Below are 56,870 nucleotides of genomic sequence, written 5' to 3'. Positions count from 1 at the left end.
GTAGCAGGCGATCACGATGCCCTCGATGAGGGAGTGCGGGTTGGCGAAGAGGAGGGGGATGTCCTTGCAGGTGCCGGGCTCGGACTCGTCGGCGTTGACGACGAGGTAGTGCGGCTTGCCGTCGCCCTGCGGGATGAACTGCCACTTCATGCCGGTGGGGAAGCCCGCGCCGCCGCGTCCGCGGAGGCCGGATTCCTTGACGTACGCGATGAGGTCGTCGGGACTCATCGCGAGGGCTTTCCTGAGGCCCCGGTATCCCTCGTGGCGCTCGTAGGTCTCCAGGGTCCAGGAGTCGGGCTGGTCCCAGAAGGCCGAGAGGACGGGTGCGAGAAGCTTCTCGGGGCTGCTGTTGTTGATCTCGGCGGCCAAGGTCATCACTCCCCCTCCTGACCGGAGGATTCACCGCGCGGGTGGACGATTCGGTGGTGGGGGCTCTCGCCCTTGGCCAGGCGCAGTCCGACGAGCGAGGCCGGGCCCGCGCCGCCGGTGGCCTCGACGGCGCCGGGGCGCTCGTCGGGGAAGCCGGCCAGGATGCGGGCGGTCTCCTTGAAGGAGCAGAGCGGGGCGCCCCGGGTGGGTTCGACGGTCCGGCCGGCCCGCAGGTCGTCGACCATCCGCTTGGCGGACTCGGGGGTCTGGTTGTCGAAGAACTCCCAGTTGACCATCACCACGGGGGCGAAGTCGCAGGCCGCGTTGCACTCGATGTGTTCGAGGGTGATCTTGCCGTCCTCGGTCGTCTCGTCGTTGCCGACGCCGAGGTGGGCCTTCAGTTCCTCGAAGATGGCGTCGCCGCCCATGACCGCGCAGAGCGTGTTGGTGCAGACGCCGACCTGGTAGTCGCCGGAGGGCTTGCGCCGGTACATCGAGTAGAAGGTGGCGACGGCGGTGACCTCGGCGGTGGTGAGGCCGAGCAGGTCGGCGCAGAACCGCATACCGGTGCGGGTCACATGCCCCTCCTCCGACTGCACGAGGTGCAGCATCGGCAGGAGCGCGGAGCGGGAGTCGGGGTAGCGGGCGATGATCGCCCGCGCGTCCTCGGCCAGCCGGGCGTGGACCTCGGCCGGGAACGCGGGGGCGGGGAGCTGGGGCATCCCCAGGCTGACGTTCTCCGTCATCGGTCGACGCCTCCCATCACGGGGTCGATGGAGGCGACGGCGACGATGACGTCGGCGACCTGGCCGCCCTCGCACATCGCGGCCATGGCCTGGAGGTTGGTGAAGGACGGGTCGCGGAAGTGGACCCGGAAGGGGCGGGTGCCGCCGTCGGAGACGACGTGCACGCCGAGTTCGCCCTTGGGCGACTCGACGGCCGCGTAGGCCTGTCCCGCCGGGACCCGGAAGCCCTCGGTGACCAGCTTGAAGTGGTGGATCAGGGCCTCCATGGAGGTGCCCATGATCTTCGCGATGTGGTCGGTGGAGTTGCCGAGGCCGTCGGCGCCGAGCGCGAGCTGCGCGGGCCAGGCGATCTTCTTGTCGCCGACCATGACCGGGCCGGGCTCCAGGCGGTCGAGGCACTGCTCGACGATCCGGAGGGACTGCCGCATCTCCTCCAGGCGGACGAGGAAGCGTCCGTAGGAGTCGCAGGTGTCGGCGGTCGGGATGTCGAACTCGTAGTTCTCGTAGCCGCAGTACGGGTCGGTCTTGCGCAGGTCGTGCGGGAGGCCCGCGGAGCGCAGGATCGGTCCTGTGGCGCCGAGCGCCATGCAGCCGGTGAGGTCGAGGTGGCCGACGTCCTGCATGCGGGCCTTGAAGATGGGGTTGCCGGTGGCGAGCTTGTCGTACTCCGGCAGGTTCTTCCTCATGGTCTTCACGAACTCGCGGACGGCGTCGACGGCGCCGGGCGGCAGGTCCTGGGCGAGGCCGCCGGGGCGGATGAACGCGTGGTTCATGCGCAGGCCGGTGATCAGCTCGTACAGGTCCAGGATCATCTCGCGGTCCCGGAAGCCGTAGATCATGATCGTGGTGGCGCCGAGCTCCATGCCGCCGGTGGCGATGCACACCAGGTGGGAGGAGAGCCGGTTGAGCTCCATGAGGAGCACCCGGATGACGCTGGCCCGGTCCGGGATCTGGTCGGTGATGCCGAGCAGCTTCTCCACGCCGAGGCAGTACGCCGTCTCGTTGTAGAACGAGGTGAGGTAGTCCATGCGCGTGACGAAGGTGGTGCCCTGCGTCCAGGTCCGGTATTCGAGGTTCTTCTCGATGCCGGTGTGGAGGTAGCCGATGCCGCAGCGGGCCTCGGTGACGGTCTCGCCGTCGATCTCCAGGATGAGCCGGAGCACGCCGTGGGTGGACGGGTGCTGGGGGCCCATGTTGACGATGATGCGTTCGTCGTCGGCCTTGGCGGCGGACTGGACGACCTCTTCCCAGTCACCGCCGGTCACCGTGTAGACGGCGCCTTCTGTCGTCTCGCGGGGAGACGCGTGGGGAGTGGTCACGAGTACGACCTCCGCTGGTCCGGAGCCGGGATCTGGGCGCCCTTGTACTCGACGGCGATGCCGCCGAGGGGGTAGTCCTTGCGCTGCGGGTGCCCCTGCCAGTCGTCCGGCATCATGATCCGGGTGAGGGCGGGGTGGCCGTCGAAGACGATGCCGAAGAAGTCGTACGTCTCGCGCTCGTGCCAGTCGTTCGTCGGGTAGACGGCGACGAGCGACGGGATGCGCGGGTCGGCGTCGGGCGCCGAGACCTCCAGGCGGATCAGCCGGCCGTGGGTGAGCGAGCGCAGGTGGTAGACGGCGTGCAGCTCGCGGCCCTTGTCACCCGGGTAGTGGACGCCGGAGACGCCCGTGCACAGCTCGAAGCGGAGGGCGGGGTCGTCGCGCAGGGTGCGGGCCACACGGACGAGGTGCTCGCGCTCGATGTGGAAGGTGAGCTCGTCGCGGTCGACGACCGTCTTCTCGATGGCGTTGTCCGGGAGCAGGCCCTGCTCCTCTAGGGCGCCTTCGAGTTCGTCGGCGACCTCGTCGAACCAGCCGCCGTACGGGCGGGTGGCCGGGCCGGGGAGCCGGATCGAGCGGACGAGGCCGCCGTAGCCGGAGGTGTCGGCGCCGCTCTGGGCACCGAACATGCCGCGCTGGACGCGGACCTCCTCGCCGTGGTCCCCGCGCTGACCGGGCAGGTTCTGCTCGCTCAGCTCCTTCTCGGGGTTCGGGGTTTCGTCACTCAACGGAGCAGACCCTTCAACTCAATGGTCGGCAGCGCCTTGAGCGCCGCCTCCTCCGCCTCCCTGGCCGCCTCCTCGGCGTTCACGCCGAGCTTGGAGGTCTGGATCTTCTGGTGGAGCTTGAGGATCGCGTCGAGCAGCATCTCCGGGCGCGGCGGGCAGCCGGGCAGGTAGATGTCGACCGGCACGATGTGGTCGACGCCCTGGACGATCGCGTAGTTGTTGAACATGCCGCCCGAGGAGGCGCAGACGCCCATGGAGATGACCCACTTGGGGTTGGGCATCTGGTCGTAGACCTGCCTCAGGACGGGCGCCATCTTCTGGCTGACCCGGCCGGCCACGATCATCAGGTCGGCCTGGCGCGGCGAGCCGCGGAAGACCTCCATGCCGAAGCGGGCCAGGTCGTACCGGCCGGCTCCGGTGGTCATCATCTCGATGGCGCAGCAGGCGAGGCCGAAGGTCGCGGGGAACACGGACGCCTTGCGCACCCAGCCCGCGGCCTGTTCGACCGTCGTCAGCAGAAAGCCGCTCGGGAGTTTCTCTTCGAGTCCCATAGGTGCCCCTCAGCCCCTCAGTCCCATTCCAGGCCGCCGCGACGCCACACGTAGGCGTAGGCGACGAAGACGGTGAGCACGAAGAGCAGCATCTCCACGAGCCCGAAAAGCCCCAGGGCGTCGAAGGTGACGGCCCAGGGGTAGAGGAAGACGATCTCGATGTCGAAGACGATGAAGAGCATCGCCGTCAGGTAGTACTTGATCGGGAAGCGGCCGCCGCCAGCGGGAGTGGGTGTCGGCTCGATGCCGCACTCGTACGCCTCAAGTTTTGCCCTGTTGTACCGCTTTGGACCGATAAGCGTGGCCATGACCACGGAGAAGATCGCAAACCCCGCACCCAGGGCACCGAGCACGAGGACGGGCGCGTACGCATTCACGCTCCTCGCTCCTTCCAGTCGTCCTTGACCGTTGGACCGCACGGCCGGACCGTGAAAGATCGCCCCCATGTGAGGCAGTTCACAAGCCCGGCTGCCCCGCATCTTATGCCCGCCCCTCTGTGATCTGCGACACGGGGTGCAGCAAGGACTTTGTGATCTCCACCACCTGACGAAGGATCATGAAGTCGGATGAGCGGTGATCTTGTTGCGCGAAGCGCCCAGGTGATCACCAGATGTGACATCCGGACCGGAAATCGCTGATCGGAGGGGGTGTCGCACTATCAAGTGATGGTCAGTACAAGCAAATTGGCGATGGACGCATCCGGGTGATAAGGGACCCGCCCGTCGCCCGGTCGGGGGTCCCGGCGGACGGAGGTGGACGCGTGCGCGCTTTCACGAGCGTTCGTGAGACGATGATGTGACCTGCGCCACAAGCCGAGGGGTCCGGGAAAGCGGGGCTTGGCCACGGGTGTCAAGAGGTGGTAAGCGTCGGGCAATTCGGGCGTTTCAATGAAAACCCGTGATCAAGGGCCAGATGGATCCTGCCCGATATGCCCGTTACGGCGTCAATAAGGGCGCCTGGGAAGCGGATTAGGAGATTCCTGGGGCAACTGTGGCGCACCCCACGTTTCTTGAAGGGAACCGTGAAGCCCTGATAGCGGTTGTACTCATGTCCCACACCGCTCACATACCCAGCCACCGGAAGCCCCGCCGCAGCGCCTCGAAGCTCGCGCTGCGAGCCGGAGTTGCCGGTGGCGTCCTCGGCACCATCGCGGTGGCCGGTGCTGCCGGGCCGGCGAACGCCGAGCCGGTGACCGAGACCATCGAAATGCCCACCCTGGGCTCTCTCGAGTCCGGCGCCGGTCTCGCCAGCGCCGTCGCCGCCTCCGCCGAGGCCTCCCACCAGGAGGCGCTCGACCAGAGCCTCCAGGCGCAGGAGAACGCGGCGCTGCAGAAGGCCGCCAAGGAAGCCAAGAAGGCCAAGGCCGAGGCGGACCGCAAGGCCGCGGCCGAGCGCGCCGAGGAGGCCCGCCTCAAGGCCGAGCAGGAGCGCAAGGAGGCCGAGGAGCGCGCCTCCCGCGACCGTGAGCGCACCCGGCTCACCACGCAGTCCACGAGCTCGTCGAACGACAGCGGCTCCTCGTCGTCCTCCGACAGCGGCTCCACGGCCGGCTCCAGCACCGAGACGCAGGCCCCCTCCGGCTCCGCCGCCGCGATCGTGGCCTTCGCCCGTGCCCAGATCGGCGACGCGTACGTCTCCGGCGGCACCGGCCCCAACTCGTGGGACTGCTCGGGTCTCGTCCAGGCCGCCTACCGTGCGGCCGGCATCGACCTGCCCCGCATCTCGTACTCGCAGTCGAGCATGGGCACCTCCGTCTCCCTGAGCAACCTCCAGCCGGGCGACATCCTGTACTGGGGCAGCCGCAGCGGCTCGTACCACGTCGCCATCTACGTCGGCGGCGGCAACTACGTCGGCGCGCAGAACCCGTCCACGGGCGTCGTCGAGCGCTCCCTCGACTGGGACACCCCCTCGGGCGCCGTCCGGATCCTCTGATCCCGCACGAACCCGCGTAGGCACGAAGAAGGGCCGTCACTCCTCGGGGGAGAGACGGCCCTTCCTCGTACGCGCGGTCCCGGCGGTCAGGCCTTCGGGGCGACCTTCGACAGGCCGTTGATGATGCGGTCCATCGCGTCGCCGCCCGTCGGGTCCGTGAGGTTCGCCAGCATCTTCAGGGTGAACTTCATCAGGAGCGGGTGGGTCAGGCCGCGCTGGGTCGCGATCTTCATGACCTTCGGGTTGCCGATGAGCTTCACGAAGGCGCGGCCGAGCGTGTAGTAGCCGCCGTAGGTGTCCTTGAGGACCTGCGGGTAGTTCTGCAGGGCCAGTTCGCGCTGGGCCGGGGTGGTCCGGGCGTTCGCCTGGACGATGACGTCGGCCGCGATCTGTCCGGACTCCATGGCGTAGGCGATGCCCTCGCCGTTGAACGGGTTCACCAGGCCGCCCGCGTCGCCGACGAGCAGCAGGCCCTTGGTGTAGTGCGGCTGGCGGTTGAAGGCCATCGGGAGGGCGGCGCCGCGGATCGGCATCGTCATGTTGTTCGGGGTGAAGCCCCAGTCCTCCGGCATCGAGGCGCACCAGGCCTTGAGGACCTCGCGCCAGTCCAGCTCGCGGAAGGCCTTCGAGGAGTTGAGGATGCCGAGGCCGACGTTGGACGTGCCGTCGCCCATGCCGAAGACCCAGCCGTAGCCGGGCAGCAGACGGTCCTGCGGGCCGCGCCGGTCCCACAGCTCCAGCCAGGACTCCAGGTAGTCGTCGTCGTGGCGGGGCGAGGTGAAGTACGTGCGGACGGCGACGCCCATCGGCCGGTCCTCGCGCCGGTGCAGGCCCATGGCGAGGGAGATCCGGGTGGAGTTGCCGTCGGCGGCGACGACGAGCGGGGCGTGGAAGGTGACCTCGCGCTTCTCCTCGCCGAGCTTGGCGTGGACGCCGGTGATGCGGCCCGTACGGTCGTCGATGACCGGGGCGCCGACGTTGCAGCGCTCGTACAGGCGGGCGCCGGCCTTCTGCGCCTGGCGGGCCAGCTGCTCGTCGAAGTCGTCGCGCTTGCGGACGAGTCCGTAGTCCGGGTACGAGGCGAGTTCCGGCCAGTCCAGCTCCAGGCGGACGCCGCCGCCGATGATCCGCAGGCCCTTGTTGCGCAGCCAGCCGGCCTCTTCGGAGATGTCGATGCCCATGGAGACGAGCTGCTTGGTGGCGCGGGGGGTGAGGCCGTCGCCGCACACCTTCTCGCGGGGGAACGCGGTCTTCTCCAGGAGCAGGACGTCGAGTCCGGCCTTCGCGAGGTAGTACGCGGTGGTGGAGCCGGCCGGGCCCGCTCCGACGACGATGACGTCTGCGCTGTGCTCGGAGAGGGGCTGCTCGCTCACGGCGGTTTCTCCCGGTGGTTCGGCGATGAGGACGTGTCGAAGTCTATGGGGGGCGGTCGCTGCCGGACCGGAGGGTGTACCGCACGCCCTTTCCCTCTCGGCAGAATTCGATTTGTTGTTCGAAACCCGATGTCATGATCACCGGCGTGAACACACCAGGAACCTTCCGGCCACGCTGGGGCCTCGCCCTCGCCGCCGTCCTCACCCTCGTCTGCTCGGCCTTCCTCGTCCTGCCCGCGAGCGCCGACCCGGCCCCGTTCGACGACTGCCCGGCCGCGACGCTCTGCCTCTACTCGGGGCCCGACGGCACCGGCGAGCGGCGGGACTTCACCGAACTCCAGAACGCCGAGGCCTACGACGCGACCTGGGACGGCAGGACCCTGTCGGCGAAGAACAACACGGCGATGTGGGCCTGCGCCTACGTCGGCGCCGGGTACGGCGGCCTCTTCGAGACCGTCAAGCCGGGCAACGCCGACCAGTACACGACGGACCCCCGCTTCACCGGCACCCTCAGCGGCCACAAGCTGGTCCCGTCCCGCGCCCTCTGCTTCACCGGCTACGAGCGCTGCCCCGACGACCGGGTGTGCACCTTCAAGGAGCCGAACGGCCGGGGCGCGATGACCGTCCACGTCCCGACGACCGACCCCGCCACCCAGAGCCTCGGCAACAGCTACGGCACCGAGGCCGCGCCCCGGTCCGCCTGGAACCGGACGAAGAAGCACGTCTGCTTCTACCCGCAGCCGACGTTCACCGGCACCTGGGACGATCCCGCGAGCCTGCGGGAGTTCGGCGCGTACGTCATCCTGCGCGGCGACAGCACCACCGTCCCGGCGCCCTTCTCCGGCACCTTCCGCTCGCACGAGCTCGTCAACGGAACGGCGGAATGCGCGTGACCAGGCAGCACCGCCCCACGAAGAGCCGCACCTGGGTGGCCGCGGCCGCCGCACTCGGCGCCGCGCTCGCCCTCACCACCTCCTCCTCCGGCGCCGCGGAACCGGCCACGAGCCCGCTCGCCGCCTGGACCGCGGGGGCCCCCGTCACGGTCGCCGCCGGCGTCACCCGCACCACCTGGATCGAGACGGCCCCCGACAACCGCACCAAGGCCCGCGCCCTCCAGATCGTCGAGATCGACCCCGCCGCCGGGGCGGTCACACTGGAGAGCGCGATCGGCGCGAACGACTCCCTGGCCGAGACGCTCACCGAGCAGCTCGCCAAGGTCACGCCCGTCACCACCCGCCACCCGTGGGCGGGCGTCAACGGCGGCCTGTTCCAGCGGGAACCGGCGGGCGCCGGCGCCGAGTCCACCATCGTGCACACCAGCGTCACGGCCACCGACGGCGTCCTGCACAGCGCCGGCTGCTGGAGCGGCGGGAAGGGCAGCTCCGGTGCGGTCATCCAGTACGGCCTGCCGTACATCACCAAGCTCAGTACGCAGCAGAACCTCGTCGCGCCCTCGGGCGAGACCGTACGGATCGACGACTTCAACCGGGCGCCCGGCCGCGTCCCGCACTGCGCGCGCGACACCGACGACGTCCTGGTGACCGCGAAGCCCCCCGTCTACACCGACCCCAGCGAGATCGTCGTGTTCACCCACGACTACGGCGCTCCCGTCCCCGCCCCCGGAACCGACCCGGGCGTCGCCGCCACCATGGAGGAGGGCTTCGAGGTCGTCGTGGACGCGAACGGCGTCGTCACCCGGACCCGCGAGGGCCGCGGCGGGACCCTGGTCCCGGCCGGCGGGCGCGTGATCCAGGGCATCGGCACCGGGGCCCAGTGGCTCCGCGACCATCTCGTCCCCGGCGGCGCGGCGACGATCGACCAGAAGCTCCACGACGTGACCATGAAGCGGGACATCCCGCTGGACGCCTCGGTGGACGTCGTCAGCTCCTTCCACCAGCTCCTCCGCCACGGGGACATCCCCGCCGAGCTGGCCGACTCGTGCAGCGGCACGGAGACCGGAACCGACGGCACCACCCTGATCTGCACCGACTCACGCACGGCGCTCGGTACCAACGTCCGCGGCCGGCCGCTGCTCATCACCCTCACCGGGCAGGACAACGAGGACGGCGACTACCTGCAGAGCTTCGCCGCCCTCCTGGACTCCCCCGAGCTGGGGATCGTCGACGCCCTCAACCTCGACGGCGGCGGCTCCACGACCCTGCAGACGGGCACCCAGGTGCACACGCCGCCGACGGACCCCGAGGACGGCACGCTGGTCCACCGGGAAGTGGCGGACACGGTGTACACGGGCGTCGGCGGCTACGGCCTGTACGTGAAGCCGTGACGTAGCCCGTCGTCAGGCAGCGGCCGTCAGGCGGCTGCCTTCAGGCCTTGAAGCCCCGGTGGAGAGCCACGATCCCACCGGTCAGGTTCCGCCACGCCACCTTCGACCAGCCGGCCTTCTGGAGCATGCCCGCCAGGGTCGGCTGGTCCGGCCAGGACTGGATGGACTCCGCCAGGTACACGTACGCGTCGGGGTTGGAGGAGACCGCGCGCGCCACCGGCGGCAGCGCCCGCATCAGGTACTCCTCGTACACCGTGCGGAACGGCGCCCAGGTCGGGTGCGAGAACTCGGAGATGACGACCCGGCCGCCGGGCTTCGTCACCCGGTACAGCTCGCGCAGCGCCTGCTCGGTGTCCTGGATGTTGCGGAGTCCGAAGGAGATGGTGACGGCGTCGAAGACGTCGTCGCGGAAGGGCAGCCTCGTGCCGTCGCCGGCCGTGAACGGCATCCACGGGTGGCGCTTCTTGCCGACCTGGAGCATGCCGATCGAGAAGTCACAGGGCACGACGTACGCGCCCGCGCGCGCGAAGGGCTGCGACGAGGTGGCCGTGCCCGCCGCGAGGTCGAGGATCTTCTGCGCGGGACGGGCGTCGACCGCCTTGGCGACCTCCTTGCGCCAGCGCCGGTCCTGGCCCAGGGAGAGCACGTCGTTGGTGAGGTCGTAGTTCGCCGCCACGTCGTCGAACATCGAGGCGACTTCGTGCGGCTGCTTGTCCAGGGAAGCTCGGATCACCCCGCCATTGTGGCAGTCGCCGAAATCTCCTCTCGTACCGCTTCAACCTTTTCGGCGCGGCGGCGCTCAAGGACGGATGAGTGTGCGACACCCGGAGACGTCCGGCTCCTACCTGGACTTCCGCTACGGCGACAGCCGCGTCCTGCTCTCCGCCGATCCCGAGAAGGTGTCCGCGCCGGTGACACCGCGACAGCTCCTCGCCGTCGCCGAGGACCCGCGCTTCCTCGACCTGGTGCGGTACGCGGACGAGAACCCGGTCGAGACGATGGCGCCCCCGGCGGTCGAGGGCGGCTGAGCGGGCCGGGAGCTACCGCCGCCGGAACACCAGCCGGCCGCCCAGGACGGTGGCGACGCACGTCGACGCGCCCTGGCTGACGAGGGCCGCCCGGTCGGGCACGTCGAAGACGGCGAAGCGGGCCGGGGCGCCCGGCGTCAGGGCGGGCAGGAGCACCAGCGGCGACGGGGAGAACGACGGGGCGCCGGGGAGCCGCTGCGGGCGGCGGCCCACGGCGAGCCCGGCCCTGCGTACCGCGTCCAGCACGGCCCGGTCGCGCAGTTCGCCGGCGACGGCGACCGTCCCGTGGGCGAGCAGCCGCTGCACGCCCCGGCGGGCGGAGGCGCCGCGCCGGGACGGGTCGGCCCGGAAGATGCGCTGCGCCCGCTCCCCCGGGATCGGCTCGGTGCCGAAGCCTGCCGCCTCACGGGGGTCCGGGTGGTACATGCCTTCGAGCAGCTCGGGACCGAACGGGTTGAGCAGCCCGGGGGTGAGGATGCCGGGCCAGTTCCGCACCCGTGCCTCGGGCCGGACGGCGGCCAGGTCCTCGTACAAGCCGACGGCGGCGATGAGCTCGCCTTCGACCAGGACGGCCGTCTCGGGGGACGCCTCGGCGACGTGGATCGTGAGCACGCGCGCGTCAGTTGGCGTCGAGGAGCTTGAGCTCGGGGTGCGCCGTGCCGCCCTCGATCGCGATGGAGGAGATGTGCGAGGCCACGCGCTCGTCGACCGGGTCGTTCGCCGGGTCGTCGTGCACGACGAGGTGCTCGTACGTGGTGGCGCGCTGCGCGGGGACGCGGCCGGCCTTGCGGATCAGGTCGATGATCTCCAGGCGGTTGGAGCGGTGCTTGGCACCGGCCGAGGAGACGACGTTCTCCTCCAGCATGATCGAGCCGAGGTCGTCGGCGCCGTAGTGCAGGGAGAGCTGGCCGACCTCCTTGCCGGTGGTCAGCCACGAGCCCTGGATGTGGGCGATGTTGTCGAGGAAGAGCCGCGCGATGGCGATCATGCGCAGGTACTCGAAGAGCGTGGCGTGCGTGCGGCCCTTGAGGTGGTTGTTCTCGGGCTGGTACGTGTACGGGATGAAGGCCCGGAAGCCGCCCGTCCGGTCCTGCGTGTCACGGATCATCCGCAGGTGCTCGATCCGCTCGGCGTTGGTCTCGCCGGTGCCCATCAGCATGGTGGAGGTGGACTCGACGCCCAGCTTGTGGGCGATCTCCATGATCTCCAGCCAGCGCTCGCCCGACTCCTTCAGGGGGGCGATGGCCTTGCGGGGGCGCTCCGGAAGCAGCTCCGCGCCGGCGCCGGCGAAGGAGTCGAGGCCGGCGGCGTGGATGCGGGTGATCGCCTCCTCGACCGGGACCCCGGAGATGCGGGCCATGTGCTCGACCTCGGAGGCGCCGAGGGAGTGGATGACCAGCTGCGGGAAGTCCTTCTTGATGGCGGCGAAGTGGTGCTCGTAGTACTCGACGCCGTAGTCCGGGTGGTGGCCGCCCTGGAACATGATCTGGGTGCCGCCGAGCTCCACGGTCTCCGCGCAGCGGCGCAGGATGTCGTCGAGGTCGCGGGTCCAGCCCTTCTTCGTGTCCTTCGGGGCCGCGTAGAAGGCGCAGAACTTGCACGCCGTCACGCAGACGTTCGTGTAGTTGATGTTCCGCTCGATGATGTACGTCGCGATGTGCTCGGTTCCCGCGTACCGGCGGCGGCGCACGGCGTCGGCGGCGGCGCCGAGGGCGTGCAGCGGCGCCGAGCGGTAGAGGTCGAGCGCCTCCTCGGGGGTGATCCGGCCACCCGCGGCAGCGCGGTCGAGAACAGACTGGAGTTCGGCCTTCTCGGTCACCGGATGTGTCCCTTTCGGAGGGGTTCTTACGGACCGAACCAGCGTACGCCAGCGGTCTTCGCGGCTTCCGCTGGGTGCCGTCGGGTGCCGTGCGGGCCTCCGGCGGTAATGCGGACGGCCCGGGCGCGGATATTTCGGATATCGGATATACGAAGGAATTGCCGGACGCTTACCGCCCGGGAACGCGCCGGCGAATTCCCCTACGGATGCCTATGGATGGATGCCTAAAGGGAAGCCCGCGCGAGCAGTTCGACGCGGACGTCGGCCGGGAAGCCGGTCGTGGGGCCGGTCCGGCGGGCGAACTCGCGCACTCCGTCGAGCTGCTCGGGGCCGAATCGGAAGTCGAGCGTACGGAAGTACCGCTCCAGGAGTTCGGCGTCGAAGGTCTCCCAGCGGGCGGCCTGCTCGGCGACCTTGGCGACCTCTTCGAGGGAGAGGTCGCGCGAGGCCAGGAACGCCTGGTGCACCTCGTGGACGGTCTCCGGCTCGCGCGCCAGGTAGTCCTTGCGCGCCGCCCACACGGCGAAGACGAACGGGAGGCCCGTCCACTCCTTCCACATGAGGCCGAGGTCGTGGACCTGGAGGCCGAGCCGGGGCGCGTCGTGCAGCGAGGCGCGCAGGGCGGCGTCGCCGATGAGGACGGCCGCCTCGGCCTCCTGCATCATCACGCCCAGGTCAGGGGGGCAGGTGTAGTAGTCGGGCGACACCCCGAACCGCTCGGCGAGCAGCAGCTGGGCGAGCCGCACGGAGGTGCGGGAGGTGGAGCCGAGCGCGACGCGGGCGCCGTCCAGCTGCTCCAGGGGGCGCTGGGAGACGATCACGCAGGACATGACGGGGCCGTCGCAGCCGACGGCGATGTCCGGCAGGGCCACCAGGTCCGAGGCGTTGCGGAGGTACTCGACGAGGGTGATGGGACCGATGTCGAGATCGCCCCGGACGAGCCGCTCGCTGAGCTTCTCGGGGGTGTCCTTGGTCAGCTCCAGGTCGAGGAGCGTGCCGGTCCTGGCCAGGCCCCAGTACAGGGGGAGGCAGTTCAGGAACTGGATGTGCCCGACGCGGGGCCGGCTGCGCTGCTGCTCGTCGGTTGCATTGTCCACATAGTGAGGCTAGACCCGTCTCGGTCCGTGGGCATCGGCGGGGCACGCGCGTCAGCGAGTGGAGCGAGATCAAACATGAGAGTGACGTGATCCTTCCCTCTACCGCCACGCGCGTCCTGCGTGCTACGCTCAACGCAAGTTGCAGTTTGGTTTCCCTTGCAGTACAGAGCCTGCGGAGCATGTGACCCGCAGGCTTTTGTAGTTTTCAGACTTCTTTGCAGGTTCTGGAGCAGGGCAACCCTTTGGCCCAAGGAGGGCTTATGGCTACCGGAACCGTCAAGTGGTTCAACGCTGAAAAGGGCTTCGGCTTCATCGCCCAGGACGGCGGCGGCCCGGATGTCTTCGTCCACTACTCCGCGATCAACGCGAACGGCTTCCGTTCGCTCGAGGAGAACCAGCTCGTGACCTTCGACGTCACGCAGGGCCCGAAGGGCCCGCAGGCGGAGAACGTCTCCCCGGCCTAAGGTGCCTGGGTCGGCGAACAAGCACGACTAGAGCAGTACCCAAGGAGCCCCGCTCCGTGCCTTCGGGCACGAGCGGGGCTCCTGCCCTTTTGCGGGCACTTCCCGGCCCTGGCGGGCGTTGCCGGGACCTCTCAGCAGTTCGGGATGACGGTCCCGTTGTTGTCGCGGGCCTCGTCGTTGCCCCAGCGGGACAGGTAGTACGCCGAGACGTACGCCCCGTACCCGTTCTTCCCCGCGTAGACCGTGTCGAGGTCCGTCTTCAGCCACCAGTGGTTGTAGTTGCCGGAGGCGTCGCGGATCTCCTGGCCCCACACCTTGCAGTAGACGTAGTTGGTGCCGGCGTTCAGGACGCCCTGCGGGGAGGTGGTGTTCGCCTGCGCGTAGCCGGTGGCGTTGGCGAAGGTGTCGACCCAGTACTTTCCGCCGCCCCCGCCCGAGCAGCCGTTGTCACTGGTCAGGGACTTGGAGCCGTAGGAGCCCGGGTAGGGCGCGAGGGAGGCTCCGTTGATGACGATCGGCTGCCCGACTCCGTTGTAGAGCTGCTCGTAGTGGATGTGGGCGCCGGAGCTGTTGCCGGTGCTGCCCGTGGTGCCGATCTGCTGGCCCTGGGAGACCGCGGCCCCGTGGGCCACCGAGTAGGCGTTGAGGTGGAAGTAGTACGTCTTCCAGCCGCCGCCGTGCTCGATCACGATGTAGTTGCCCGCGCCGGACGGCTGGGAGTAGCGGTAGGCGGTGCCGGACGCCGAGGCGAGGACCGGGGCGCCCGGGGTCGTACCGCCGTCGGAGCGGACGAAGTCGAGGGCCTGGCGGACCTCCGCCGAGTGGTGGCTGTAGGTCCAGGTCTGACCGCACGGGTAGGGCGCCTTGAAGAGCGGCGCCGCCTGGGCGGGGGTGCTGGTGACGAGCGCGGTGAGCAGGCCCGCGACGAGCGCGAGCAGGGTGCCGAACGGGGTGATCCGGGCACGCATGTGTCCTCCGGGTACCGAGACGGGACATGGGTCGACGCGCGTTGAACGGACCACAGCGTGCCGGAAGATCGCGTGCCGCAGAAGACCGCGAGGACCACACCCGGGCGGAGCCGTTTACGTAGTCTGGACACATGACCGAACGGAAGCCGCCCGGAGTCAGCTTCGAGTCGTTCGTGGACAAGCAGATCCGCGAGGCCGCCGAACGGGGTGAGTTCAGCGGCCTGCCGGGCTTCGGCAAGCCGCTGCCCGACGACTCGGCCCCCTACGACGAGCTGTGGTGGATCAAGGGCAAGATGCACCGCGAGGGCGCGTCCGTGCTGCCGCCCTCGCTGGCCCTGCGCAAGGAGGCCGAGGACGCGGAGGCGGCGGTGCCCGCGGCAGTCTCGGAGAGCCAGGTCCGGCGCCTGCTCGGCGAGATCAACAGCAAGATCGCCGAGGCCCTCCTCCGTCCGCCGGCCGGGCCGCCGCTGAACCTGCGCCCCTTCGACGTGGAGGCGATGGTGGAGACCTGGCGGAAGAAGCGGAAGAAGCGGCCGTGACCCCGGAGGGCCGCTGTCGGAAGGAGCCCCCATGAACAGCGCCGGTCTGCTCGTCGACTCGTTCGCCCGGGTCCGTGAGGCCGTCCACGAGGCCGTGGACGGCCTCACGGAGGACGACCTCGCCGTACGGATCGATCCCGACGCCAACTCGATCGCCTGGCTCGTCTGGCACCTCACCCGCATCCAGGACGATCACCTCGCGGGCGCCTTCGGCAGGGACCAGCTGTGGGACACGGACGGCTGGCGGGACCGCTTCGGGCTCCCGTTCCCCCCGGCGGCGACCGGCTACGGCCAGTCGCGCGCCCAGTCCGGGAAGGTCCGCGCCCCGGCCGAGCTGCTGCTCGGCTACCACGACGCCGTGCACGCCCGTACGGAGGAGCTGGTCGGCATGGTCACGAACGCGGACCTGGACCGGGTCGTCGACACCACCTGGGACCCGCCGGTCACCCTCGGCGTCCGCCTGGTGTCGGTGATCGCCGACGACCTGCAGCACGCGGGGCAGGCCGCGTACGTACGGGGCGTGGTGGAACGGCGGTGACGCCGAACGGCATGGCGTACAACCCTCCGGCCTGATCGGGAGTCGAACGGAACGGCGCTCGCACCATCGAGTGCCGTTTCGATTCCCGTGGGGGGAACCTTGCACTCCGTACGTCGCCCGGCCCGTCGCCGTGTCTCCGCCGCGATCACCACCGTCCTCGCCGTCACTCTCGGCGCGGGCACCCTGGCCGTCCCCGCGACGGCCACCGCCGCGCCCGCGTCCGTGCCCTCCGCCGTCACGGCGGAGGCGGGGGCCGAGGCGGAAGCGCCCTTCGCGTTCCCGGTGGACGCGGCCCTCCTGGCGGCCGGGGACACCGGTTTCCTGAGCACCAAGGGACTGAACGGCGGCATCGGGGCCCTCTGGACACGGTACGCGGACGGCTCGACGACCGCGGTCGACGGCATGGGGCACATCTACCCCACCGGGTCGGACGTGGTCGCGTCCGGAGACGCGTCGAGCCCCTACAGCGTCAAGGTCGTGAAGCTCTACGACATGGCCACCGGCGGCGCGCCCGTCGCGATCGACCTCGGCGCGCTGAACGCCACCTTCGTGCGGGCCGTGTCCCGGAACGCGGTCCTCGCCAAGGTGGTGAAGGCGGACCGCTCGTCGGAGGAGCTGCTCCTCGTCAGCCGCACCGGCAGCGCCGTCACGCAGACGAAGATCACCGGCATCCCCGTCGGAGCCAGGCACATCGGCTCCACGCCCGCGCGTGACGGCTCCGTCCTCGTCGACTACTACGCGGACAACGCCACCGGTGCGCTGCGGAGCCACTACGCCATGGTGGATCTCGTTACCGCCTCGGTGGTCTCGACCCACGAGACCGCTCCGAGCGCCTCGTACGTCAACAACCGGTTCAGCGCCTTCTCCGCCACCCATCTGGCCTGGTCGGACTGGATCGACTACCACGATCAGGAGATCGTCACCCTGAACCGTGCCACCGGCGTCGAGTCGCGGATCAACCTCGGCTACGGGGAGGCCCTCGCCGCTGGCCTGCTGGGTTCGTGGGCGATGTACGGCGTCCCGACAGCCCTCGGAGGAGACGGCAGGGGCGGTTCGAGCGCGGACGTCGCGTTCAGGGCGAAGTCGCTGACCTCCGGCGAGTCGGTCAAGCTCCTCGACTACGTCTCCGAGGTCCTGCCCGGCCCCGGCGGCACGCTGCTCGCGCGCGGCGGCACCGTCGAGAAGGGCGTGGGCGTGTACCGGATCTCGCTCGGGGCGGACGGCAGGCCGGTCGCCGAAATGGTCGCCTCCACCGGTGAACCGACACAGCTCGTGTATCTCGGCTCGCTGTCCCCCCGGACACTCGACCTGGACGCTCCCGGCTCCTTCCTCCAGTGGAAGCTGTCCCGGATCAACGCGAACATCGATCTCACCGTCACCCACCGCCGGACGGGCAAGACCTTCTCGAAGGAGATGTCCCTCTACACGGAGTCCGCCGGCAGCCCTTACCTCTGCGGGGACAACACCGTCTGCATCTCATGGGCGGAGATCGCCGCCGAATCCGAGATGGGCAAGGACGCCCACATCGGCGCGTACGACTGGACGTTCAAGGCCACCCCGCAGAACGGCGTCGGCCCGGCCGTCGAGGCCTCCGGCGGCTTCACGGCCGTCAAGACGTCCGCCCCGCACGACATCAAGGACAACGGCACCCCGGACCTGCTGGCCCGGGACGGCCAGGGCGTGCTGTGGCGGACCGACACCGCGTACGACGCCGGACGGAAGAGCCTCGTCGCGAACGGCGGGCGCGTCCGGGTCGGCGGTGGCTGGCAGGCCTACGACCGGATCGAGGCCGTCGGCGACATCGTCAGCCGTGGCTCCGCCGACTTCGTCGCCCGCGACCGGGACGGCGTGCTCTGGCTGTACACCGGGGCCGACGTCTCCCTCGACGTGACGCTGGCGCCCCGTACGCGGATCGGCGGCGGCTGGAACACGTACACCCGGTTCACCGGCGGCAGCGACCTCACCGGCGACGGCCGCCCCGACCTCGTCGCCACCGACACGGCCGGTGACCTGTGGCTCTACAAGGGGACCGGCAGCGCCACCGCTCCCTTCGCCGCCCGGAAGAAGATCGGATACGGCTGGGGGATCTACAACCAGATCACCGCCGTCGGCGACATCGGCGGCAACCCGACCGGAGACCTCGTCGCCCGCGACAAGTACGGCGTCCTCTGGACGTACCTCGGCAAGGGGGACGGCACCTTCGCGCCGCGTACGAAGATCGGTGGCGGCTGGGGCGCGTACACCGACTCCGTCGGCATCGGCGACGGCAACAAGGACGGCCGCCCCGACCTGTACGTGTACGGGCCGGGCGGCGCCGCGTACTTCTACCCCGGTACGGGCGACTACAAGGCGCCCTTCGGGGCCCGGGTGGCCAGCGGTGCCCTGCTCGGCGACGGAGTCTCGTACAACGGCACCTACTGACACCGCACGCCTGTACGGGAGTTCGGCCCTTTTTCCGTACAACCTCCCGCGCCGCAGATCACGGGGGGATCTCTTGAGCTCAGCACATATCACCCGGCACCGTCTCGGCACCGCCGTCACGACCGTCCTCGCGGTCACCCTCGGCGCGGGGCTCCTCGCCGTCCCGGCGACGGCGGCCCCCACCGCGCCCGGGGCGTTCGCGGCGGCCGAGGCCGAGGCGGCGACCCCGATCGCTGACCCGGGCGGCACCCTCCTCGGGGCCGGCCGGACCGGCTTCCTGACGCGGAACCACATCGGGCCCGAGCGGTACAAACTGCGCTGGACGACGTACGCGGACGGCACGACGACGACGCTGCCCGCGACGGATCTGACGCGCTCCGAGGTCTTCTCCACGGAGAACTCGGACATCCTCACGTGGGCGTACCTCGGTACGGGGAACACGACCGCGCCGTTCACCCGGGTCACGACCGACCTGTACGCGGGCGAGGGGACGAAGTTCAACTCCGTCTCGTGAAGCGAAGGTTGAGCCGCTGATCTACTTCACGTCGGCGTACAACCTTTCGAACTCCTCGTGAGTCCATGCGGGCGTGGCGATCTCTCGCCACGCCCGCACCTCTTGAGAGAGAGCCCTGCCTTGGCCCACGCACGTACGCCCCGCCGACGACTCGCCCTCGCCGTCACCGCCGCCCTGGCCGTCACGGTGGGGACCCTGACGGCCGTCCCGGCCGTGGCGGCGACCGGGACCGTCACGGCCGCGGAGCAGACGCAGACGCAGCAGGCCGCGCTCACGCTGCTGCCCGGCTCCTTGGTCGTCGGCAACGGCCCGTCCGGCTTCCTGACCCGCCGGCACGACGGCAGCCAGTACATCCACCGCTGGACGCGGTACGCGGACGGCGTCACGACCATCCTGCCCGCAGGCACATACGCGGGCAGCGTCGGATCGGACATGATCGTGAAGTCCGAGGGGGCCGTCCACAAGCTGTACGACATGGCCACGGGCGCCGAGCCCGTGGTGATCGACACCAGTGCCCTGGGCACCACCGCCAAGCTGGTCCGCCTGGCGGGCTCCACCCTCGTCATGCAGGTCCCGCAGGCCGGTGGCACCGCCGACATCCACCTCGTCGGCGAGCTGAACGGCGTGATCGCGACCCGCAAGGTGCAGGGTCTGCCCGCGGACGCGGCGATCCGCCAGTACGTCCTCGACTCGGCCGGCACCCTCAGGCTCGTCTACTACGGCACGGTGAACGGGGTGGCCTCCACCCGCCTGGCCAGGGTGGACATCGCGGACGCCACGATCGCCGAGGACCGCAGCCTGCCCCAGGCCTCGGTCTGGGCCGACGTCAGCGTGTCCGCCACGCACGTGGCCTGGGGCGAGGCGAGCGGCAACGGCCCCGCGGGTCTGGCGCTGTCCCGGCGGGACTCCACCGAGGTCACGCGCATCCCCGTCGGTTCGGGATCGCCGCTCGAGGTCGAGCTGACGGGCGACTGGGTCACGTACGCCGTGACCGGCGGAACCACGGCGGCCTCCCCCAACCCCCTGCACGCGCTGACGGCCCGCTCGCTGACCGACGGCCGGACGGTCAAGCTCCTCGACACCGTGGACGGCATCCTCCGCCCCGAAGCCGACGGCAGCATCCTCGTCCAGGGCGGCACGATCGAGCACGGCCAAGGCCTCTACCGGATCACCCCCGGCGCCGACGGCACTCCGGCCGCCACCCTCGTGGCGAGCAACGGCCTGCCGATCGTGCTCCAGCTGACGGGCCAGACGATCCCCGACACCTTCGACTTCCGTACGAGCAGCGGCGACGGCTACCTCACGTGGCAGTTCGCCGCGTACACCAACGCCAAGGTGAACGTCGAACTGACCCACACCGCGACCGGCAAGCGATGGACCAGCACCTCCTCCCTGGACAACGCCGGGCGAGGCCTCGCGTACTGGACGGGCCTGTTCGACGACTTCACCACCGCCGCCAACGGCGCGTACACCTGGAAGATGACGGCGACGCCCAACAACGGCATCGGCGCCCCGGTGGAGAAGACCGGCACGCTCACGGTCGACAGCGGGCAGGCCCCGCACGGCTTCTCGGACACCGGCTCCCCCGACCTGATCGTCCGTGAGGGCGGCACCCTGTTCGTCTACGACGGCCGCCAGGCCCTCTACCACGGCGCCCAGACCGAGCTGAAGGAGACGAACATCGGGGCGGGCTGGGACGCGTACGACCAGATCGTCACGCCCGGGAACGTCGCCGGCGCCCGGTTCGCCGACCTCGTCGCCCGCGACAAGACCGGTGCGCTCTGGCTGCACACGGGCACCGGCAAGACGGCCTTCTCCGAGCGGACGAAGATCGGCGGCGGCTGGCAGATCTACAACAAGATCACCGCCGGCGGCGACCTCGACGGCGACGCCCGCCCCGACCTCGTCGCCACCGACACGGCCGGTGACCTGTGGCTCTACAAGGGGACCGGCTCCGCCACCGCGCCCTTCGCGCCGCGCGTCAAGATCGGTTACGGCTGGGGCATCTACAACAAGATCGTCGCCACCGGCGACATCGGCGGCGCCGCGGCCGGCGACCTCGTCGCCCGCGACACCGCGGGCGACCTCTGGCTCTACCTCGGCAACGGCGACGGCACCTTCGCCGCGCGCACCAGGATCGGCGGCGGCTGGAACACCTACGACGAGATCATCGCCATCGGCGACGCCGACCGCGACGGCCGCGCGGACCTCCTCGCGCACGGCCCGGACGGCAGGAGCGACGAACTCGCCCTGTACTCGGGCACGGGCGACTGGAAGGTGCCTTTCCGGGCCCGGACCTGGCTCTACGCCGCCCCGCCGCTGACCGGCTCGTACAAGACCCTGTTCTGATCCCGTCCTGATCCTGTCCTGTTCCTTCCCCCCTCCTCGAACTCCCGAGAAAGAGCATGATCTTGACCCACGCACGTACGCCCCGACGGCGGCTCGCCGCAGCGATCACCGTCGCGCTCGCCGTCACGGCCGGACCCCTCATGGCCGGCCCGGCCGTGGCGACACCGGGGGCGATATCGGCCGCCGCGCAGGCCACCGCGACCCAGCAGGACGTCATCCCGTTCCGGGACGGCGCGACCGTCGCCGGTGCGGGCAGGACGGGCTTCCTCAGCCGCCACACGGTCGACGGCAAGGCCGTGTACGAGTGGACGCGGTACGCGGACGGCACCACCACCGCACTGCCGGCCGGGACCGCCGCGCCGATGGGCGGGAGCGACGTCGTCACGCAGATCGACGGGTCGGTCCACACCCTCCACGACATGGCGACGGACGCGAAGCCCGTGGCGATCGACCTCGGTCTCCTCGGGGACGGCTACGGCTCGGGGCGGGGCCTCGGGCCGTCCACCCTCTTCACCACGAAGACCACCGCGGCCGGAGGCAAGGAGGCCCACATCGTCAGCATCGTCGGCGGCACGCTCGTCGACGACAAGGTGACCGGACTGCCCGAGAACGCCGTGATCCGGCGCGTCTTCCTGGACTATTCCGGCAGCGTCATCGTCCGCTACGACGACGCTCCCGGCTCGACCCCCGGCACGCGCATCGCCGTGATCGACGTCGAGAAGCGCCAGGTCGTCGAGGACCACGAGGCGAAGGAGGGCGGAAACCACGACGGCGACGTCGCTCTGTCCCCGACCCACATCGCCTGGATCGAGCGGCCCGCCTTCGACACGGCGGACGTGGTCGTGGTCCGGCGGGACACCCGCGAGACCAAGCGTGTCCCGCTGGGCAAGGCGGACACGCTCTCCGTCGAACTGGCCGGCGACTGGCTGCTGTACGGGCAGGCGGGCGGCTACGACGCCTACCAGCAGAAGCCCCTGCACGCCCTGACCGCCCAGTCCCTGACGACCGGCGAGACGGTCAAGCTCCTGGACCACTCCACGAGCTCAGCCCCGGGCCCCGACGGCACACTGCTCGTGCGTGGCGGAACCGTGGCCCAGGGCGAGGGCGTGTACCGGATCGCCCTCGGGCAGGACGGCAGGCCGGTCACCGAACTCGTGGCGAGCACGGGCAAGCCGACGTCTCTCGAAGTGCTGAGCCAGAACGTCCCCGGCGTCGTCGACCTCGACCTCGCGTCCGCCCCCGCTCCGCTGACCTGGACCCTCAGCCGGACCAACGCGCACGTGCGGGTGGACATCACGCACACCGCGACCGGCAAGGCCTGGGCGTCCTCGGGCTACCACACCCGCGCTTCCTACACCGCGAGCTGGAACGGCCTGTTCGCCGACGGCATCGCCGCCCACAACGGCGCGTACACCTGGCGCATGACGGCGGAGCCGGCCAACGGCATAGGCCCCTCCCTCACCAGGACCGGCACCTTCCGCGTCGACCGGAAGGCCGTCCAGCACGACTTCAACGACAACGGAACGCCCGACCCCCTGGTCCGGGACATGTCGGGCCGCCTGTCCCGCCTGGACGGCGGCCAGTTCTTCGGCGAGACCGTACGCCTCCCCGAGAAGACGGCCATCGGCACCGGCTGGGAGATCTACGACCGTCTCGTCAGCCCCGGAGACGTCGCCGGAACCGCCCACTCCGACATCGTCGCCCGCGACATGAGCGGCGTCCTCTGGCTCCACCAGGGATCCGGCCACGCGCTGTCGCCCCGTGTCCGGGTCGGCGGCGGCTGGCAGGTCTACCGGCAGATCACCGGCGGCAGCGACATGGACGGCGACGGCCGCACGGACCTCGTCGCCGCCGACACGGCCGGCGACCTGTGGTTCTACAAGTCCACCGGCGACGCCACGAAACCCTTCGCCCCGCGCCAGCGCATCGGCGGCGGCTGGGGCATCTACAACAGCCTCACCGCCACCGGGAACATCGGCGGAGGGACCGCCGGCGACCTCGTCGCCCGCGACAAGGACGGCGTCCTCTGGATCTACCTCGGCAAGGGCGACGGCGCCTTCGCGCCCCGCACCAAGGTCGGCGGAGGCTGGAACTCGTACGCCGACATCGTCGGCATCGGCGACATCGACCGGGACGGCCGCCCCGACCTCCTCGCCACCACCACCGTCGGCGGCTACGCCTACCGCTACAAGGGCACCGGCGACTGGAGGGCCCCGTTCGGGCCGTCCCAGCTGATCCAGAACGGCAGCGGCTTCGTCACCGTGCTCTGACGGGTAGGGGGCGCGTCAGCGGGACGGTCGCCCAGACCGTCTTGCCGACGCACCGGTCCCTCACGCCCCACGCCGTCGCGAGGGCGGCCACGAGCAGCAGCCCGCAGCCGCCCTCGTCCGGCTCCCGGGCCGGTGAGGGCCTCCGCTCCCCGCGAGCGTCGGACAACTCGATCCGTACGTGGTCGTCACCCCGCCCCATCCGCGCCTCGAAGTCCCGCCCGGGCACCCGCCCGTGCAGGGCCGCGTTGTTGGCGAGCTCGGCGACGACCAACTCGGCCGCCTCGGCGGCGGCACCGGTCACGCCCCACTCATGCAGCTGATGCACAGCCAGTAGCCGAGCCAGGCGCGCGCCCCGGCGCGTGGCCGAGAGCCGGAGCGTGAACTCACCGGTCGGAGTGACAGTTTCGGACTTCATGCCCTGAGCGTCGCGCCCCGGCCGTACGCTGACCAGCAGCGACGCCACGACGCTGAGTGACGGTACGGGTACGCCAAGAGGGCGGTACGGATGTCGGGGAACCAGGAGGAGCGGCCGGAACGGCCCTCCGAGGTGGACGGTACGGCGCACCTGTTCCGTGCGCTCGGGAAGATCATCAAGGTGCTGCGCAAGAACGCGGGCCTGAGCCAGGCGGAACTGGCGGACGCCACCCATTGCAGCGAGGACCTCGTCTCCTCGGTCGAGCGGGGAGTACGCACTCCCCAACCGGACTTCCTGATCCGGGCGGACCCGGTGGTGGGGGCGGGGGGTGTGCTGATCGCGGCGGTGGACGACGTGAGGGAGGCGCTGGCGAAGGCGCGGGTGCGGCATCCGGATTGGTTCCAGGACTTCGCGAAGGCGGAGGCGGAGGCCGTAGCGCTGCACTACTACGAGGTGCAGGCGGTACCAGGCATCCTGCAGACCCCGGCGTACGCGCGCACCCTCTTCGAGCACCGCCGCCCCATGCTGGACGAGGCGACCGTCGAGAAGCGAGTGGCCGACCGGATCTCCCGGCAGGTGTTGTTCGACAAGTGGCCCGCACCGACGATCAGCTTCGTCCTGGAGGCGGCCGTCCTCCTCCGCCCGTTCGGTGGGCCGGAGGTCCACCGCGAGCAGCTGCGGTGCATCCTGGAGGTGGCCCGGCGACGGACCGTCGACCTCCAGATCATGCCTCTCGACAGGCACGAGCACCCTTACCTGGACGGTGCCTTCACTCTGCTGACCCCGAAGGGGCGGCGCGAGGTCGCGTACACCGAGATTTATGGTCACCCCCGGCTGATCACCGACCCGGAAGACGTCCGCCAACACGCTGAGCGCTATGGGATCATCCGGGCGCAGGCACTCACCAAGCGCGAGTCCCTGGACTGGATCGAGAAACTGCTGGGAGAACTATGAGCACCATGGATCTGGCCTGGTTCAAGAGCAGCTACAGCAGCTCCGAGGGCGGCAACTGCATCGAAGTCGCCTATGACTGGCGCAAGTCCAGCTACAGCGGCGGTGAAGGCGGCAACTGCGTCGAGGTGGCCGCCCACCCCACCGCCGTCCACATCCGCGACTCCAAGAACCCCGACGGCCCGCAGCTCGCCGTCGCCCCGACGGCATGGGCCGCGTTCGTGGACGTAGCAGCGGGCGCGTGACCAGCAAGGACTTCGTTCTCTTCGACGTCGACGGCACCCTCATGGACGCCGTGGCCAACCAGCGGCGCGTCTGGCGCGAGTGGGCCGCGCGGTACGGGCTCGACGGGGACGAGGTGTACGCCGTCGCGCTGCGGACGCGGCCCGTCGAGACGTTCGCGGCCGTCGTGCCGGGCGCGGACCCGGACGAGTGCCTCGCCCTCCTGCACGCGCTGGAGGACGAGGACGTCCGTACGGGTACGTACGCGGCCTTCGAGGGCGCCGTCGAGCTGCTGACCGCCCTGCCCGCCGACCGGTGGGCGCTGGTCACGTCGAACTACGAGCACCGGGTCCGGGGCCGGTTCGAGCGGACCCGGCGGAGTGTCTCGTGATCGAGGACGCGCCGTCGGGGGTCCGTTCGGGTCTGGCGGCCGGGATGACCGTCTGGACGGTCAACACCCCGGCCGCACACCCGGACGCGCACCGCCACTTCCCGACCCTGGCGGAGGCGGCGCCGCACATCCTTGCGGCGCTGGGTTAGGACCGACCGGTCAGAGGATGGCGTCGTAGATCCCCCAGCCATAGCCGATCTGCTTGCGGGTGGTCGGGATCGAGACTTCGTCGCGGTAGACGGTCTTGTAGAGCCAGAGGTAGCCGTTCCCGTCCCGGGCGAGAAGCTCGTCGTGGCTTTCGCCGCCGAGCTTCTGCGTCCAGGCAAGGGCGTTGTAGGCGTTCCAGCCGCCGCCCACCTTCACACGCGGCCCGTACGGTGCCCCGCTGGGCGCGTACGGGTACCCATACGCCCAGAGCACGCCGCTCGTGTCACGCGCCAGGGCGTTGTAGCCGGCCCCCTGGCCCGTGATGGCGGTGTACGTGTTCCAGCCGCCGCCCACCATTCGGCGCGGGTAGAAGATCACGGAGTCGCCCCGGTGGGTCGGCGCGTACTCCCAGAGCACGCCGGTCTTGTCCCGGGCCACGACACCCCGGTTGCGCCCGGTGATCGCGGTGTACGTGTTCCAGCCGCCGCCGACCCGCACGCGCGGCTTGAACGGGGCGTCGGGGTTTCCTGAGCCCTCGTAGTACCAGAGCACGCCATCCTTGTCGCGGGCGACGAGGTCGCCCTCGCCCGCCGCCGTCCGGTAGGTCAGGGTCGTGAGCGAGGTGTAGACGTTCCAGCCGCCGCCGATGCGCTTGCGTCCCCGGAGCGGCTTGTCGGCGTGGCCCGAGCTCGGGTACTGCCACAGCACGCCGGCCTTGTCGCGGGCGAGGACCGTCGTGCGCAGATACGCCTCCGGCGTGCCCTGCGCGAACGTGAAGGACACGGGCCCGCGCGCGTGGACCACTCCCTCCTCGGAGAGCACTTCGAGGGTGGCCGTGACGGTGCCGTACTTCTGCGCGGAGGAACTGGCGTCGAGACGGATCTCGTAGGTGAGGTCGTTGACCGTCGCCGTCGTCGGCAGCGCGGCCACCGACCCCCAGTCCCCGCTGCCCCACGGGCAGGGCTGGAAGGCACCGCCGTTGACGGCGCAGGACGCGGTGATGGTCGTGTCGAAGGAGTGGTCCTCGTCACCGGCGGCGTAATCGATGGACGGCAGGAGCAGACGTGCTTGCAGCCGTTCCGACGTGGCCCCGTACTGGGCGACCTTGACCCGGGTGGTCACCGGGCCTTCCTCCCCCGAGGGCACCACCAGCGGGCCGCCCTCCTGCACGACCGTCCCGGCCGAGGCCCCCGCCGCCCCGGTGACGTGGGTCGGCGCGGCGAGGGCCGTCGCCCCTCCCAGGGAGGCCGGGGCCACTCCGACGGCCAGAGCCGTAGCGATCACCACGGCCATACGTATGCGTGTCATCAGTCTTCTTCGTCCTCAGGATGCGGTCGATTGTGGTCGGTCGTGGCCGGTCGGCCGGGTCAGAGGATGGCGTCGTAGATGTCCCAGCCCCAGCCGATCTGCCTGCGGGTCGGCGACGGGACGAGGTTGCCGCTGCGGGTGAGGCCTTCGTAGAACCAGAGATAACCTTCCTTGTCGCGGGCGAGGTAGTCGCCGTAGCGGGAGCCGGCGAGGTTCCGGGCGTAGGCGATGCGGTCGTAGGCGTTCCAGCCACCGCCCAGGCGCACCCTCGGCGGGATGCCCGAGCCATGCCAGGAGGGCTCGTGCGACCAGAGCACTCCGGCCGTGTCGCGGGCCACGACGCCGTATCCGGGGCTTTGCCCCTGGCCCACGATGGCGCTGTACACGTTCCAGCCGTCGGTGACGAGCTGGGGCGACTGGAGGGGGACGGACGGGGTGGCGTCCCACGCCTGCGGGTAGTACCAGACGAGCCCCTCCCGGTCCCGGGCCATGAGGCCCCCACCCCGGGTCGTGATCGCGGTGTACGTGTTCCAGCCGCCACCGACCCGCACGCGCGGCTTGAAGGGGGCGTCCGGGTTTCCCGAGCCCTGGTAGTGCCAGAGGACCCCGTACTTGTCCCGGGCGACGATGCTGCCCTCGCCCGCCGCCGTCCGCTCTCCGAGGGGAGTGATCGACGTGTATATGTTCCAGCCGCCGCCGATGCGCTCGCGTGCCTTGAGCGGCTTCTCGTGGAGGCCGGTGCTCTCGTACTGCCAGAGGACGCCCGCCTTGTCACGGGCGAGGACGGTCGTCCGCAGGTTGGCCGCCGGAGTGTTCCGGGCGAACTGGAAGACGACGGGCCCGCTCGCGAGGTCGGGGGCCCCGCCCGCGCCCACTTCGAGGGTGCCGTTGACGTCGCCGTGCCGGCGGGCGCCGATGCCGGACTCGATACGGATGTCGTAGGTGAGGGTGGTCGCGGCCTCGGTGACGGGCATCGTGGCCACGTACGGGCCCTGGTTGACCCCTTCGAGCGGCTGCAGCCAGGGGCAGGGCTGGTAGGCACCGCCGTTGACCGAGCAGGTCGCCTTGATCTCGTCCTGGAAGTCCCACGCGTCACCCGCGAACTCATAGGTGATCGGCAGGAGAAGCCGCGCCTTCACGGGGCCGCTCGCGTCCGCCGGGAGAGTGACGGTGACCCGGGTGGTCACCACCTCCTCGCCCGAGGGCACGACCAGCGGGCCGCCCTCCTGGACGACGGTTCCGGTCGTGCTCGTACTCGCCTCCCCGGCGGTCGGCGGCACGGCAGCGGTCGCCGTGCCTCCCAGTACCGCAGAGGTCACGCCGACGGCCAGAACCGTCGCGATCGCCAGAGCCGCACGCACATGTGCCACGAATCCCCCCAGGAATTCTTCCGATTTTGTTCGGTAGTTCGCGTCTTCGACCTTCGAAGGGGGCGAATGGTTGTGCGGGAGGTCTCCGTGGTGCGGCGGGTGGCCGTGTCGAGCGAGTGCGGGTGGGACCGCCCTCTTTCCGAGAGTCGCTCCTTCCGGCGGTGCGTCAAGGGCGCTCCTGCGTCGCGTCGGCTTCGCCGATTCCGCTTCGCTCCACCCTTGACCCACCACCTCCAGGAGCGAAAGACCTCTCGGAGGGCGGTCCGGGGGCCGGGGTCCCGCGAAGCCCCGGGCAGCGGCCAGGGTTTGACGTGCGCCTGACGGTTAGCGGGTGGGGTCTTGGCTAGTGGTGACGGGCGGGCGGGTCCGTCGCGGTCGGTTCGGGGTGCGCGGAAGTTGAATGGGGCGGTCAGGCTGCGCTCAGCGGGTCGGGGAGGGGAAGTGGTCGGGCTTCAGGCCCCGCTGGTGACTCCCGGCGGTGGGGAGCGGTGTTTGCGGCGGGCGCGTGTAGATAACTCCGCTCTACTCCCGGTAACCACCCCCCGAAGGGAGGGCAAAGAGGATTAATCGCCCATCTCGACCCCAGACGGTGCGCGCAATCCTCGCCGCACCTCACTTCGTCGCCCCCCACGCACGGCGGAACACGCGGAACACCCCGGGCGTGGGGGCTCCCGGGGTGTTCCGTGAAGTTCCAGCGAGAACGACGCCTCGTCGTCAGTGGCGTTCATTTCCCGCCGGGCAGGTCAGCTGTCGTAGTAGAGGTCGTAGTCCCAGCCGGACCACTGACAGACGTAGACGGTCCACCGGCCGTTGTTCTTGCCCCACTCTCCGACCTGGCGGCACTCCTCCACGGTCCAGTAGTCGTCGTAGAACTTCATCTCGGCGGGCCTGGCCGGGGCCGCCGAGGCCACGGGGGCCACAGCGCCCAGGAGCCCTGCGGCAGCCGCGAGAGCGGCCATCACACCAGCGGACCTGGCGGCGATCGCACGTACGGACACGGATCTCTCCTTTCCTGTCGACACACAGCGCAACATCAATATCGCGCTGCGTAATCATCCGATCACGGGGTGAGATGCGAGGGGAAGGGAGCGCGCGAGGCAGAGATCCGACGGCCACCGCGCCCTTGCGCGCCCCCTTTGATCTTGTGCTGCGCACGCCCTCGCTGCCGACGTCGGACCTCAGCCGGGGCGAGGAACCACCCACGCACACAGACCAGCGGGGCCTGAAGCCCAGCCACGCGACGAACGCAAGGCGCCAAGCCCTGTCGGGCCGCCCCATTCGACTTCCGCGCACCCCGAACCGGCCGCCACGGACCCGCCCACCCCTCACCACTAACCCAGCCCCCACCAACCGGCCTGGCGGACGCACGCCAACCCCGGCCGCTGCCCGGGCCTCCGCGTGGCCTCACCCCCCGGCCGCCCTCCGAGTGTGAAAAGGCGGCCTCCGCCGCCGGGTCAAGGGTGGCCGAAGGCCATCGCGCAGCGACGTGACCGCAGGGAGCGCCCTTGACGCGGCGGCGGAGGACGCCACACTCGGAAAGAGGGCGGCCGCACCCGACACCCACGTAGCCGGATCACCCCACGCGCCTCACCCCGCCGCAGACGCGCCTCATGGGACCGTGGGTTCACCATGAACACCAAGACGACGACCCTCGCGGCCTGTGCCGTGGCTGCCGGGGTGCTGGGGCTGGGCGGCTGGTTCGGCTGGTTCGGCCACCAGGACCTGGAGGAGCGGGCCGGCCCCGGCTACGGCCTGCGCGGCTACGACGCCACCAGTCCGGTGAGTACGGCGCCCCTCACCGAGAACGTGTTCACCGGGCGCGTGACCCGGTTCGACGGGACGCGCGACATCGAGGGGTGGACGCAGGACCTCTACCAGGTCGAGGTCTTCTCCGTCCTGCGCGGAGACCTGCGGGGGACGGTCCGCGTCACGTACGGGCTGGACGAGGGCTTCACCGACCGGCTGCAGGACGGCCGTACGTACGTGTTCGCCACCCACGCCTGGGAGGACGTCCCGAAGAACGGGCACGCCCACCTCTTCCAGGGCCCGATGACGCCCGTGGACGAGGCGCAGCTGACCGCGTGGAGGGCGGCGGTGGCGCTCCCCATGGCGCCGGATCAGTAGCCGGCGCCTTGCCGCGTACCGCATTTAGCCACCTTCAACCGCACTGCCGGGCACCGCACTTGGCCGCCATTCAGATCGTTCACCCCCTCCGCTACTGTGTCGGCCATGCAGGGGGAACCGGAAAACAATTCGAGTCTGGACAGTCTGAGCGGCAGCGGGGCGATGCCGCTCGAGTCGGGTGACCCCCGGCAGATCGGTGCGTTCAGACTGCTCGGCGTGCTCGGGTCCGGCGGTATGGGGCGGGTCTATCTCGGCGCCGTGCCTGGGAAGTTCGCGGCGGTGAAGCGGGTGCTGCCCGTGCTCGCCGAGGACGCCGACTTCCTGAGTCACTTCGGGCACGAGCTCGACAACCTCGCCCGGTTGCCCTCCGGCGCCAACACCAAGCTCCTCGCCAGCGACCGCACGGCCAAGCCGCCTTGGTTCGCTACCGAGTTCATACCGGGCATCACACTCAGCGAGGCCATCCGGCTGAACGGCGGCCCGCTGACCGGCGAGGCCCTGTGGCGGCTGCTGCGCGAGGCGGCGGCCGGTCTGCGCGTGGTGCACGGCGCCGACATGGTGCACCGTGACCTCAAGCCGTCCAACGTCATGCTGACCTCCTCCGGTCTCTCCCTCATCGACTTCGGCGTTGCCCGCGCCGCCGACCAGAGCCGTCTGACCAGGACCGGCATGGTCATCGGCACCCCCGCCTACATGGCCCCCGAGCAGGCCGTCGCCGAGCGGCGACTGACCGGCGCCGCCGACGTCTTCGCCCTCGGCAGCCTGCTCCTCTACGCGGCGAACGGCCGGCCCCCGTTCGGCGACGGCTCCGGTCCCGACCTCCTCTACCGTGTCGTCCACGGCGAGCCCGACTTCGGGCGCCTCACCGAGGCCGATCCCGAGCTCGCGGAGCTCATACAGAAGTGTTTCGCCAAGGATCCCGCGGACCGTCCGACCGCCGACGAGCTGGTCGGGCTCACCGAGGAGCGCGCGGCCGGGGCCGTCTGGCCGGCGGCGGTCAGCGAGCGGATCGGCGAGCGGGCGACGTTCGCGGCCGGGGCGCCCACGGCCGAGCAGCTCGCCGAGCTGGAGAAGGCCGAGCCCGCGCAGGACGTGGCGACGGCCTCCCTCACCCCGCAGGGCGGCCGGGAGCCCGCGACCGCCTCGCCCGATCCCCTGGCCGTCACCGGTCAGGCGGCGCCCGGCAGGCGGGAGGGGCGGCGGAACCGTTTCGTCATGTTCGCCGTGCCCGTCGTCGTGGCGACCGGCACCACCCTGACCGTCGCCCTCGGCCCGTACGAGATCGGCCGGCTCGGCGCGGGCCCGGGGTCGTCCGCCGCGCCGCCGTCGACCGTGGCCTCGCAGCCGGCGAACGTACCGTCGGCGGGCGCGTCCGGGTCGCCGTCCTCGCAGACCCCCGGCGGCTCCAAGTCCCCGTCGTCCAAGCCGCCGGGCTCCTCCCCCGGCGCACCGCCCCCCGCCGACGGCGGTGGTGGCGCGGGTGGTGGCGCCGGCGGCACCGGCACCGTGCCCGGCGGCGCGGGCGGGTCCGGCAGTGGGTCCGGCAGCGGCTCGGGGAGCGGTTCCGGCAGTGGTTCCGGTGGCGGTTCGACCACCACCGCCCCTTCGGGCGGCGGCACGACGGCCCCTCCCGCACCGCAGCCGACGACGCAGAGGCCCGCTCCTCCGCCGCCCTCCCCGTCCACGGGCGGCTCGGCGCCCTCGGGGACGTACTCCCTGGAGAACGGATCCAGCGGCAACTGCCTGGCGGAGTACAACGCGGGTTTCGGCAACATCGTCACCTCGGTCGCGTGCGGCTCCCAGGGCAACGGAACCGCCACCTACTGGTACTCCTGGACCTACTCACCCGGCGCGAACGGCACCTTCCGGCTGATCAACAAGAAGTCCGGCCGCTGCCTCCAGCCGGCGGGCAACACCTCCGTCACGACCGTCGCCTGCAGCGGGTCGAGTCTTCAGTCCTGGAGGGTCCTCACCTCCACGTCCTCCGGCCGGACCTTCAAGAACATGAGCGACGGAAAGTGCCTGACGGCCGGCTCGTTCGCGATGACCTACACCTGCGGTGCCGGAGCCAGTCAGCTCTGGCGGAACATCTCAGCCCTCTGAGCGCGGGCGTCCGAAGACGGGGACCGTGACCTCCCCCTCCGCCCTGAAGGCGACCTCCAGATCCATCCCGATCCGGAGGTCGCCCTCCGGCACGCCCACGACCTGCGTCATCATGCGCGGGCCCTCGGCCAGGTCGACGACGGCGGCGACGTACGGCACGCGTTCGCCGAAGGGCGGGAGGTCGTTCCGGTGGACGACCGACCAGGTGTAGAGGGTGGCCCGGCCGCTCGCCCGCTCCCAGCGGACGTCCTCGCTCCAGCAGTGCGGGCAGAACTCGCGCGGGTAGTGGTGGGTCCTGTCGCAGGCCGCGCAGTGGCGCAGGAGCAGGTGCCCTTCGGCTGCGGCGTCCCAGTACGGTCGCGTGAAGGCGTCGATGTCGGGGTCGGCGGCCGTCATCGGAAGAGTCCGAGCGCCGAGTCGAGGGACCAGGTCTGCCAGGACATGGAGAGGAGGGCGACGAAGGAGATCAGCGCCATCATCGCGTTCTGCCCCTGCTCGGCCCAGTCGTGGATCATCAGGACGAGGTAGAGGATGTTGAGCAGGAGGCCGCCGATCAGGGCGACGGGGGTGAGGAAGCCGGCGACCAGTCCGAGGCCGATGGCGAGTTCGGCGTAGACGACGACGTACGCCATGAGCTTGGGGCGGGGTGCGACGACGGCCTCGAAGCCCTTCCCGACCTGGGGCCATCGGTGCTTGGCGGCGACGTCGGCGGCCCAGGCGATGCCGGTGCCGCGTTCGAACCAGCCCTTCCTGTCCTTGTGGCGCCAGCTCTCCAGCCACCACAGGCCGAGGCCGATGCGGAGGACGGCGAGCCATTCGGCGCCGGTGAGCCAGACGGTCTGCATGCGCGTCCCCTCGACGGACCGGGCGAATCGAATCTGACGGTACGTCAGTTCAGCGCAGCCCCCGCCCCCGCGCAAGGGGCTGGTACGCGGAGATCGGGCACGCGTGACCGATTCGCAACCGAAATCCCTCTCGGTCGAGACCCACTGCGTGTACACGTCATTACGCTCAGCATTCATGGCCACCACCCCCCAGCAACCCTCCACCCACCCCGTGTACGTCATCGGCGGCGGCCCCGGCGGACTCGCCGTCGCCGCCGCCCTGCGCGGGCGCGGTGTCCGGGCCGTCGTCCTGGAGAAGTCCGACGCCGTCGGCGCCTCCTGGCGCACCCACTACGACCGGCTCCGCCTGCACACCACCCGCCGCCTCTCCGGCCTCCCCGGGCTTCGGATACCCCGCTCCTTCGGGCGCTGGGTCGCCCGCGCCGACGTGGTGCGGTACCTGGAGAAGTACGCCGAGAAGCACGAGCTCGACGTCGTGACGGGCGTCGAGGTCCACCGCGTCGAGCGGGCGGGCACGGAGTGGGTCCTGCACGCGACCGGCGGGCGACGGCTCGTGGCGAGCGCGGTCGTCGTGGCCACCGGCTACAACCACACCCCGCGCCTGCCCGACTGGCCGGGCCGCGACGCCTACCGGGGCGAGCTGAACCACGCCCGGTCCTACCGCAACCCGCAGCCGTACGCCGGGAAGGACGTCCTCGTCGTCGGCATCGGCAACACCGGCGCCGAGATCGCCGCCGACCTCGCCGAAGGCGGCGCGAAGCGGGTCCGGCTCGCGGTACGGACGGTCCCGCACATCGTGAAGCGCACGACGGCCGGCTGGCCCGCCCAGCGCTCCGGCATCCTGATCAGGCGGCTGCCTGCCCGTCTGGTGGACCGCCTCGGCGCGCTCCTCGCCAGGTTCGCCATGCCGGACCTGACGGCGTACGGGCTGCCCCGGCCGGACACGGGCCTCGCCACGCGCCAGCGCGAAGGCGCGGTGCCGGTGCAGGACGTGGGCCTGATCGACGCGGTGCGGGCCGGGAAGGTCGAGATCGTCGCCGCCGTCGAGGGCTTCGAGGGCGAAGAGGTGCTCCTCGCGGACGGCACCCGCATCGCCCCGGAGTCCGTCATCGCGGCGACCGGCTACCGGCGGGCCCTGGAACCGCTGCTCGGGCACCTGGAGGGCGTACTCGACGAGCACGGACGCCCGGTGACGCACGGCGCGCGCTGCCCGCGCGAGGCGCCGGGGCTCTATTTCACGGGGTTCACGAATCCGATCAGCGGGATGCTGCGAGAACTGGCGATCGACGCGGAGAAGATCGCGCGCCGGATCGCGCGGGCCGAACGGACGGCGGCGAAGTCGAGCGCGAACGCGTCCCGCGGCTGACGACGGCGCCCCGCCCCCCAGGGGAGTGGGGGCGGGGCGCCTGCTGATCCCGGGGGGAACGGGATCAGAACGTGGAGAGGCCGTTCCAGCCCCAGCCGATCTTCACGCGGCTCTTCAGGCCGCCCGCGCCGTTCCCGTCGTACCGCCACAGGACACCGGCGGCGTCCTGAGCGAGGACGGCCAGGGCGGTGCCGAGAGCTCGGCGGCGTCCCCGGGTGCGGGTGGCGCGGGTCACGTGTCTCCCTGGGTGGTGGTCGTCGGACGTTCGGGGCATGCCGTCCGACAGGTGAGACACACCTCCCCCTCGAAGGGTTGTACGAGGCCGGGAGATCGTTCCGCCGCTGCCCGGAGGATCCGTCCGGCACCGACCGCCGCACACCCATTCCTGACTGACCGTCAGTTCTGTAATCTGACTTGGCGTCAGCTGTATACGGATGGGCGAAGGGCGGGCGGAACACATGCTTGGATCGACTCACGGCACCTTCACCACCGGTCTCCGCGCCCGCGTGGTCGCCTGCGGCGAGGCGCCCCCGGTCGTCGTGCACGGCGTCACCGCCGCCCCCGGAGACCAGGACGTCAGCGGGCGCCCGCTGTACGCCCCCGTACCCGACCTCGACCGGTTCTTCCGGCCCGAGTCCGTCGCCGTCGTCGGCGCCTCCGACACCGAGGGGCGGCCCAACACCGGCATCACCCGGCAGCTGCTCGCCTGGGCCGAGCGGGTCGGCGCCCGGCTCGTGCCCGTGCACCCGACCCGTACCAGCGTGTTCGGGATCGACTGCGTGCCCTCCGTCGGCGCCCTCGCCGAACCCGTCGACCTCGCCGTCCTCCTCGTCGCCGACCCGCTGCCGGTCATCGAGGAGCTGGCCGCCGCCAAGGTCCGGTTCGCGGTCGCCTTCGCTTCCGGCTTCGCCGAGACCGGCGAGGCCGGCGCCGCCGCGCAGGAACGTCTCGCCGCCGCCGTACGCCACTCCGGGCTCCGGCTCCTCGGCCCCAACACCAACCTCAACGCCTTCGAACGCTTCCGCGAGGACCTCGAAGGGCCCGCCGTCGCGCTCATCACCCAGTCCGGCCACCAGGGGCGGCCCGTCTTCACCCTCCAGGAGCTGGGCGTCCGCCTCTCTCACTGGGCGCCCACCGGCAACGAGGCCGATCTGGAGACCTCCGACTTCATCTCGTACTTCGCCGGACGGCCCGAGGTCGGCGCCATCGCCTGCTACGTCGAAGGGCTCAAGGACGGCCGTTCCTTCCTCCTCGCCGCCGACCGGGCCGCCCGCCACGGCGTCCCCGTCGTCGCCGTGAAGGTAGGCCGCACCGAGACCGGAGCCCGTACCGCCGCCTCCCACACCGGCAAGCTCACCGGCGCCGACCAGGTCGTCGACGCGGCCATGCGCCAGTACGGGGTGATCAGGGTCGACGGGCTCGATCAGCTCCAGGACACCGCGACCCTGCTCGCCCGCGCCCGCAGGCCGCAGGCCGACGGCGTCGTCGTCTACTCGATCTCCGGCGGTACGGGCGCCCACTTCGCCGACCTGGCCACGGCGGCGGGGCTCGAACTCCCCACCCTCACCCAGGACAAGCAGGACGAACTCCACCAGTGGATACCGCAGTACCTGAGCGTCGCCAACCCCGTCGACAACGGCGGACACCCGGTGGGCGACTGGCGGGGCCGGAAGATCATCGACGCGATCCTCGCCGACCCCTCCGTCGGGGTGCTGATCTGTCCGATCACAGGCCCCTTCCCGCCCATGAGCGACCGGCTCGCCCAGGACCTGGCCGACGCGGCGGAGGCGACGGACAAGCTGGTGTGCGTGGTCTGGGGGTCCCCCGTCGGAACGGAGGAGGCCTACCGGACGACTCTGCTCGGCTCCTCGCGCCTCGCCACCTTCCGTACGTTCTCCAACTGCATCGGGGCCGTGAAGGCCTATCTCGACCACCACCGCTTCACCAGCGGCTACCGCTCGCCCTTCGACGAGGCGCCCCGCACCCCCTCCCCCTCCCTCCGCAAGGCCCAGGCCCTCATGCGGCCCGGCCGGCGGCTCAGCGAGCACGCGGCGAAGCAGCTCCTGCGGGCGTACGGGATACGGGTGCCGCGCGAGCAGCTCGTCACCAGCGCGGCGGCGGCCGTCCGTGCCGCCGGGCTCGTCGGCTACCCGGTGGTGATGAAGGCCTCGGGCGCACAGCTCGCCCACAAGACGGAACTGGGCCTGGTGAAGGTCGGACTGACCTCCGCCAGCCAGGTGCGGGACGCGTACCGCGAGCTCACCGACATCGCCCGCTTCGAGTCCATCGACCTCGACGGCATCCTCGTCTGCCAGATGGTCGGGCGCGGGGTCGAGATGGTGGTGGGCGTGACCCGTGACGAGCTGTTCGGGCCCACGGTCACGGTCGGTCTGGGCGGGGTCCTGGTGGAGGTCCTCGGCGACACGGCCGTGCGTGTCCCGCCCTTCGGGGAGCAGGAGGCCCGCTCGATGCTCGCCGACCTGCGGGGGCGGGCCCTCCTCGGCGGCGTACGGGGTGCCCCGCCGGCCGACGTCGACGCGCTCGTCGAAGTGGTCCTGCGGGTGCAGCGGATGGCCCTCGAACTCGACGGCGACCTCGCCGAACTGGACATCAACCCGCTGATGGTGCTGCCGCGTGGTCAGGGCGCGGTGGCCCTGGACGCGCTGGCGGTCTGCCGATAGGAGTTTCTGTGGACGAGGTCCTGCACGCCGTCGACAACGGCGTCTCCTGGATCACGCTCAACCGCCCCGAGGCGATGAACGCGGTCACCTGGGACCAGCGGGAACGCATCATCGCCCTCCTCGCCGAGGCCTCCGCCGACCCCGGGGTCCGGGCGGTCGTCGTCACCGCCGCCGGCCGGGGCTTCTGCGCGGGCGCGGACCTGCGGGGTGCGCCCGCGGCCGGTGCGGACCGGGTCGCAGGGGACGTGACGCGGATGATCCGGCTGGGCGCGCAGCGGTTCGTCGGAGCGGTCATGGACTGCGAGAAGCCGGTGATCGCGGCGGTGAACGGGACGGCGGCGGGGATCGGGGCCCACCTCGCCTTCGCCTGCGACCTGGTGCTCGCGGCGGACTCGGCGCGGTTCATCGAGGTGTTCGTACGGCGGGGGCTCGTCCCGGACGGGGGCGGGGCGTATCTCCTCCCCCGGCTGATCGGGCCGCAGCGGGCGAAGGAGCTGATGTTCTTCGGGGACGCGGTGTCGGCGGCGGAGGCGCGGGAACTGGGCCTGGTGAACCGGGTCGTCCCTGCGGAGGACCTGGAGAAGACGGCCCGCGAGTGGGCCGGGCGCCTGGCCCAGGGGCCGACCCGGGCCCTGGCCCTCACGAAGCAGCTGGTGAACGCGTCCCTGGACGCGGACCGGGCGACCGCCTTCGCGGCGGAGGCGGTGGCGCAGGAGCTCAACATGACGACGCGGGACGCGCAGGAGGGGGTGGCGAGCTTCGTGGAGCGGCGGGAGGCGCGGTACGAGGGGCGGTAGCCACGAGGGGCGGTAGCGGAGGCTTCTCACGTGGGCCTTATGGTGTGTCGCCACAGACCACACACTGCCGCTCCGGGGGGAACGGAACATGCCCAACTCCGCGCGCTCGCGCATGGAATGCCGAAGATCCCGAAGATCCATAAGGTCCGGGATATCCAGGACTTCACTTCTTCTGGTCCCTGCCCTGCTGACGGCCCTGATGGGCGCCGCGATCCCGTCGGGCACGGCCCTGGCGGCGACGCCGCCGATCGCGACCACCGCGACGACGACCGCGACGACCCCGAGCGCGGCACCCGCGCAGGAGCCTGAGCCGACGGCGACGACACCCGAGCCGACGGCCACCGCCGAACCGACACCCACCGCCGAGCCCTGTCCGGCTCTTCCGCTCACCCCGCTCGGCGCCCCTGGCGACGCGCTCGGCGCCTTCACGGTCGGGGAGCGCGGCACCACCTGCTTCACCGTCACCGTGGAACGGCCGGGCCTGCACCGGATGCTCGTCGCCGGGCAGTACGAGCACCCGTCGCTGCACTCCGGCGAGACCCGGGTGGACTGCGAGGACTGGGGCTACCGCGAGACCTGGTGCGAACTCGCCGCCGGGACGTACACGCTCCAGGTCTACAACAGCCACTGGGAGACGATCACCAGCCACGTCTCCCTCGTCCCGCTGATGAACGCCCCTGGCTGCCCGGCCGTCGCCGGCACCGGTTACGACACGGCTCCGGCGACCGGCACGGGCGTCGGCCCGACGGGCGTCGTCTGCCACTCCTTCACCGGCGCCCCCAACGAGCGGATCACCGTCGACGCCCGCCGCGTCGACCACGGCACGGTCACATCCTGGATCACCGACGGCACCGGCAAGCGGATCTGCCCCGCGTACAACAGCGACGCCAGTGACGGCTGTGTGCTTCCCGAGGGCTCCGGCGGCTACCGCGTCCTCGCCCTCGTCGGCGACGCCGAGGACGGCTCCGCCTCCCCGTACACCGTCACGGTCCGGCGCCTGTCGGACCCGCGGGGCTGCGTCACCGCCCCCGTGACCGCCTACGGCTCCGCGCCCGCCGCGGCCGCCTCGGGGACCGGGTGCCGGACGTTCACCCCCGCCGTGAGCGGCCGCTACGACGTGAGTTCCGTCAGCACGTCCGGCGAGGCCTCGGGCGCCGAGGTGTACGCGGCGGACGGCACAACCGTCTGCGCGTACGGAGAGAACTGCGCGCTCACCGCCGGCGCCCCGTACACGGTCGTCACCCGTGACGCCGTCCGTGTCCTCGACCGCACCTCCACCGAGGGCTGCACAAGCGGCGTCACGCTCGCCGCCGACCTCCAGGGCATCTTCTCCGCCCCCGCCGAGGTCGACTGCCTGCACCTGCCGGTGCCGCAGGGCGCCCACGTCGCCGTCCTCACCGACCGCGCCCCCGACGTCACCGTCGTCGACGCGAACGGCACCGCCTTCTGCGGGGACGACCTGACGGACGGCACCTGCGCGCTCGGCGGCACCGCCCCGTACCGCGCCCTCGTCACCGAGCGCGACCCGTACGAGGAGGGGGACGACTACCGTCTCGTCGTGCACCGCACGGACACGGCGAGCGCCTGCCGGACCTTCCTGGCCGGCGACTTCACGGCCGACCCGGTCCGGATGAGCGTGAAGAACGGCGACGGCGTCTTCGCCGACTGCCTGACCGTCCCGGCGGCCGACCACTCCGCGCGGGAACTCGTCCGGATCCAGAAGGTCTCGGGCACGTCGGCGGCCGAGGTCAGCGTCCTCGACGCCACCGGCAGGCAGGTCTGCGCCATCCGCTCGTACTACGGCACGTTCTCCACGTGTGCTCTGACCCCGGGGCTCGCGCACACCGTCCTCGTCCAGGGCCGTGACGTCCCGGGCGAGTTCGCGCTCAGCCGCCGGGACGTCACCGCCACCGCGCGCGGCTGCGTCCCGACCCCGGCCACGGCCGTCGGCGGCCCGTCCACCGGCGGTGTCCCGGCCGCGCCCGGGACGTTCCTGTGCCACCAGGTGACCACGGCCTCCGCCGCGGACACCCTGCACCTGAACGTGCGCGACGCGCAGGGCAGCGCCCGGCAGATCGCGTACGACGCGAGCGGCAAGGCCGTCTGCGACTACTTCTCGGCGGGCTGCGCCGTCACCGGCTCCGACCGCTACCAGGTCCTCGTGGAGGTCCCCGAGGACAAGACCGCCGCGGCCGCCTACCGTCTCGACGCGCTGCGCATCGGAACGTCCGCGGGGCCCGCGCCCGAGTGCGTCAGGGTGCCGAACGTGAGCTACGGCTTCGGGCCGCTCACCGCCACCCTGAGCGAGCAGAGGACGGCGGTCTGCGCCGTGCTCCCCACGGCGTCCGGCGACCGCTTCGACCTGGCTCTCACCCCCGCGGGGACCTTCGAGCAGTCGCCGACGCCGTGGCTGTACGACCGGTCGACGCTGCGGAACGGCTGCCACGGGTCGTACTCCAGCGAGGGCCAGACCTACGCGTGCGGCCTGCCGAACGCCTACCCGAAGGCGTCCGCTCCGTCCACGGTCGTGATCGGACTGCCCGAGAAGCCGGCCCAGAGCTCCACGGCCCTGCGGGCCGCCTTCACCTGCACGTTCCCGACCTGCGGCCTCGACGAGCGCACCGTGGGCACGGTGGGGCCCGGCACGCTCGGCCGGGGCAAGGTCACCATGACCGTCAACGGCAGCGCGCTGCACGAGAACACTACGGTCGAGGTGTCCGACGGCGCCTACAGCGCCCGGTCGACGACGGTCTCCGTCGCCCCCGACCGCCGGAGCATGACGGTCGCCCTGAACCTGACGAGCGCCCCCCTCGGGTCCCTGAACCTGAGCGTGTTCGCGCACGGCATGCAGTACGGGAAGGGCTCCGTCACCGTCGTCGCCGCCCTCCGCGCCACCGCCGTCCCGTCCTTCACCGGCACCGCCGTCGTCGGCGGCACGGTCACGGCGAAGGCCGGGACCTGGTCGCCGGTGCCGGACTCGTACGCGTACCAGTGGCGGGCGAACGGGGTCGCCGTCGCGGGGGCCACGGCCGCCGCGTACACGGTCCCCGCCGCGCTCCAGGGCAAGCAGCTGTCGGTGGCCGTGACCGCGCGGAGGACCGGGCATCCGGTCGTCACCGCGACGAGCACCTCCGTGGTGGTCAGGGGTGTCGCGCCCAAGCCCACCAAGGTGCCCTACTTCACCGGCGCCACCCGCGTCGGCAGCAAGGTGACGGCCGTGGTCGGCACCTGGTCGCCCGCGCCGACCTCGTACGCCTACCAGTGGCGGGCGAACGGCGTGGCGATCTCGGGCGCGACGGGGTCCTCCTACGTCCCCGCCGCCGCCGTCCTCGGCAAGAAGCTGACGGTGACCGTGACGGCTCACCGCACCGGACACCTGAGCGGGGCGTACACGACCGCCGGGTACACCGTCGCCACGGGCCTCGCGCCGAAGGCGACGGCCGCGCCGTACGTCACGGGCACGGTCCGGGTCGGGCGGACGCTCACCCTGAACCGGGGGACGTGGACGCCGGCGCCGACCTCGTACACGTACCAGTGGTACGCGAACGGGCGGGCGATCACCGGGGCGACGAGGACCACGTTCACGCCGGCGAGCGCGCAGCGCGGCATGCGGATCACGGTGAAGGTGACGGCCCAGCGGACCGGTCACTACTCCGGGGTCGCGTGGACGACGTCCACGGTGGCGGTCGCCGGCTGACCCGTCTCTGCTCGGAAGCCCCCGGGGCGGCGGTCGGTCCGTCGCCCCGGGGGCTTCCCATCTGACGATCCGTCAGCTTCAATGGGCGGTGTGATGGGACACGCGGGGATGGCGGCCACCGCCGTCCGACACCTGAGAGCGGCCGGTTCGCCGACGGCCGTGGAACCACTGCCCCGGCCGGTGCTGCGCGCGGTACGGGAGGACGAGCGCCCACCCGTCGACCCGGCCGAATTCCGCCGCGTCCTCGGCCACTTCGCGAGCGGGGTCACGATCGTGACGGCCCTCGACGCGACCGGCCCGACGGGCTTCGCCTGCCAGTCCTTCGCCTCGCTCTCCCTCGACCCGCCCCTGGTCGCCTTCATGGTCGCCCGCACGTCGACGACCTGGCCCCGGATCGCGGACGCGGGCGCCTTCTGCGTCAACATCCTCGGGGCCGGACAGGGCGACCTGTGCCGCTCGTTCGCGGTGAGCGGCGCGGACAAGTTCGCGGGCGTGGACTGGGCCCCGGCGCCTGGGACCGGCTCCCCCCGCCTGCCGGACGCCCCCGCCTGGATCGGCTGCACGATCACCGCCGTCCACACGGGCGGCGACCACCTGATCGTGGTGGGGAGGGTCGAATCCCTCGGCGCGACGGAGGACAGCGATCCGCTGGTCTTCCACCGGGGGCGGTTCGGGCGGTTCAGCTCCTAGCTTTCCGCGTACAGCGCGATCCCGCCCACCATGAAGACGCTCACCACGGCAAGCGAGCCCCACAGCAGCAGGGAGACGAAGTAGCCCTGCCTCGCCGGCCGGGTGAGCAGCGCCGCCACGGCCAGGACCGCCAGGCCCGCCCCGGCCTCCAGGCACAGCGCCAGTGTCGAGACCCGCAGCATCCGGGCGTGCGTACGCCCCATGTCAGGACCGCTCACGCGCGATCACCCCCTGAAGATCATCATGCTCCCGCCAGGGAGAGCCCCTCCGTCCGGGGCCGCCTGATCACCAGGGACATCAGGGCCGCCGCCGCGCACAGGGCGCCCGAGGCGTACCAGACGACGTCGTACGTGCCGAAGACGTCCCGGGCCACGCCGCCCGCGAAGGCGACCGCCGCCGCGCCCACCTGGTGGGAGGCGAGGACCCAGCCGAAGACGATCGCCGAGTCCTCGCCGTAGTGCTCGCGGCACAGGGCGATCGTGGGCGGGACGGTCGCCACCCAGTCCAGGCCGTAGAAGACGATGAAGAACAGCATCGGCGGGTGGACCGAGGGGGCCAGCAGCATCGGCAGGAAGAGGAGGGAGACGCCGCGGAGCGCGTAGTAGACCGCGAGCAGCCGGCGCGCCTCGAAGCGGTCCGTGAACCAGCCGGAGGCGATCGTGCCGACGACGTCGAAGACGCCGATCACCGCGAGGAGCCCGGCCGCCGCCGTGACCGGCATCCCGTGGTCGTGGGCGGCCGGTACGAAGTGCGTCTTGACCAGGCCGTTCGTCGACGCGCCGCAGATCGCGAACGTGCCCGCCAGCAGCCAGAACGGGCCGGTGCGGGCCGCCCTGAACAGGACGGTGACCGCGCGGCGGGCCGCGCCCGTCACCGGGGCGGGCTTGTCGGCGAACTCGCCGCCGTACGGGGCGAGCCCGACGTCCGCCGGGTGGTCCCGGAGCAGCAGCCACACGAAGGGCACGACCGCGAGGGCGGCGAGCGAGACGGTGACGGCCGCCGGGCGCCAGCCGTGGTGCTCGACCAGCCAGGACAGGAGGGGGAGGAAGACCAGCTGGCCCGACGCGCCGGCCGCGGTGAGGATGCCGGTCACCAGGCCCCTGCGGGCGACGAACCAGCGGTTGGTGACGGTCGCGGCGAAGGCGAGCGCCATGGAGCCGCTGCCCAGGCCGACGAGGACGCCCCAGAAGAGGACCAGCTGCCAGGCCGCCGTCATCCACACGGTGAGGACCGAGCCGAGGGCGATCACCGTCAGGGCCACCGCGACGATCCGGCGGATGCCGAAGCGGTCCATGAGAGCGGCGGCGAAGGGGGCGGTCAGGCCGTAGAGGGCCAGGTTCACCGACACGGCGAAGCCGATGGTGCCCCGCGACCAGTCAAACTCCTCGTGCAGCGGCTCGATCAGCAGGCCCGGCAGGGACGCGAAGGCCGCGGCGCCGATGATCGTGACGAAGGTGACCGCCGCGACGAACCAGGCGCGGTGAATACGGGGAGCGGGGCGGGTGGAGTGCGCCGAAGAGCGGCTCTCGGTTGTCTGGGCCATGCCACCGAGCCTCCCGCCTGGGAATCGGCCCGACGACTGGCCCGGATGACAGGTTTGCAAAGGATCGGGCCACCGGGCGTCGCGGTGCTCGCGGTCAGCGGCCCCTACAGCCTCGGCAGCGTCCTGATCGGGCGTGCCGCGAGCAGCGCGCCCACCACGAGCACCGCGATGACCGCCCCCGCGAGCAGCACCCGCTCCGTGCCGACCGCCGCCGCCACCGGCCCCGACAGGGTGCGGCCGACGCCCATCATCAGGAGCGAGCCGGCCACGTCGTACGCGTGCATCCGGTTCAGGGCCTCCTGCGGTACGTGCGTCTGGACGGCCGTCGACCACATCACCAGCCAGAAGGCGAAGGCCGCCCCGCCGACGAACTGACCGGCGGCGAGCAGGGGCACCGGCGCGGCGAGGCCGAGCAGGGCGAGGTTCACGGGGAGGCCGAGGAGCGCCACCGCGCCCGCCGCGAGGGGGGTCCGGGGGCGCAGCCGGAGCGCGAGCAAGCCGCCGACGGCGCTGCCGGCGCCGTTGACGGCCATGAGGACGCCGTACGCGGCGGAGCCGTGGTCCTCGGTGACGAGGCTCGCGGTGAGCGGCACCATGGGGCCCGCGACGGTCAGTCCGTACACCGTCCAGATGGCGATGACTCCCCAGAGCCAGCTCCGCGCCCGGAACTCTCGCCAGCCGCCCGCGAGTTCGCGGCCGAGGGAGTCGCGGCGCAAGGAGTCGGAGGGGATCGGGGCGATCCGCATGAGGGCGAGGCAGAGGGCGCTGACGGCGAACGTGGCGCCGTTGACGGCGAACGCGGCGCCCGCGTTCCACAGGGCGACGAGGAGGCCGGCGGCGGCCGGACCCGCCATGGTCATCAGGGCCTCGGCCACCCGCAGGACGGCGTTGGCGCGCTGCACGTCGGGGGCGATGCGGGGGATCGTGGAGGCGACGCCGGGCTGGAAGAGGGCGGCGCCCATGCCGCTGAGGAGGGAGAGGGCGTAGACGGCCCACAGGGGCGGGCTGCCGAGGGTGAAGGAGACGGCGAGGACGGCGGCTCCCGGCAGTCGCAGCAGGTCGGCGAGGATCATCATGCGGCGGGCGGTGAACCGGTCGGCGAGGACGCCGCCGAAGAGGACGAAGAGCGCGAAGGCGGCCGTCCAGCCGCCGAGCGCGTAGCCGACGGTGGAGCCGGGGTGCCCGGCTCCGAGGAGTCCGGCGGCGAAGGCGACCGGGACCATGCCCTCGCCGAAGACGGCGACCGCGCGGGCGACGAAGAAGAGCCGGAAGCCACGGTTCCAGAGTGCGGGCGGCTCGGCGGGCGGGTCCGGCGGGGCGGGAATCCGTTCGGCGGCCTCAGACTTGTACGTGTTGTCCGTCACGGAGACGAAGAGCTATCAGCCAGCTGGTCTACACCACCACCGATTTTCGGAGGGAGCACCGCCCGTGCCCACGCCCCACCGCGTCGCCGTCCTCGCGCTGCCCGGCCTCCTCCCCTTCGAACTGGGCATCCCGCACCGCATCTTCGGCCGCGCCCGCGACGCCGAGGGCCGGCTGCTGTACGAGATCGTGACCTGCGCCCCGGTCGCGGGCCCCGTCCCCACCGACGCGGACTTCTCGGTCCACGTCGAGCACGGCCCGGAGGCCCTCGCCACCGCCGACACGGTCGTCGTGCCCGCCTCGTACGAACTCGGTCCGGTCTACGACGAGGGCAGGCTGACCGAGGAGCTGGCCGCCGCCCTCGCCCACATCCGGCCCGGCACCCGGCTCGTCTCGATCTGCACCGGCGGGTACGTGCTCGCCGCCGCCGGCTTCCTCGACGGGCGCCCCGCCACGACCCACTGGTCGTCCGCCGCGCACTTCCAGCGCATGTTCCCGCGTGTACGGGTCGACGCCGACGTCCTGTTCGTCGACGACGGCGACGTCCTCACCTCGGCGGGCGTGGCCGCCGGGATCGACCTGTGCCTGCACATCGTGCGCCGCGACCACGGCACGGCGGTCGCCAACGACGTCGCCCGCAGGACCGTCGTACCGCCGCACCGGGACGGCGGCCAGGCCCAGTACATCGAGCGGCCCCTGCCGGAGTCCGGCACCCACACCACGACCGCCGCGCGGGCCTGGGCGCTCGCGCACCTCCACGAGCCGATCCAGCTGCGGGACCTGGCCGAGAAGGAGGCGATGAGCGTACGGACGTTCACCCGCCGCTTCCGTGACGAGGTCGGCGTCAGCCCCGGCCAGTGGCTCACCCGGCAGCGCGTCGAACGCGCCCGGCACCTCCTGGAGTCCACGGGCCTGCCCGTCGACCGGGTGGCGCGGGACGCGGGCTTCGGCACGGCCCAGTCGCTGCGGGCGCACCTGATGAGCGCGATCGGCGTGACCCCGACGTCCTACCGGCGCACCTTCCGCTCGGCCGCCTCGGGCGCGCCCGCCACCTGAGACTCCCGGGACTCCCCGGCTTTCTCGGTGCGACGGGTCAGCCGCCGCTCCCCCAGGGCTCCGACCGCCGTGAGCAGTACGGTCAGCGCGACGCCGCAGAGGATCGCGGTCGACGGGGCCACGGCCTTGAGCAGGCCGCCCGCGAGGGCGCCGCTCGCCGCGTAACCGGCACCGACGGCCGCGTACATGACCGAGTACCCGGCGGCGAGCGCGGACGGCGGGAGGAGCCGGCGCAGGGCGAGGTTGCGGGAGAGCGCGGCGGGCGCCTGGAGGAGTCCGGCGACGACCAGGACGGCGCCGATGGCGGCGGTCCAGGGCAGGAGGGCGACGAGGGCGACTCCCGCGGTGACCGCGAGGACCAGGACGACGGACTGCACGAGCAGCGGGCCCGGCCAGCGCGCCCGCAGGCCGTAGACGAACGCGCCGACGGCCGACCCGATCGAGAACCCGGCGAGCAGGGGTCCTGCCCAGCCGACGGCGATCCCGCGCTGTTCGAGCAGGGCGGGCAGGATCAGTTCGGCGAGCGCGAGCAGCGAGAGCCCGGCGGCCCCGAGGACGTACACGGGCCAGACCCGCAGCAGCGCCCGCCGCGCCGAGCCCCCCTCCTCCGGCGGCCCGGCGGCCCAGCCGGCGGGCAGCAGCCGCATCCCGGCCGTCGACAGGCCCATCAGGACGGCCATGAGGAGCAGCGGCACGGCGGGTGCGGCGCCCAGTGCGAGGCCGGCCGCGAGCGCGGGGGCGGCCGCCCACACGCCGAAGGTCAGCATCGTCTCCATGCTCATCGCCTGCGTGACGGCCCGCTCGGGGACCATGCTCGTCAGGAGGGCGCGCAGCCCGCCCGCGACGGCCGCGGGTCCCGCGCCCGCGACGATCGCGAGCACGGCGAGGACGAGGGGGTGCGCGCCGGGCGCGAGCGCGAGCCCGGCGAAGCCGACGGCGCCGACGGCGAGTCCGGTGACGAGCTGGGGCCGGGCGCGCTCGGCGTTCATGCGCATGCCGAGGACGGGGGCGGCGACGATCTCCCCGATGACGTACGCGGCGGCGAGCGCGGCCCCGAGGGAGTACCCGCCGGGCCGCTCGCGCACGAGGAAGACGAGCGCGAGCGGCGCCATGGCGACGGGCATCCGCCCGGCGGCGGTGACGGCACACCAGACGAGGACGGGGCGGTTGACGAGCTCCCGGTAGGACATGCCCACGACCGTAACGGCCGGGTGGTCCTGTCACCCAGGGAGATTCCGCGGCTTCGTGGGCCTGCCCGTACGGCTCAGAAGGTGAGCACCCCCCGCGCCACCTTCCCCCGTTCCGCGTCCTCGGCGGCCCGGGCGAAGTCCTCGACCGGGTAGGTGGCGGTGACCAGTTCGTCGAGGAGGAGGGCGCCCGAGCGGTACAGCTCGGCGTACAGGGCGATGTCCTTCTGGGGGCGGGAGGAGCCGTAGCGGCAGCCCAGGACCGACTTGTCCAGGAACATCGCCGCCGGCGGGAAGCTCGCCTCCGCCTTCGGGGCGGTCATGCCGAGCAGGATCGCCTGGCCGTGCCGGTCGAGGAGGTCGATCGCGGTGCGGACGAGGCCGGTGTGGCCGACGCACTCGAAGACGTGGTCGGCGCCGGTGGGCAGGATGTCCCGTACGCCGTCGGTGGAGGCGAGGAAGTGAGTCGCCCCGAACCGCCGGGCCACCGCCTCCTTCCCGGGGTTCGTGTCGACGGCCACGATGGTCAGGGCGCCCGCGAGCCTGGCGCCCTGGAGGACGTTGAGGCCGATGCCGCCGGTGCCGATGACGACGACGGTCTCGCCGCGGCCGACCTTCGCCCGGTTGAGCACGGCCCCGACGCCGGTGAGGACGCCGCAGCCCATGAGGGCGGCCGAGGTGAGCGGGATGTCCCTCGGGATCTTCACGGCCTGGACGGCCTTCACGACGGTCCGCTCCGCGAACGAGGAGTTCGAGGCGAACTGGTGGAGCGGCTCCCCGGCCCGTGAGAACGGCCGCCCCGGCATCCCGATCGCCTTCCGGCACATCGTGGGACGCCCCCGGTCGCAGTCGGCGCAGGCGCCGCAGTTCGCGAGTGTGGAGAGGGCGACGTGGTCGCCGGGGACGACGTGGGTGACCCCGGGTCCGACGGCCTCGACGACCCCGGCGCCCTCGTGCCCGAGGACGACGGGCGGGGGGAACGGGATGGTCCCGTCGATGACGGACAGGTCGCTGTGGCAGAGGCCGGCGGCGACGATCCCGACGAGCACCTCGCCGGGGCCGGGGTCCCGTACCTCCAGGTCGTCGACGACCGTCACGGACCTGCCGTCGAACACGACACCCCTCATGAGCCGTTCTCCTTGCCCGTGTTGGGGCGCGACCCTGCCGCCGCCGCCCTGGCCATCTCGTCGAGCCGTGCCAGCATCGGCATCGGGTCCACCCCCACCGTCCCCGGCAGGAAGTCCGCGATCCGTTCCGGTGTCCACGCCCCGCCCTCCGCGTACCCGGCGCGCAGTTCCCTCGGCTGCGCCCAGACCGCGATCTTGGGGCCCGCGATCGTGTACACCTGGCCGGTGATCCGCTCCTCCCGCGCCCGCTCGGAGAGCAGGTAGACGACGAGCGCCGCCACGTCCTCGGGCTCCCCGATCTCCTTCAGCTCCATGGGGACGTTCGCCGACATCCGCGTCCGCGCCACCGGCGCCACCGCGTTCGCCGTGACCCCGTACTTGTGGAGTCCGAGCGCCGCCGACCGGACGAGCGAGATGATCCCGCCCTTCGCGGCGGAGTAGTTGGCCTGGGCCACGGATCCCTGGTGGTTGCCGCTGGTGAAGCCGATCAGGGTGCCGGAGCCCTGCTTGCGCATGACCGCCGAGGCCGCTCTGAAGACGGTGAACGTGCCCTTCAGGTGGGTGGCGACCACCGGGTCCCACTCCTCCTCCGACATGTTGAAGAGCATCCGCTCGCGCAGGATGCCCGCCACGCACACGACCCCGTCGATCCGCCCGTACTCCGCGAGCGCGGTGTCGACGACCCGCTGTCCGCCCGCCATCGTCGAGATGTCGTCGCCGACAGCGACGGCCGCGCCGCCCGCCGCCTCGATCTCCTTCACGACGGACAGCGCGATCTCGGACGTCGGTTCCCCGCCCTCGATCGACACCCCGTAGTCGTTGACGACGACCTTCGCGCCCTCCGCCGCGCACGCCAGGGCGACGGCGCGGCCGATGCCCCGTCCCGCGCCCGTCACGGCGACGACCTTGCCAGCCAAGAAGTTCCCCACGCCCGGCCCCTTCCGTCACTTTCTGACGGTCCGTTAGATTCGTTCGTCGTCAGGATTCTACGGTCCGTCAGATACCGGAAAACAAGACCCCGGAGGCCCCGATGTCTCTGCCCGCCGCATTCCACGAGATCGCCAAGCGCGTCAACAACTGGGGCCGCTGGGGCCAGGACGACGAGATCGGCACCCTCAACCTCGTCACGGACGAGGTCGTGCGGAACGCCGTCGCCACCGTCCGCACCGGCCTCCGCGTCCCGCTCGCCGTCGACCTCAAGCAGGACGGCGTACAGACCGGCATGATCCCCGGCCGGGTCAACCCGCTCCACGTCATGGTCCAGATCAACCAGGAGCTCTTCGGCCCCGGCACGGTCGCCACCAGCGACGACGCCGTGACCCTGGGCCTCCAGGCCGGCACCCACTGGGACGCCCTGACGCACGTCTCGCACTCGGGCCGCCTCTACAACGGCCGGCCCGCCGCCACCATCACCGCGCACGGCCGCTCGGAGTTCAGCGGCATCCACACCGCCCGGCACCTGGTCAGCCGGGGCGTGCTGCTCGACGTGGCCGCCGCGAAGGGCCTGGACCGGCTTCCGGGGGGCCACGCCGTCACGCCCGAGGACCTGGATGAGGCGGCCGAGTTCGGTGAGGTGACGGTCCGGTCCGGCGACATCGTGCTCGTACGGACGGGTCAGATGCGGTCGTACCTGGCCGGGGACCGCCACGGGTACGCTTTTCCGTCACCCGGGCTCTCGGTCCGTACGCCGGAGTGGTTCCACGACCGGGACGTCGCGGCCGTCGCCAACGACACCCTCACCTTCGAGATCTTCCCGCCGGAGATCGAGGACCTGTGGCTGCCCGTGCACGCGCTCGACCTGGTCGAGATGGGGATGCTGCAGGGCCAGAACTGGAATCTGGAAAGTCTGTCCACAGCCTGTGCACAAGAGGGGCGGTACGCGTTCCTGCTCTCCGCGATGCCCGAGCCGTTCGTCGGCGCCACGGGCACACCGGTCGCCCCCGTGGCGATCCTGTAGGGCGGGGCGCCGGAGTTCCCCCCGCCCCGACCCTCAGCAGTGCACGCGGCCGGGCGAGACCGACGTCCCCGGAACCGTAGTCCCCAGGACCGTCGCCCCCGGGACCGGCGAAGGAACGACCGGAGCCCGGTCCACCTCGCACCAGATGCTCTTGCCGGCCCCCTCGGGCTGCCAGCCCCACCGGTCCGCGAGACCGTCCACCAGCTCCAGGCCGCGCCCGTTGGTGTCCTCGCCCTCGGCGTGCCGGGGCTTCGGCGGGCGGTCGCTCGTGTCGACCACCTCGACCCGCACCCCGCCCTCGGCCGCGATCAGCATCCGCAGCACGGCCGGACAGCCGGTGTGCACCACGGCGTTGGTCACCAGCTCCGAGATGATCAGCACCAGCGTCTCGGCCAGCGGCTCGTCATCCCGTATGCCCGAACCGGCGAGCCGTGACCGGGCCCACCTCCGGGCTCGCCCCACCTCTGCCGGGTCGGCCCCGACCTCCAACTGCACCTGAAGTACCTGCACCGCTCACACCATCCGAACCGGCGGACACACCTTCACGGAACGTGATTCCCTTATGGGACAGCATGGTTGACGTACAGTCACCGCAACAAGCGCTTCGGGCATATTCCAGCGCGAAGGAGTACGCATGGTCCATACTGTGCGACGCGCTCTGCGGGTAGTCGAACGCCGGGTGCGAGCGGCGCGCATCCCCCGGCCCGGAGTCACCTCAGGGGCGACACCGGGACGATCCGGGACAACGTGCTCTCGCATCCCACGGAGCGTACCGGAGCCGGAGGCCGACTCCGGGCCGTGACGGCCGCGCCGAAGGACACAACCCGGTATCGACATTCCGTGACACCTCGGGCGCGGAGCGCTACCGGATCGTCACAGGGCGGCGGCCACCGTCTCCTCCGCGCGGGCCACCGGCAGCCGCAGCCGGGCCCGCACCCAGGCCCGTTTCAGATGCAGATGGACGTCCGCCTCCCAGGTGAAGCCCATGCCGCCGTGGACCTGGAGGCAGTCCCGGGCGTTGCCGGTGGCGGCCTCGTCTGCGAGCAGCTTCGCCCCGGCGATCTCGACGGCGTCCGCGGTGACCGAGGCGGCGCGTACGGCGGCGCGGGCGAGTTCGGTACGGACGAGCATCCCGGCGCAGAGGTGCTTGACGGCCTGGAACCCCCCGACCGCCTGCCCGAACTGCTCCCGCTCGCGGGCGTAACGGACGGCCATGTCCGTGGTGGCCTCCGCGCTCCCGACCTGCTCGGCGGCGGTGAGCAGGACGGCGGTCGAGACCTCCGCCGCCGTCGCCCGGCCGGGCAGGCGGTGCAGCGGGGTGAGGGGATCCACCGACCGCATCCGTACGGCTCCCTCCGCATCGCCCAGCACCACGTCCGCCTCGTCCAGCCAAGGAACCAGCCCCTCCGCCGCCTCGGTCACCACCGCCTCCCCCTCGGCCGCCCCCGGCACGGACCCGGCCGCCAGGTGCGTCGCCACGAGGGGTCCCGGCAGCAGCGCCCGTCCCGCCTCCTCGAAGGCGAGCACCGCCTCCGGGAGTCCGAGCCCCACCCCGCCCTGCGACTCCGGCAGCCGCAGCGCGAAGAATCCGGCCGCCCCCAGCTCCCGCCACAGCGCCCGGTCGAGCCGCCCCGAGTCGACGGCGCCCCGCAGGGCGTCCCGGTCGAAGCGGCGGTCGAGCAGTTCCCGTACCCCCTTCCGCAGGGCCCGCTGGTCCTCGGTGAGTCGGAAGTCCACGGCGGTCACCGGCCCTTCGGGAGGCCGAGGATGCGCTCGGCGACGATGTTGCGCTGGATCTGGGAGGTGCCGGCGGCGATGGTGTACGAGAGCGAGGACAGCCGGTCGAGGGTCCAGTCGCGGTCGAGGTCGAGCGCGTCGGGGCCGAGGACGGCGGCGGCGGCCTCGTACAGCTCCTGGCGGGCGTGGGAGTAGTGCAGTTTGAAGACCGAGCCCCCGGCGCCGGGGACTCCGCCGGTGGCCTGGGCCTCGCTGACGTTGGCCTGGACGAGCCGCCAGAGGGCCTGGAACTCGGCGGAGAGCCTGCCGAGCCGGCGCCGCAGGACGGGGTCGTCCCAGGTGCCGTTCTCGCGGGCGGCGCGGGCGAGTTCGCCGAGCAGGCGGCGGCAGGCGACGACCTCGCCGACGAAGGCGGTGCCGCGTTCGAAGGAGAGGGTGACCATGGTGACCCGCCAGCCGTCGTTCTCCTCCCCCACCCGGTTCTCGACGGGGATCCGTACCTCGTCGAGGAAGACCTCGGCGAACTCCGTCGACCCGGCGAGGGTCCGCAGCGGCCGTACGGTGACGCCTGGCGCGTCCATGGGCATGGCGAGCCAGCTGATGCCCCGGTGCCGGGGGGCGTCCGGGTCGGTCCGTACGAGCAGTTCGCACCAGTCGGCGACCTCGGCGTGCGAGGTCCAGATCTTCTGGCCGGTGACGACGTACGTGTCCCCGTCCTGGACGGCCTTCGTCCGCAGCGAGGCGAGGTCGGAGCCGGCGTCGGGTTCGCTGAAGCCCTGGCACCAGACCTCGTCCCCGCGCAGGATCGGCGGCAGCCACCGCGCGCGTTGTTCCGCCGTTCCCTCGGCGGCGACGGTGGGTCCCGCGTGGAGGAGTCCGACGAAGTTGGCGCCGACGTAGGGCGCTCCGGCGCGTTCGGTCTCCTCCAGGAAGATCAGCCGCTGCGTGGGGGAGGCGTCCCAGTGGGTGTCGGCGTATCCGGCGTCGTACAGGCGGCGCTGCCAGCCGCAGTCGTACGCGCGGCGGGCGGGCCAGTCGAGCGGGTCGGGTCTCGGCGGGAGCGTGTGCAGGACGCCGGCGAGCCATTCCCGCAGCCGGGCCCGGAACTCCTCCTCCTCGTCGGTGCTGGAGAGGTCCATCAGACGATGCCCAGGCCCAGCATGCGGATGGCGTTGCCGCGCATGAGCTTGTAGACGGTCTCGTCGTCGAGGCCCTGGACGTGGTCGAGGGCGACCTCCTTGGTGTGCGGGAAGGTCGAGTCGACGTGGGGGTAGTCGGTCTCGAAGGTGGCGTTGTCGCGGCCGACGACGTCGAGCGAGGCGATGCCGTGCTTGTCGCGGAAGAAGCAGCAGAAGATCTGCCGGTAGTAGTACGTGGACGGGGGCTGGGGGATCAGGTCGCGGACGCCGCCCCAGGCGCGGTGCTCCTCCCAGACGTCGTCGGCGCGTTCGAGGGCGTAGGGGATCCAGCCCATCTGGCCCTCGCTGTAGGCGAGCTTGAGCGTGGGGAACCTGACGAGGACGCCGGAGAAGAGGAAGTCCATCATCGAGGCCATGGCGTTGTTGAAGCTGAGGGCGGCCTGGACGGCGGGCGGGGCGTCGGGGGAGGCGGCCGGCATCTGGCTGCTGGAGCCGATGTGCATGTTCACCACCGTTCCGGTCTCCTGGCAGACGGCGAAGAACGGGTCCCAGTAGCCGGAGTGGATCGACGGCAGTCCGAGGTGGGTGGGGATCTCGGAGAAGGTGACGGCTCTGACGCCGCGGGCCGCGTTGCGCCGGATCTCGGCCACGGCCAGGTCGATGTCCCAGAGCGGGATGATGCAGAGCGGGATGAGCCGGCCGCCGCTGTCGCCGCACCATTCCTCGACCATCCAGTCGTTGTAGGCACGGACGCAGGCGAGGGCGACCTCCTTGTCGTGGGCCTCGGCGAAGGTCTGGCCGCAGAAGCGCGGGAAGGTGGGGAAGCAGAGGGAGGCCTCGACGTGGTTGAGGTCCATGTCGGCGAGGCGCGCCTTGGGGTCCCAGCAGCCGCGGCGCATCTCCTCCCTGGTGATCCCTTCGAGGGTCATGTCGTCGCGGTCGAAGCCGACGGCGGCGATGTTGCGCTTGTACGGGAACTTGAGGTCCTCGTAGATCCACCAGTCGGTCGGGGGCCCTTCGGGGTCCATCGTGATCTGGTACTTGCCGGCGACGTAGGCCAGCTCGCCGATGCCGGCCGTGAGGGGCCGGGGCCCGCGGTCGCGGTACTTCTTCGGGAGCCAGGTGTCGAAGAGGTGGGCCGGCTCGATCACGTGGTCGTCGACGCTGATGATGCGGGGCAGTTCCGTCATGGAGCCTTCTCCCGGATTCGCCGGGCCGCCGTCGCCGACCGCCCGTTTCTGATGACCCGTCAGATATGACGGGATCAGGCTAGCGGCGCACCCCTGGACCGACAAGCGCCGGACCTCTACGCTCACCGCACCATCTGACGGAACGTCAGCCAAGAGGAGTACGGGATGAATGAGACCGCACACACTCTCGGCGAGTCCCGCACGCTCTGGGAGCTCGTCGAACGCCGCGCCGCCCTCACCCCCGACCGGCCCGTCCTCCTCCAGGGCGACCGCGTCCTCACGTTCGGCGGCCTCCGCGAGCGCGCCGAGCGCTGCGCCGCCGGCCTGTACGCCATGGGCGTGCGCCCCGGCACCGTCGTCGCCTGGCAGCTGCCCACCCGCATCGAGACCGCCGTGCTCTCCTTAGCGCTCGCGCGCATCGGAGCCGTACAGACGCCGGTCATCCCCTTCTACCGGGACAAGGAGGTCGGCTTCGCGCTGCGCGAGTCCAAGGCCGAGTTCTTCGCCGTCCCCGGGACCTGGCGCGGATACGACCACACGGAGATGGCCCGCCGGCTCGGCGCCCACGGCGTCTTCGAGGCGTACGGCCCCGAATCCCTCCCCGACGGCGACCCCGCCCTCCTGCCCCCGCCGCCCACCTCGGGAACGGACGTCCGCTGGATCTACTGGACCTCGGGCACCACCTCCGACCCCAAGGGCGTCCTGCACACCGACCGCTCACTCCTCGCCGGCGGCTCCTGCCTCGCCCACGCGCTCCGGCTCGACCAGGCCGACGTCGGCTCGATGGCCTTCCCGTACGCGCACATCGCCGGACCCGACTACACGGTGATGCTCCTGCTCTACGGGTTCCCCGCCGTCATGTTCGAGCAGTTCGCGCTGCCCGACGCCCTCGACGAGTACCGCAGGCACGGGGTGACGGTGGCCGGCGGCTCCACCGCCTTCTACGCGATGTTCCTCGCCGAGCAGCGCAAGCGGCCGGACGAGCCGGTCATCCCCACCCTGCGGCTGCTCGCGGGCGGCGGGGCGCCGAAACCGCCCGAGATCTACCACGCCGTACGCCAGGAGCTGGGCTGCCAGCTCACCCACGGCTACGGCATGACCGAAGTCCCCATGATCACCATGGGCTCGCCCGACGACACCCCCGAGAACCTCGCGACCACCGAGGGCCGCCCGCCCGCCGGCATGGAGATCCGGATCACCGGCTCCGGTGAGGTCCGGCTGCGCGGCGAGGCCGTCTGCCGGGGCTACCTCGACCCGGCCCAGACCGCCGCCGCCTTCGACGAGGACGGGTTCCTCATCACCGGGGACGTCGGACACCTGACCCCGAGCGGCCACCTCGTCCTCACCGGCCGGATCAAGGACATCATCATCCGTAAGGGAGAGAACATCTCGGCCAAGGAGATCGAGGATCTCCTCCACCGGCACCCGGACGTGGGCGACACGGCCGTCATAGGCCTCCCGGACGCCGAGCGCGGCGAACGCGTCTGCGCCGTCGTCGAACAGCCCCCGGGCGCCGCCCCGCTGACCCTCCCGGCGGTGACCGCCTTCCTCCGGGAGGCGGGCCTCTCCGTCCACAAGCTGCCGGAACAGCTGGAGGTGGTGGAGGCGCTCCCCCGCAACGAGACGCTGCGGAAGGTGCTCAAGTACAGACTCAGGGAGCGATTCGGTCCGTCGCGGTGAGCCCGGTCGCGGTCAGCCGGTCGGCCGCCGCCACCCCCGCCGAGGCGAGCTCCGCGTCGACGGGGTCGGTCCCCGTGAGCGCCGTCGCCGCGTTCTCGTACACCTCGAAGAGCCGCCGCACCCCGAGCGCGGCGAGCACCCGGCCGACGTGGCCCTCCCGGTCCTCGGGAAGGATCAGCCGCAGTCTGCCGCCGCAGGAGCGGAGCAGCCGGCGGGCCGCGATCAGCACGCCCACCCCGCTGGAATCGCAGAACCGGACGGCGGACAGGTCGATCACCAGGTCGTGGCGGCCACCCGCCACGGCGTCGTGGACTCGGCGGCGTATCCCGGGGGAGGTGACCAGGTCCAGTTCGCCCCGCACACGGAACACCGTCCAGGAGCCGTACTCGTTCTCGTCGACCTCGATCGTCGTCACGGACGCCGCCTGCCCCGCCTCAACCGGCCGAAACGCGCCCGGCGAAGGATGGCGCTTTCCT

Annotated in this window: 53 protein-coding genes and 1 pseudogene (1 of these 54 cut by a window edge); 24 read left to right on the top strand and 30 right to left on the bottom strand. The window is 71.6% G+C overall.

Annotation, left to right across the window (positions count from 1 at the left end; translation table 11 throughout):
• The 6 genes in view from nuoF to ACIA8N_RS25020 are tightly spaced (at most 17 nt apart) and all read right to left on the bottom strand, a layout consistent with a single transcriptional unit that may run on beyond the window.
• Window positions 1–378 carry the 5' end (the start) of an NADH-quinone oxidoreductase subunit NuoF gene (gene nuoF, locus ACIA8N_RS25045; RefSeq protein ID WP_365786585.1) on the bottom strand. 975 nt of this gene lie to the left of the window's left edge, so 378 of the gene's 1,353 nt are visible here — the first part of the coding sequence; its start codon is at window positions 376–378; its stop codon lies off the left edge, out of view.
• Entirely contained in the window at window positions 375–1,115 is a 741-nt protein-coding gene (gene nuoE, locus ACIA8N_RS25040; RefSeq protein ID WP_365786587.1) for an NADH-quinone oxidoreductase subunit NuoE, read from the bottom strand. The genes nuoF and nuoE overlap by 4 nt, the downstream gene beginning before the upstream one ends.
• On the bottom strand, window positions 1,112–2,434 hold the full coding sequence (locus ACIA8N_RS25035; RefSeq protein ID WP_365786589.1) for an NADH-quinone oxidoreductase subunit D: 1,323 nt from the start codon (window positions 2,432–2,434) through the stop codon (window positions 1,112–1,114). The genes nuoE and ACIA8N_RS25035 overlap by 4 nt, the downstream gene beginning before the upstream one ends.
• Complete coding sequence (locus tag ACIA8N_RS25030; RefSeq protein ID WP_365786591.1) at window positions 2,431–3,162, bottom strand: NADH-quinone oxidoreductase subunit C; 732 nt, start codon at window positions 3,160–3,162, stop codon at window positions 2,431–2,433. The genes ACIA8N_RS25035 and ACIA8N_RS25030 overlap by 4 nt, the downstream gene beginning before the upstream one ends.
• Window positions 3,159–3,713, bottom strand: a complete 555-nt coding sequence (locus ACIA8N_RS25025) for an NADH-quinone oxidoreductase subunit B family protein (protein WP_024756031.1) — start codon at window positions 3,711–3,713, stop codon at window positions 3,159–3,161. Before ACIA8N_RS25025 ends, ACIA8N_RS25030 begins: the two co-directional genes overlap by 4 nt.
• Window positions 3,714–3,730: 17 nt before the next feature.
• Window positions 3,731–4,090 (bottom strand): NADH-quinone oxidoreductase subunit A, encoded by a 360-nt coding sequence (locus ACIA8N_RS25020; protein ID WP_019888619.1) that lies wholly within the window; start codon window positions 4,088–4,090, stop codon window positions 3,731–3,733.
• 670 nt (window positions 4,091–4,760) lie between these two features.
• On the opposite strand from ACIA8N_RS25020, the gene ACIA8N_RS25015 reads away from it, so the two are divergent.
• Window positions 4,761–5,645: a C40 family peptidase gene (locus ACIA8N_RS25015; protein ID WP_365786594.1), complete on the top strand. Its 885-nt coding sequence runs from the start codon at window positions 4,761–4,763 to the stop codon at window positions 5,643–5,645.
• 86 nt (window positions 5,646–5,731) lie between these two features.
• On the opposite strand, the gene ACIA8N_RS25010 is transcribed toward ACIA8N_RS25015, so the two are convergent.
• Window positions 5,732–7,018 carry a geranylgeranyl reductase family protein gene (locus tag ACIA8N_RS25010; RefSeq protein ID WP_365786596.1) on the bottom strand — a complete coding sequence of 429 codons (1,287 nt, stop codon included), beginning with the start codon at window positions 7,016–7,018 and terminating at the stop codon, window positions 5,732–5,734.
• 146 nt (window positions 7,019–7,164) lie between these two features.
• Between ACIA8N_RS25010 and ACIA8N_RS25005 the strand changes: the two genes are divergently transcribed.
• Entirely contained in the window at window positions 7,165–7,911 is a 747-nt protein-coding gene (locus tag ACIA8N_RS25005; RefSeq protein ID WP_365786598.1) for a peptidase inhibitor family I36 protein, read from the top strand.
• On the top strand, window positions 7,908–9,302 hold the full coding sequence (locus ACIA8N_RS25000) for a phosphodiester glycosidase family protein (protein WP_365786600.1): 1,395 nt from the start codon (window positions 7,908–7,910) through the stop codon (window positions 9,300–9,302). The genes ACIA8N_RS25005 and ACIA8N_RS25000 overlap by 4 nt, the downstream gene beginning before the upstream one ends.
• 40 nt (window positions 9,303–9,342) lie before the next feature.
• Here the strand turns inward: ACIA8N_RS25000 and ACIA8N_RS24995 are convergent, their stop codons facing one another.
• A complete protein-coding gene (locus ACIA8N_RS24995; RefSeq protein ID WP_030214542.1) occupies window positions 9,343–10,035 on the bottom strand; it encodes a demethylmenaquinone methyltransferase in 693 nt (230 codons plus the stop codon).
• Window positions 10,036–10,111: 76 nt separating this feature from the next.
• Here ACIA8N_RS24995 and ACIA8N_RS24990 point away from each other — a divergent pair, with 76 nt between their 5' ends.
• Window positions 10,112–10,330: a hypothetical protein gene (locus ACIA8N_RS24990; protein WP_365786602.1), complete on the top strand. Its 219-nt coding sequence runs from the start codon at window positions 10,112–10,114 to the stop codon at window positions 10,328–10,330.
• Between the two features lie 12 nt (window positions 10,331–10,342).
• Here ACIA8N_RS24990 and ACIA8N_RS24985 read toward each other — a convergent pair whose 3' ends face one another.
• The 3 genes from ACIA8N_RS24985 to ACIA8N_RS24975 all read right to left on the bottom strand — a co-directional run bounded on the left by ACIA8N_RS24985 (window position 10,343) and on the right by ACIA8N_RS24975 (window position 13,246).
• Window positions 10,343–10,942 (bottom strand): hypothetical protein, encoded by a 600-nt coding sequence (locus ACIA8N_RS24985; RefSeq protein WP_365786604.1) that lies wholly within the window; start codon window positions 10,940–10,942, stop codon window positions 10,343–10,345.
• Window positions 10,943–10,949: 7 nt separating this feature from the next.
• Window positions 10,950–12,149: a cyclic dehypoxanthinyl futalosine synthase gene (gene mqnC / locus ACIA8N_RS24980; RefSeq protein WP_030549939.1), complete on the bottom strand. Its 1,200-nt coding sequence runs from the start codon at window positions 12,147–12,149 to the stop codon at window positions 10,950–10,952.
• 224 nt (window positions 12,150–12,373) lie between these two features.
• The gene (locus ACIA8N_RS24975) at window positions 12,374–13,246 is read right to left on the bottom strand and encodes a menaquinone biosynthesis protein (RefSeq protein ID WP_365786606.1); all 873 of its coding nucleotides are present in this window, start codon (window positions 13,244–13,246) and stop codon (window positions 12,374–12,376) included.
• A 260-nt stretch (window positions 13,247–13,506) separates the two neighbouring features.
• On the opposite strand from ACIA8N_RS24975, the gene ACIA8N_RS24970 reads away from it, so the two are divergent.
• On the top strand, window positions 13,507–13,710 hold the full coding sequence (locus ACIA8N_RS24970) for a cold-shock protein (RefSeq protein WP_015035453.1): 204 nt from the start codon (window positions 13,507–13,509) through the stop codon (window positions 13,708–13,710).
• Between the two features lie 131 nt (window positions 13,711–13,841).
• Here the strand turns inward: ACIA8N_RS24970 and ACIA8N_RS24965 are convergent, their stop codons facing one another.
• On the bottom strand, window positions 13,842–14,678 hold the full coding sequence (locus ACIA8N_RS24965; RefSeq protein WP_365786608.1) for a M23 family metallopeptidase: 837 nt from the start codon (window positions 14,676–14,678) through the stop codon (window positions 13,842–13,844).
• 131 nt (window positions 14,679–14,809) lie between these two features.
• On the opposite strand from ACIA8N_RS24965, the gene ACIA8N_RS24960 reads away from it, so the two are divergent.
• The 6 genes from ACIA8N_RS24960 (at window position 14,810) to ACIA8N_RS24935 (ending at window position 23,309) form a co-directional block, all read left to right on the top strand.
• A complete protein-coding gene (locus tag ACIA8N_RS24960; RefSeq protein WP_365786609.1) occupies window positions 14,810–15,217 on the top strand; it encodes a DUF1992 domain-containing protein in 408 nt (135 codons plus the stop codon).
• Window positions 15,218–15,248: 31 nt separating this feature from the next.
• The gene (locus tag ACIA8N_RS24955) at window positions 15,249–15,755 is read left to right on the top strand and encodes a DUF664 domain-containing protein (protein ID WP_365786611.1); all 507 of its coding nucleotides are present in this window, start codon (window positions 15,249–15,251) and stop codon (window positions 15,753–15,755) included.
• Window positions 15,756–15,854: 99 nt separating this feature from the next.
• Window positions 15,855–18,176, top strand: coding sequence for a VCBS repeat-containing protein (locus ACIA8N_RS24950; RefSeq protein WP_365786613.1), 2,322 nt, complete (start codon window positions 15,855–15,857; stop codon window positions 18,174–18,176).
• A gap of 73 nt (window positions 18,177–18,249) precedes the next feature.
• The gene (locus tag ACIA8N_RS24945; protein WP_365786615.1) at window positions 18,250–18,690 is read left to right on the top strand and encodes a hypothetical protein; all 441 of its coding nucleotides are present in this window, start codon (window positions 18,250–18,252) and stop codon (window positions 18,688–18,690) included.
• A gap of 120 nt (window positions 18,691–18,810) precedes the next feature.
• The gene (locus ACIA8N_RS24940) at window positions 18,811–21,039 is read left to right on the top strand and encodes a VCBS repeat-containing protein (protein WP_365786617.1); all 2,229 of its coding nucleotides are present in this window, start codon (window positions 18,811–18,813) and stop codon (window positions 21,037–21,039) included.
• Between the two features lie 62 nt (window positions 21,040–21,101).
• Window positions 21,102–23,309, top strand: a complete 2,208-nt coding sequence (locus tag ACIA8N_RS24935) for a VCBS repeat-containing protein (RefSeq protein ID WP_365786619.1) — start codon at window positions 21,102–21,104, stop codon at window positions 23,307–23,309.
• On the opposite strand, the gene ACIA8N_RS24930 is transcribed toward ACIA8N_RS24935, so the two are convergent.
• Window positions 23,296–23,724, bottom strand: coding sequence for an ATP-binding protein (locus tag ACIA8N_RS24930; RefSeq protein ID WP_365786622.1), 429 nt, complete (start codon window positions 23,722–23,724; stop codon window positions 23,296–23,298). The genes ACIA8N_RS24935 and ACIA8N_RS24930 overlap by 14 nt on opposite strands.
• 90 nt (window positions 23,725–23,814) lie before the next feature.
• On the opposite strand from ACIA8N_RS24930, the gene ACIA8N_RS24925 reads away from it, so the two are divergent.
• The 3 genes and pseudogenes from ACIA8N_RS24925 to ACIA8N_RS24915 all read left to right on the top strand — a co-directional run bounded on the left by ACIA8N_RS24925 (window position 23,815) and on the right by ACIA8N_RS24915 (window position 25,437).
• The gene (locus ACIA8N_RS24925; protein ID WP_365786624.1) at window positions 23,815–24,678 is read left to right on the top strand and encodes a helix-turn-helix transcriptional regulator; all 864 of its coding nucleotides are present in this window, start codon (window positions 23,815–23,817) and stop codon (window positions 24,676–24,678) included.
• Window positions 24,675–24,920: a DUF397 domain-containing protein gene (locus ACIA8N_RS24920; protein WP_365786626.1), complete on the top strand. Its 246-nt coding sequence runs from the start codon at window positions 24,675–24,677 to the stop codon at window positions 24,918–24,920. Before ACIA8N_RS24925 ends, ACIA8N_RS24920 begins: the two co-directional genes overlap by 4 nt.
• Window positions 24,884–25,437, top strand: a pseudogene (locus ACIA8N_RS24915) (HAD family hydrolase). The gene ACIA8N_RS24920 and the pseudogene ACIA8N_RS24915 overlap by 37 nt, the downstream one beginning before the upstream one ends.
• Window positions 25,438–25,447: 10 nt before the next feature.
• Here the strand turns inward: ACIA8N_RS24915 and ACIA8N_RS24910 are convergent.
• From ACIA8N_RS24910 to ACIA8N_RS24900, 3 genes are all read right to left on the bottom strand, one after another.
• Window positions 25,448–26,743: a tachylectin-related carbohydrate-binding protein gene (locus tag ACIA8N_RS24910; protein ID WP_365786628.1), complete on the bottom strand. Its 1,296-nt coding sequence runs from the start codon at window positions 26,741–26,743 to the stop codon at window positions 25,448–25,450.
• Between the two features lie 59 nt (window positions 26,744–26,802).
• Window positions 26,803–28,113, bottom strand: coding sequence for a hypothetical protein (locus tag ACIA8N_RS24905; protein WP_365786630.1), 1,311 nt, complete (start codon window positions 28,111–28,113; stop codon window positions 26,803–26,805).
• A gap of 743 nt (window positions 28,114–28,856) precedes the next feature.
• On the bottom strand, window positions 28,857–29,111 hold the full coding sequence (locus ACIA8N_RS24900) for a hypothetical protein (protein ID WP_365783695.1): 255 nt from the start codon (window positions 29,109–29,111) through the stop codon (window positions 28,857–28,859).
• 631 nt (window positions 29,112–29,742) lie between these two features.
• Here ACIA8N_RS24900 and ACIA8N_RS24895 point away from each other — a divergent pair.
• Together ACIA8N_RS24895 and ACIA8N_RS24890 are read left to right on the top strand one after the other, a co-directional pair.
• Window positions 29,743–30,237, top strand: a complete 495-nt coding sequence (locus ACIA8N_RS24895) for a hypothetical protein (RefSeq protein ID WP_365783697.1) — start codon at window positions 29,743–29,745, stop codon at window positions 30,235–30,237.
• Between the two features lie 105 nt (window positions 30,238–30,342).
• Complete coding sequence (locus ACIA8N_RS24890; protein WP_399416785.1) at window positions 30,343–32,340, top strand: protein kinase; 1,998 nt, start codon at window positions 30,343–30,345, stop codon at window positions 32,338–32,340.
• Here ACIA8N_RS24890 and ACIA8N_RS24885 read toward each other — a convergent pair.
• Window positions 32,329–32,736: a Zn-ribbon domain-containing OB-fold protein gene (locus ACIA8N_RS24885; protein ID WP_365783701.1), complete on the bottom strand. Its 408-nt coding sequence runs from the start codon at window positions 32,734–32,736 to the stop codon at window positions 32,329–32,331. The genes ACIA8N_RS24890 and ACIA8N_RS24885 overlap by 12 nt on opposite strands.
• Entirely contained in the window at window positions 32,733–33,185 is a 453-nt protein-coding gene (locus tag ACIA8N_RS24880; RefSeq protein WP_365783704.1) for a DoxX family membrane protein, read from the bottom strand. The genes ACIA8N_RS24885 and ACIA8N_RS24880 overlap by 4 nt, the downstream gene beginning before the upstream one ends.
• A gap of 175 nt (window positions 33,186–33,360) precedes the next feature.
• On the opposite strand from ACIA8N_RS24880, the gene ACIA8N_RS24875 reads away from it, so the two are divergent.
• Window positions 33,361–34,551, top strand: coding sequence for an NAD(P)/FAD-dependent oxidoreductase (locus ACIA8N_RS24875; protein WP_365783706.1), 1,191 nt, complete (start codon window positions 33,361–33,363; stop codon window positions 34,549–34,551).
• Window positions 34,552–34,615: 64 nt separating this feature from the next.
• On the opposite strand, the gene ACIA8N_RS24870 is transcribed toward ACIA8N_RS24875, so the two are convergent.
• Window positions 34,616–34,786: a hypothetical protein gene (locus ACIA8N_RS24870; RefSeq protein ID WP_365783708.1), complete on the bottom strand. Its 171-nt coding sequence runs from the start codon at window positions 34,784–34,786 to the stop codon at window positions 34,616–34,618.
• Window positions 34,787–35,009: 223 nt separating this feature from the next.
• Between ACIA8N_RS24870 and ACIA8N_RS24865 the strand changes: the two genes are divergently transcribed.
• From ACIA8N_RS24865 to ACIA8N_RS24850, 4 genes are all read left to right on the top strand, one after another.
• Window positions 35,010–37,232: an acetate--CoA ligase family protein gene (locus tag ACIA8N_RS24865; protein WP_365783709.1), complete on the top strand. Its 2,223-nt coding sequence runs from the start codon at window positions 35,010–35,012 to the stop codon at window positions 37,230–37,232.
• A gap of 8 nt (window positions 37,233–37,240) precedes the next feature.
• Window positions 37,241–38,029, top strand: a complete 789-nt coding sequence (locus ACIA8N_RS24860; protein ID WP_365783711.1) for an enoyl-CoA hydratase-related protein — start codon at window positions 37,241–37,243, stop codon at window positions 38,027–38,029.
• A gap of 199 nt (window positions 38,030–38,228) precedes the next feature.
• The gene (locus tag ACIA8N_RS24855) at window positions 38,229–41,726 is read left to right on the top strand and encodes a hypothetical protein (protein WP_365783713.1); all 3,498 of its coding nucleotides are present in this window, start codon (window positions 38,229–38,231) and stop codon (window positions 41,724–41,726) included.
• A gap of 108 nt (window positions 41,727–41,834) precedes the next feature.
• On the top strand, window positions 41,835–42,416 hold the full coding sequence (locus ACIA8N_RS24850) for a flavin reductase family protein (protein WP_365783848.1): 582 nt from the start codon (window positions 41,835–41,837) through the stop codon (window positions 42,414–42,416).
• Here the strand turns inward: ACIA8N_RS24850 and ACIA8N_RS24845 are convergent.
• From ACIA8N_RS24845 to ACIA8N_RS24835, 3 genes are all read right to left on the bottom strand, one after another.
• Window positions 42,413–42,634 (bottom strand): hypothetical protein, encoded by a 222-nt coding sequence (locus tag ACIA8N_RS24845; protein ID WP_365783715.1) that lies wholly within the window; start codon window positions 42,632–42,634, stop codon window positions 42,413–42,415. The genes ACIA8N_RS24850 and ACIA8N_RS24845 overlap by 4 nt on opposite strands.
• A 23-nt stretch (window positions 42,635–42,657) precedes the next feature.
• Window positions 42,658–43,959 carry an MFS transporter gene (locus ACIA8N_RS24840; RefSeq protein ID WP_365783717.1) on the bottom strand — a complete coding sequence of 434 codons (1,302 nt, stop codon included), beginning with the start codon at window positions 43,957–43,959 and terminating at the stop codon, window positions 42,658–42,660.
• Window positions 43,960–44,063: 104 nt separating this feature from the next.
• Window positions 44,064–45,323, bottom strand: coding sequence for an MFS transporter (locus tag ACIA8N_RS24835; protein ID WP_399416784.1), 1,260 nt, complete (start codon window positions 45,321–45,323; stop codon window positions 44,064–44,066).
• 64 nt (window positions 45,324–45,387) lie between these two features.
• Between ACIA8N_RS24835 and ACIA8N_RS24830 the strand changes: the two genes are divergently transcribed.
• Window positions 45,388–46,377 (top strand): helix-turn-helix domain-containing protein, encoded by a 990-nt coding sequence (locus ACIA8N_RS24830; RefSeq protein ID WP_365783719.1) that lies wholly within the window; start codon window positions 45,388–45,390, stop codon window positions 46,375–46,377.
• Here ACIA8N_RS24830 and ACIA8N_RS24825 read toward each other — a convergent pair.
• The 3 genes from ACIA8N_RS24825 to ACIA8N_RS24815 form a co-directional block, all read right to left on the bottom strand.
• Complete coding sequence (locus ACIA8N_RS24825) at window positions 46,329–47,567, bottom strand: MFS transporter (protein ID WP_365783721.1); 1,239 nt, start codon at window positions 47,565–47,567, stop codon at window positions 46,329–46,331. The genes ACIA8N_RS24830 and ACIA8N_RS24825 overlap by 49 nt on opposite strands.
• Window positions 47,568–47,641: 74 nt before the next feature.
• The gene (locus tag ACIA8N_RS24820; RefSeq protein ID WP_365783723.1) at window positions 47,642–48,691 is read right to left on the bottom strand and encodes a Zn-dependent alcohol dehydrogenase; all 1,050 of its coding nucleotides are present in this window, start codon (window positions 48,689–48,691) and stop codon (window positions 47,642–47,644) included.
• Complete coding sequence (locus tag ACIA8N_RS24815) at window positions 48,688–49,620, bottom strand: SDR family oxidoreductase (protein WP_365783725.1); 933 nt, start codon at window positions 49,618–49,620, stop codon at window positions 48,688–48,690. Before ACIA8N_RS24815 ends, ACIA8N_RS24820 begins: the two co-directional genes overlap by 4 nt.
• 101 nt (window positions 49,621–49,721) lie before the next feature.
• Between ACIA8N_RS24815 and ACIA8N_RS24810 the strand changes: the two genes are divergently transcribed.
• Entirely contained in the window at window positions 49,722–50,648 is a 927-nt protein-coding gene (locus ACIA8N_RS24810) for a cyclase family protein (protein WP_365783727.1), read from the top strand.
• A gap of 33 nt (window positions 50,649–50,681) precedes the next feature.
• Here the strand turns inward: ACIA8N_RS24810 and ACIA8N_RS24805 are convergent, their stop codons facing one another.
• The 4 genes from ACIA8N_RS24805 to ACIA8N_RS24790 form a co-directional block, all read right to left on the bottom strand.
• A complete protein-coding gene (locus tag ACIA8N_RS24805) occupies window positions 50,682–51,158 on the bottom strand; it encodes an ATP-binding protein (protein ID WP_365783729.1) in 477 nt (158 codons plus the stop codon).
• Between the two features lie 363 nt (window positions 51,159–51,521).
• Window positions 51,522–52,385, bottom strand: coding sequence for an acyl-CoA dehydrogenase family protein (locus tag ACIA8N_RS24800; RefSeq protein ID WP_365783731.1), 864 nt, complete (start codon window positions 52,383–52,385; stop codon window positions 51,522–51,524).
• Between the two features lie 5 nt (window positions 52,386–52,390).
• Complete coding sequence (locus ACIA8N_RS24795) at window positions 52,391–53,524, bottom strand: acyl-CoA dehydrogenase (RefSeq protein ID WP_365783733.1); 1,134 nt, start codon at window positions 53,522–53,524, stop codon at window positions 52,391–52,393.
• Complete coding sequence (locus ACIA8N_RS24790) at window positions 53,524–54,714, bottom strand: amidohydrolase family protein (RefSeq protein ID WP_365783735.1); 1,191 nt, start codon at window positions 54,712–54,714, stop codon at window positions 53,524–53,526. Before ACIA8N_RS24790 ends, ACIA8N_RS24795 begins: the two co-directional genes overlap by 1 nt.
• A 165-nt stretch (window positions 54,715–54,879) precedes the next feature.
• On the opposite strand from ACIA8N_RS24790, the gene ACIA8N_RS24785 reads away from it, so the two are divergent.
• Window positions 54,880–56,394, top strand: a complete 1,515-nt coding sequence (locus tag ACIA8N_RS24785) for an AMP-binding protein (protein WP_365783737.1) — start codon at window positions 54,880–54,882, stop codon at window positions 56,392–56,394.
• Here ACIA8N_RS24785 and ACIA8N_RS24780 read toward each other — a convergent pair.
• On the bottom strand, window positions 56,366–56,809 hold the full coding sequence (locus ACIA8N_RS24780; RefSeq protein ID WP_399416783.1) for an STAS domain-containing protein: 444 nt from the start codon (window positions 56,807–56,809) through the stop codon (window positions 56,366–56,368). The genes ACIA8N_RS24785 and ACIA8N_RS24780 overlap by 29 nt on opposite strands.
• Window positions 56,810–56,870 lie beyond the last annotated feature (61 nt).

It is taken from the genome of Streptomyces sp. NPDC051822, from assembly GCF_044452745.1.
Lineage (GTDB): Bacteria > Actinomycetota > Actinomycetes > Streptomycetales > Streptomycetaceae > Streptomyces.
This window is presented reverse-complemented; position numbering and strand designations above follow the sequence as displayed.

Coding starts and splice junctions, on each gene's coding strand:
- nuoE (WP_365786587.1), bottom strand. CDS start 1,115: ATGACGGAGAACGTCAGCCTGGGGATGCCCCAGCTCCCCGCCCCCGCG.
- ACIA8N_RS25025 (WP_024756031.1), bottom strand. CDS start 3,713: ATGGGACTCGAAGAGAAACTCCCGAGCGGCTTTCTGCTGACGACGGTC.
- ACIA8N_RS25015 (WP_365786594.1), top strand. CDS start 4,761: ATGTCCCACACCGCTCACATACCCAGCCACCGGAAGCCCCGCCGCAGC.
- ACIA8N_RS24990 (WP_365786602.1), top strand. CDS start 10,112: ATGAGTGTGCGACACCCGGAGACGTCCGGCTCCTACCTGGACTTCCGC.
- ACIA8N_RS24970 (WP_015035453.1), top strand. CDS start 13,507: ATGGCTACCGGAACCGTCAAGTGGTTCAACGCTGAAAAGGGCTTCGGC.
- ACIA8N_RS24965 (WP_365786608.1), bottom strand. CDS start 14,678: ATGCGTGCCCGGATCACCCCGTTCGGCACCCTGCTCGCGCTCGTCGCG.
- ACIA8N_RS24960 (WP_365786609.1), top strand. CDS start 14,810: ATGACCGAACGGAAGCCGCCCGGAGTCAGCTTCGAGTCGTTCGTGGAC.
- ACIA8N_RS24955 (WP_365786611.1), top strand. CDS start 15,249: ATGAACAGCGCCGGTCTGCTCGTCGACTCGTTCGCCCGGGTCCGTGAG.
- ACIA8N_RS24930 (WP_365786622.1), bottom strand. CDS start 23,724: ATGAAGTCCGAAACTGTCACTCCGACCGGTGAGTTCACGCTCCGGCTC.
- ACIA8N_RS24925 (WP_365786624.1), top strand. CDS start 23,815: ATGTCGGGGAACCAGGAGGAGCGGCCGGAACGGCCCTCCGAGGTGGAC.
- ACIA8N_RS24920 (WP_365786626.1), top strand. CDS start 24,675: ATGAGCACCATGGATCTGGCCTGGTTCAAGAGCAGCTACAGCAGCTCC.
- ACIA8N_RS24910 (WP_365786628.1), bottom strand. CDS start 26,743: ATGACACGCATACGTATGGCCGTGGTGATCGCTACGGCTCTGGCCGTC.
- ACIA8N_RS24895 (WP_365783697.1), top strand. CDS start 29,743: ATGAACACCAAGACGACGACCCTCGCGGCCTGTGCCGTGGCTGCCGGG.
- ACIA8N_RS24890 (WP_399416785.1), top strand. CDS start 30,343: ATGCAGGGGGAACCGGAAAACAATTCGAGTCTGGACAGTCTGAGCGGC.
- ACIA8N_RS24885 (WP_365783701.1), bottom strand. CDS start 32,736: ATGACGGCCGCCGACCCCGACATCGACGCCTTCACGCGACCGTACTGG.
- ACIA8N_RS24880 (WP_365783704.1), bottom strand. CDS start 33,185: ATGCAGACCGTCTGGCTCACCGGCGCCGAATGGCTCGCCGTCCTCCGC.
- ACIA8N_RS24875 (WP_365783706.1), top strand. CDS start 33,361: ATGGCCACCACCCCCCAGCAACCCTCCACCCACCCCGTGTACGTCATC.
- ACIA8N_RS24865 (WP_365783709.1), top strand. CDS start 35,010: ATGCTTGGATCGACTCACGGCACCTTCACCACCGGTCTCCGCGCCCGC.
- ACIA8N_RS24855 (WP_365783713.1), top strand. CDS start 38,229: ATGGGCGCCGCGATCCCGTCGGGCACGGCCCTGGCGGCGACGCCGCCG.
- ACIA8N_RS24850 (WP_365783848.1), top strand. CDS start 41,835: ATGGCGGCCACCGCCGTCCGACACCTGAGAGCGGCCGGTTCGCCGACG.
- ACIA8N_RS24840 (WP_365783717.1), bottom strand. CDS start 43,959: ATGGCCCAGACAACCGAGAGCCGCTCTTCGGCGCACTCCACCCGCCCC.
- ACIA8N_RS24825 (WP_365783721.1), bottom strand. CDS start 47,567: ATGTCCTACCGGGAGCTCGTCAACCGCCCCGTCCTCGTCTGGTGTGCC.
- ACIA8N_RS24820 (WP_365783723.1), bottom strand. CDS start 48,691: ATGAGGGGTGTCGTGTTCGACGGCAGGTCCGTGACGGTCGTCGACGAC.
- ACIA8N_RS24810 (WP_365783727.1), top strand. CDS start 49,722: ATGTCTCTGCCCGCCGCATTCCACGAGATCGCCAAGCGCGTCAACAAC.
- ACIA8N_RS24795 (WP_365783733.1), bottom strand. CDS start 53,524: ATGGACCTCTCCAGCACCGACGAGGAGGAGGAGTTCCGGGCCCGGCTG.
- ACIA8N_RS24790 (WP_365783735.1), bottom strand. CDS start 54,714: ATGACGGAACTGCCCCGCATCATCAGCGTCGACGACCACGTGATCGAG.
- ACIA8N_RS24785 (WP_365783737.1), top strand. CDS start 54,880: ATGAATGAGACCGCACACACTCTCGGCGAGTCCCGCACGCTCTGGGAG.